Annotated in this window: 58 protein-coding genes, 2 rRNA genes and 2 other annotated features; all 60 genes read left to right on the top strand. The window is 39.5% G+C overall.

Features of this window, described 5'->3' with window-relative positions; translation table 11 throughout:
- Positions 1-131: ribosomal RNA gene (locus BM350_RS24565) — 23S ribosomal RNA — on the top strand; the annotation flags it as partial.
- Between the two features lie 50 nt (positions 132-181).
- Positions 182-297, top strand: a 5S ribosomal RNA gene (gene rrf / locus BM350_RS24560).
- Between the two features lie 289 nt (positions 298-586).
- Entirely contained in the window at positions 587-1,048 is a 462-nt protein-coding gene (locus BM350_RS24555; protein WP_090918623.1) for a CtsR family transcriptional regulator, read from the top strand.
- A gap of 96 nt (positions 1,049-1,144) precedes the next feature.
- Complete coding sequence (locus BM350_RS24550; protein WP_090918621.1) at positions 1,145-1,693, top strand: protein-arginine kinase activator protein McsA; 549 nt, start codon at positions 1,145-1,147, stop codon at positions 1,691-1,693.
- 4 nt (positions 1,694-1,697) lie between these two features.
- Positions 1,698-2,771 (top strand): protein-arginine kinase McsB, encoded by a 1,074-nt coding sequence (locus BM350_RS24545; RefSeq protein WP_090918619.1) that lies wholly within the window; start codon positions 1,698-1,700, stop codon positions 2,769-2,771.
- 13 nt (positions 2,772-2,784) lie between these two features.
- Complete coding sequence (clpC, locus tag BM350_RS24540) at positions 2,785-5,220, top strand: ATP-dependent protease ATP-binding subunit ClpC (RefSeq protein WP_090918618.1); 2,436 nt, start codon at positions 2,785-2,787, stop codon at positions 5,218-5,220.
- Positions 5,221-5,314: 94 nt separating this feature from the next.
- A complete protein-coding gene (gene radA, locus BM350_RS24535) occupies positions 5,315-6,691 on the top strand; it encodes a DNA repair protein RadA (RefSeq protein ID WP_090918616.1) in 1,377 nt (458 codons plus the stop codon).
- Between the two features lie 3 nt (positions 6,692-6,694).
- Positions 6,695-7,768, top strand: coding sequence for a DNA integrity scanning diadenylate cyclase DisA (gene disA / locus BM350_RS24530; protein ID WP_090918614.1), 1,074 nt, complete (start codon positions 6,695-6,697; stop codon positions 7,766-7,768).
- Positions 7,769-7,929: 161 nt separating this feature from the next.
- Positions 7,930-9,030, top strand: coding sequence for a PIN/TRAM domain-containing protein (locus BM350_RS24525; protein ID WP_090918612.1), 1,101 nt, complete (start codon positions 7,930-7,932; stop codon positions 9,028-9,030).
- Positions 9,031-9,046: 16 nt separating this feature from the next.
- Positions 9,047-9,730 carry a 2-C-methyl-D-erythritol 4-phosphate cytidylyltransferase gene (gene ispD / locus BM350_RS24520; RefSeq protein ID WP_090918609.1) on the top strand — a complete coding sequence of 228 codons (684 nt, stop codon included), beginning with the start codon at positions 9,047-9,049 and terminating at the stop codon, positions 9,728-9,730.
- A gap of 263 nt (positions 9,731-9,993) precedes the next feature.
- A complete protein-coding gene (gene ispF / locus BM350_RS24515) occupies positions 9,994-10,470 on the top strand; it encodes a 2-C-methyl-D-erythritol 2,4-cyclodiphosphate synthase (RefSeq protein ID WP_090918607.1) in 477 nt (158 codons plus the stop codon).
- A gap of 89 nt (positions 10,471-10,559) precedes the next feature.
- Positions 10,560-12,017, top strand: coding sequence for a glutamate--tRNA ligase (gltX, locus tag BM350_RS24510; protein WP_090918605.1), 1,458 nt, complete (start codon positions 10,560-10,562; stop codon positions 12,015-12,017).
- 48 nt (positions 12,018-12,065) lie between these two features.
- Positions 12,066-12,314 (top strand) — a binding site (T-box leader).
- A 77-nt stretch (positions 12,315-12,391) separates the two neighbouring features.
- Positions 12,392-13,057 carry a serine O-acetyltransferase gene (gene cysE / locus BM350_RS24505; protein ID WP_090918603.1) on the top strand — a complete coding sequence of 222 codons (666 nt, stop codon included), beginning with the start codon at positions 12,392-12,394 and terminating at the stop codon, positions 13,055-13,057.
- Positions 13,038-14,435, top strand: a complete 1,398-nt coding sequence (gene cysS / locus BM350_RS24500) for a cysteine--tRNA ligase (RefSeq protein ID WP_090918602.1) — start codon at positions 13,038-13,040, stop codon at positions 14,433-14,435. Before cysE ends, cysS begins: the two co-directional genes overlap by 20 nt.
- Before the next feature lie 2 nt (positions 14,436-14,437).
- Positions 14,438-14,839, top strand: a complete 402-nt coding sequence (locus tag BM350_RS24495; RefSeq protein ID WP_090918600.1) for a Mini-ribonuclease 3 — start codon at positions 14,438-14,440, stop codon at positions 14,837-14,839.
- A 2-nt stretch (positions 14,840-14,841) separates the two neighbouring features.
- Positions 14,842-15,585 (top strand): 23S rRNA (guanosine(2251)-2'-O)-methyltransferase RlmB, encoded by a 744-nt coding sequence (gene rlmB, locus BM350_RS24490; protein WP_090918598.1) that lies wholly within the window; start codon positions 14,842-14,844, stop codon positions 15,583-15,585.
- A 2-nt stretch (positions 15,586-15,587) separates the two neighbouring features.
- The gene (locus BM350_RS24485) at positions 15,588-16,100 is read left to right on the top strand and encodes an NYN domain-containing protein (RefSeq protein ID WP_090918596.1); all 513 of its coding nucleotides are present in this window, start codon (positions 15,588-15,590) and stop codon (positions 16,098-16,100) included.
- Between the two features lie 61 nt (positions 16,101-16,161).
- The gene (locus tag BM350_RS24480) at positions 16,162-16,848 is read left to right on the top strand and encodes an RNA polymerase factor sigma-70 (RefSeq protein ID WP_244548074.1); all 687 of its coding nucleotides are present in this window, start codon (positions 16,162-16,164) and stop codon (positions 16,846-16,848) included.
- Between the two features lie 334 nt (positions 16,849-17,182).
- On the top strand, positions 17,183-17,329 hold the full coding sequence (rpmG, locus tag BM350_RS24475) for a 50S ribosomal protein L33 (protein ID WP_090918592.1): 147 nt from the start codon (positions 17,183-17,185) through the stop codon (positions 17,327-17,329).
- A 32-nt stretch (positions 17,330-17,361) separates the two neighbouring features.
- On the top strand, positions 17,362-17,541 hold the full coding sequence (gene secE / locus BM350_RS24470) for a preprotein translocase subunit SecE (RefSeq protein WP_020062280.1): 180 nt from the start codon (positions 17,362-17,364) through the stop codon (positions 17,539-17,541).
- A gap of 126 nt (positions 17,542-17,667) precedes the next feature.
- Entirely contained in the window at positions 17,668-18,201 is a 534-nt protein-coding gene (nusG, locus tag BM350_RS24465) for a transcription termination/antitermination protein NusG (protein ID WP_090918590.1), read from the top strand.
- Positions 18,202-18,371: 170 nt separating this feature from the next.
- Positions 18,372-18,797, top strand: coding sequence for a 50S ribosomal protein L11 (rplK, locus tag BM350_RS24460; protein WP_001085872.1), 426 nt, complete (start codon positions 18,372-18,374; stop codon positions 18,795-18,797).
- 180 nt (positions 18,798-18,977) lie between these two features.
- Positions 18,978-19,670, top strand: coding sequence for a 50S ribosomal protein L1 (gene rplA, locus BM350_RS24455; RefSeq protein ID WP_035433734.1), 693 nt, complete (start codon positions 18,978-18,980; stop codon positions 19,668-19,670).
- Between the two features lie 49 nt (positions 19,671-19,719).
- Positions 19,720-19,862, top strand: a sequence feature (ribosomal protein L10 leader region).
- 39 nt (positions 19,863-19,901) lie between these two features.
- On the top strand, positions 19,902-20,402 hold the full coding sequence (gene rplJ, locus BM350_RS24450; protein WP_090918588.1) for a 50S ribosomal protein L10: 501 nt from the start codon (positions 19,902-19,904) through the stop codon (positions 20,400-20,402).
- A 70-nt stretch (positions 20,403-20,472) separates the two neighbouring features.
- Positions 20,473-20,835, top strand: coding sequence for a 50S ribosomal protein L7/L12 (gene rplL / locus BM350_RS24445; protein WP_090918586.1), 363 nt, complete (start codon positions 20,473-20,475; stop codon positions 20,833-20,835).
- Between the two features lie 76 nt (positions 20,836-20,911).
- The gene (locus BM350_RS24440; protein WP_090918585.1) at positions 20,912-21,511 is read left to right on the top strand and encodes a class I SAM-dependent methyltransferase; all 600 of its coding nucleotides are present in this window, start codon (positions 20,912-20,914) and stop codon (positions 21,509-21,511) included.
- 289 nt (positions 21,512-21,800) lie between these two features.
- Positions 21,801-25,331, top strand: coding sequence for a DNA-directed RNA polymerase subunit beta (gene rpoB, locus BM350_RS24435; protein WP_090918583.1), 3,531 nt, complete (start codon positions 21,801-21,803; stop codon positions 25,329-25,331).
- A 37-nt stretch (positions 25,332-25,368) separates the two neighbouring features.
- Positions 25,369-28,980 (top strand): DNA-directed RNA polymerase subunit beta', encoded by a 3,612-nt coding sequence (gene rpoC, locus BM350_RS24430; protein WP_090918581.1) that lies wholly within the window; start codon positions 25,369-25,371, stop codon positions 28,978-28,980.
- A gap of 344 nt (positions 28,981-29,324) precedes the next feature.
- Entirely contained in the window at positions 29,325-29,747 is a 423-nt protein-coding gene (gene rpsL / locus BM350_RS24425; RefSeq protein WP_090918580.1) for a 30S ribosomal protein S12, read from the top strand.
- A 29-nt stretch (positions 29,748-29,776) separates the two neighbouring features.
- Positions 29,777-30,247 carry a 30S ribosomal protein S7 gene (rpsG, locus tag BM350_RS24420; protein ID WP_090918578.1) on the top strand — a complete coding sequence of 157 codons (471 nt, stop codon included), beginning with the start codon at positions 29,777-29,779 and terminating at the stop codon, positions 30,245-30,247.
- 208 nt (positions 30,248-30,455) lie between these two features.
- Positions 30,456-32,534 (top strand): elongation factor G, encoded by a 2,079-nt coding sequence (gene fusA, locus BM350_RS24415; RefSeq protein ID WP_090918576.1) that lies wholly within the window; start codon positions 30,456-30,458, stop codon positions 32,532-32,534.
- A gap of 118 nt (positions 32,535-32,652) precedes the next feature.
- Positions 32,653-33,840, top strand: coding sequence for an elongation factor Tu (gene tuf / locus BM350_RS24410; protein ID WP_090918574.1), 1,188 nt, complete (start codon positions 32,653-32,655; stop codon positions 33,838-33,840).
- A gap of 389 nt (positions 33,841-34,229) precedes the next feature.
- Positions 34,230-34,538 carry a 30S ribosomal protein S10 gene (gene rpsJ, locus BM350_RS24405; RefSeq protein ID WP_001040596.1) on the top strand — a complete coding sequence of 103 codons (309 nt, stop codon included), beginning with the start codon at positions 34,230-34,232 and terminating at the stop codon, positions 34,536-34,538.
- Between the two features lie 33 nt (positions 34,539-34,571).
- Positions 34,572-35,204 carry a 50S ribosomal protein L3 gene (gene rplC / locus BM350_RS24400; RefSeq protein WP_090918572.1) on the top strand — a complete coding sequence of 211 codons (633 nt, stop codon included), beginning with the start codon at positions 34,572-34,574 and terminating at the stop codon, positions 35,202-35,204.
- A gap of 26 nt (positions 35,205-35,230) precedes the next feature.
- A complete protein-coding gene (gene rplD, locus BM350_RS24395; protein ID WP_090918570.1) occupies positions 35,231-35,854 on the top strand; it encodes a 50S ribosomal protein L4 in 624 nt (207 codons plus the stop codon).
- Positions 35,854-36,144 carry a 50S ribosomal protein L23 gene (gene rplW, locus BM350_RS24390; RefSeq protein ID WP_020062294.1) on the top strand — a complete coding sequence of 97 codons (291 nt, stop codon included), beginning with the start codon at positions 35,854-35,856 and terminating at the stop codon, positions 36,142-36,144. The genes rplD and rplW overlap by 1 nt, the downstream gene beginning before the upstream one ends.
- Positions 36,145-36,172: 28 nt before the next feature.
- Positions 36,173-37,003 (top strand): 50S ribosomal protein L2, encoded by an 831-nt coding sequence (gene rplB / locus BM350_RS24385; protein WP_090918568.1) that lies wholly within the window; start codon positions 36,173-36,175, stop codon positions 37,001-37,003.
- Between the two features lie 60 nt (positions 37,004-37,063).
- Positions 37,064-37,342 carry a 30S ribosomal protein S19 gene (rpsS, locus tag BM350_RS24380; protein WP_090918566.1) on the top strand — a complete coding sequence of 93 codons (279 nt, stop codon included), beginning with the start codon at positions 37,064-37,066 and terminating at the stop codon, positions 37,340-37,342.
- Positions 37,343-37,359: 17 nt separating this feature from the next.
- The gene (rplV, locus tag BM350_RS24375; RefSeq protein ID WP_011983250.1) at positions 37,360-37,701 is read left to right on the top strand and encodes a 50S ribosomal protein L22; all 342 of its coding nucleotides are present in this window, start codon (positions 37,360-37,362) and stop codon (positions 37,699-37,701) included.
- A gap of 3 nt (positions 37,702-37,704) precedes the next feature.
- Entirely contained in the window at positions 37,705-38,364 is a 660-nt protein-coding gene (rpsC, locus tag BM350_RS24370; protein WP_020062297.1) for a 30S ribosomal protein S3, read from the top strand.
- A gap of 1 nt (position 38,365) precedes the next feature.
- Entirely contained in the window at positions 38,366-38,800 is a 435-nt protein-coding gene (gene rplP / locus BM350_RS24365; RefSeq protein WP_020062298.1) for a 50S ribosomal protein L16, read from the top strand.
- A complete protein-coding gene (rpmC, locus tag BM350_RS24360; RefSeq protein ID WP_000855718.1) occupies positions 38,790-38,990 on the top strand; it encodes a 50S ribosomal protein L29 in 201 nt (66 codons plus the stop codon). The genes rplP and rpmC overlap by 11 nt, the downstream gene beginning before the upstream one ends.
- Positions 38,991-39,010: 20 nt before the next feature.
- Entirely contained in the window at positions 39,011-39,274 is a 264-nt protein-coding gene (gene rpsQ, locus BM350_RS24355; protein WP_090918564.1) for a 30S ribosomal protein S17, read from the top strand.
- Positions 39,275-39,317: 43 nt separating this feature from the next.
- Positions 39,318-39,686 (top strand): 50S ribosomal protein L14, encoded by a 369-nt coding sequence (rplN, locus tag BM350_RS24350; RefSeq protein WP_011983254.1) that lies wholly within the window; start codon positions 39,318-39,320, stop codon positions 39,684-39,686.
- Positions 39,687-39,724: 38 nt separating this feature from the next.
- Positions 39,725-40,036 (top strand): 50S ribosomal protein L24, encoded by a 312-nt coding sequence (gene rplX, locus BM350_RS24345; protein WP_090918562.1) that lies wholly within the window; start codon positions 39,725-39,727, stop codon positions 40,034-40,036.
- A gap of 26 nt (positions 40,037-40,062) precedes the next feature.
- Positions 40,063-40,602, top strand: coding sequence for a 50S ribosomal protein L5 (gene rplE / locus BM350_RS24340; RefSeq protein WP_090918560.1), 540 nt, complete (start codon positions 40,063-40,065; stop codon positions 40,600-40,602).
- A 33-nt stretch (positions 40,603-40,635) separates the two neighbouring features.
- Positions 40,636-40,821: a 30S ribosomal protein S14 gene (rpsN, locus tag BM350_RS24335; RefSeq protein ID WP_020062302.1), complete on the top strand. Its 186-nt coding sequence runs from the start codon at positions 40,636-40,638 to the stop codon at positions 40,819-40,821.
- Between the two features lie 29 nt (positions 40,822-40,850).
- Positions 40,851-41,249: a 30S ribosomal protein S8 gene (rpsH, locus tag BM350_RS24330; RefSeq protein WP_090918559.1), complete on the top strand. Its 399-nt coding sequence runs from the start codon at positions 40,851-40,853 to the stop codon at positions 41,247-41,249.
- Positions 41,250-41,280: 31 nt separating this feature from the next.
- Positions 41,281-41,820, top strand: coding sequence for a 50S ribosomal protein L6 (gene rplF, locus BM350_RS24325; protein WP_020062304.1), 540 nt, complete (start codon positions 41,281-41,283; stop codon positions 41,818-41,820).
- Positions 41,821-41,851: 31 nt separating this feature from the next.
- Positions 41,852-42,214: a 50S ribosomal protein L18 gene (gene rplR / locus BM350_RS24320; protein WP_090918557.1), complete on the top strand. Its 363-nt coding sequence runs from the start codon at positions 41,852-41,854 to the stop codon at positions 42,212-42,214.
- Between the two features lie 21 nt (positions 42,215-42,235).
- Positions 42,236-42,736 (top strand): 30S ribosomal protein S5, encoded by a 501-nt coding sequence (gene rpsE, locus BM350_RS24315; RefSeq protein WP_090918555.1) that lies wholly within the window; start codon positions 42,236-42,238, stop codon positions 42,734-42,736.
- Positions 42,737-42,753: 17 nt separating this feature from the next.
- On the top strand, positions 42,754-42,936 hold the full coding sequence (gene rpmD / locus BM350_RS24310) for a 50S ribosomal protein L30 (RefSeq protein ID WP_020062307.1): 183 nt from the start codon (positions 42,754-42,756) through the stop codon (positions 42,934-42,936).
- 33 nt (positions 42,937-42,969) lie between these two features.
- A complete protein-coding gene (rplO, locus tag BM350_RS24305; protein ID WP_020062308.1) occupies positions 42,970-43,410 on the top strand; it encodes a 50S ribosomal protein L15 in 441 nt (146 codons plus the stop codon).
- Positions 43,410-44,708 carry a preprotein translocase subunit SecY gene (gene secY, locus BM350_RS24300; RefSeq protein WP_090918553.1) on the top strand — a complete coding sequence of 433 codons (1,299 nt, stop codon included), beginning with the start codon at positions 43,410-43,412 and terminating at the stop codon, positions 44,706-44,708. The genes rplO and secY overlap by 1 nt, the downstream gene beginning before the upstream one ends.
- 53 nt (positions 44,709-44,761) lie before the next feature.
- The gene (locus BM350_RS24295) at positions 44,762-45,412 is read left to right on the top strand and encodes an adenylate kinase (RefSeq protein ID WP_020062310.1); all 651 of its coding nucleotides are present in this window, start codon (positions 44,762-44,764) and stop codon (positions 45,410-45,412) included.
- Positions 45,412-46,158: a type I methionyl aminopeptidase gene (gene map / locus BM350_RS24290; RefSeq protein WP_090918551.1), complete on the top strand. Its 747-nt coding sequence runs from the start codon at positions 45,412-45,414 to the stop codon at positions 46,156-46,158. The genes BM350_RS24295 and map overlap by 1 nt, the downstream gene beginning before the upstream one ends.
- A 67-nt stretch (positions 46,159-46,225) precedes the next feature.
- A complete protein-coding gene (gene infA / locus BM350_RS24285) occupies positions 46,226-46,444 on the top strand; it encodes a translation initiation factor IF-1 (RefSeq protein ID WP_020062312.1) in 219 nt (72 codons plus the stop codon).
- Positions 46,445-46,479: 35 nt separating this feature from the next.
- Positions 46,480-46,593 (top strand): 50S ribosomal protein L36, encoded by a 114-nt coding sequence (rpmJ, locus tag BM350_RS24280; RefSeq protein ID WP_000868344.1) that lies wholly within the window; start codon positions 46,480-46,482, stop codon positions 46,591-46,593.
- A 21-nt stretch (positions 46,594-46,614) separates the two neighbouring features.
- Entirely contained in the window at positions 46,615-46,980 is a 366-nt protein-coding gene (gene rpsM / locus BM350_RS24275) for a 30S ribosomal protein S13 (protein ID WP_090918549.1), read from the top strand.
- A 24-nt stretch (positions 46,981-47,004) separates the two neighbouring features.
- Positions 47,005-47,394: a 30S ribosomal protein S11 gene (gene rpsK, locus BM350_RS24270; RefSeq protein WP_000101801.1), complete on the top strand. Its 390-nt coding sequence runs from the start codon at positions 47,005-47,007 to the stop codon at positions 47,392-47,394.
- Positions 47,395-47,566: the final 172 nt, after the last annotated feature.

Raw genomic sequence — 47,566 nt, 5'->3', positions numbered from 1 at the left:
CCCTCAAGATGAGATTTCCCATAGCGTTAAGCTAGTAAGATCCCTGAAAGATGATCAGGTTGATAGGTTCGAGGTGGAAGCGTGGTGACACGTGGAGCTGACGAATACTAATAGATCGAGGACTTAACCATATAATATGAAGCAAATGTTATCTAGTTTTGAAGGAATATACCTTCATAAGTCTGGTAATGATGGCAGAGAGGTCACACCCGTTCCCATACCGAACACGGAAGTTAAGCTCTCTAGCGCCGATGGTAGTTGGGACTTTGTCCCTGTGAGAGTAGGACGTTGCCAGGCAAACGAAAGACGAGTCAATGGACTCGTCTTTTTTTGTGTTTTTTATCCCGCTATTTGCGGGCAGTAAGACCCCCACCTTAAGATTGAGAGGGAGTATTGTCCAGTTCCAGTGGAAGTTTCGTTTTATAATTAGGAAACTTTACATTCTTTATTCATAAAATAAAGAACAGCTGATTAAACGTGAGAAAATATGGATAGGATAGGGAAGGAAGCAAAAGAGTTGCAAAATTTTTTAATACGTATATAATTAAAGTCAAAGATAGTCAAAGTCAATAAAGGTGGAGGATAAATGAGAAATATATCTGATATTATTGAACAATATCTAAAGCAAGTTATTGACTTAAGTAATAATAATGCAATTGAAATTAAAAGAAGCGAAATTGCTGATAAGTTTGATTGCGTGCCATCTCAAATTAACTACGTTATTAATACTCGTTTTACGCTAGAAAGAGGATTTGTAGTGGAAAGTAAACGTGGTGGCGGAGGTTACATTCGCATTATAAAAGTCAAATTGCATGATGATATAGACATTATTGATCAAATGTTACAAATGATTCAGTATAGTATTGCACAGTCGAGCGCTGAGAGTATAATAAGGCGTTTAGCTGAAGAAGGCATTGTTACAAGCAGGGAAGCAAAGCTCATGTTTAGTGTGATAGATCGATCTGTACTACTAACAGACTTACCACTTCGAGATGAATTGCGAGCACGTATGCTTCGAGCAATGCTTAGAACACTGAAGTATAAGTAAAACTTCTTTTAGGAATGATCTATCTCCTAAAGGTTAGTTGAACGAATAAGGTTATAAATTCATAATTCGTTCCTATTGTAAAGGTGGGGAAATACGTTGATTTGTCAAAACTGTAATTCACGATCAGCAACGCTACATTTTACAAAAGTAATGAATGGAGAAAAGACGGAGATTCATCTTTGTGAGCAGTGTGCACAAGAAAATGAATATACGTCTTTCTTTCAATCAAACAAGTCCAGTTTTTCATTTCATAATTTATTAGCAGGTTTACTGCATGTTGAACAACCTACGCTTGAGAAAAAAACAAATGGCTTTTCGAATACGGATCCTTTGCAATGTTCGAAATGTAATATGACGTATTCGCAATTTGCAAAGGCCGGTAGATTTGGTTGCTCTTCTTGTTATGAAACATTTAAAGAACAATTACAACCGATGCTAAAGCGGCTTCATGGCGGGCATACAAGTCACAATGGGAAAATTCCTAACCGTATAGGAGGAAATATTCATCTGAAAAAAGAATTAGATGAGTTAAAACTAAAATTGCAGGAATGCATACAACAAGAAGAGTTTGAACAGGCTGCAGAATTACGCGATAAAATTCGCAGCTTAGAAAATCAGCTTCGTGAGCATAGAGAGGGGGAATAGTTCTATGTCACTCGATCGTATTATGAGCGAAGCAATTAGCCCGTGGATGAGGGAAGATGGTCCTGATTCCGATATTGTTTTAAGCAGTCGCGTTCGATTGGCTCGGAATTTACGAGATTACCAATTCCCGACTATGTTAACAAATGAAGAAGCAGAGCAAATGATTAAAGTATTTCAAGAAAGGTTTGCTAATCAAACGGTCGAACCTTTTGGGATATTTGAACTTTTACAAATGAATAGCATTCAGCCGCTGCAGCGCAGAGTATTAGTAGAAAAGCACCTTGTAAGTCCAGATTTAGTGGGAACAGAATATGGTGCTTGTTTATTATCTGAGAATGAACAAGTAAGCATTATGCTTAATGAAGAAGATCATATTCGAATTCAATGTTTATTTCCGGGATTACAATTATCAGAAGCGCTGCATAGTGCAAATCGAATTGATGATTGGATAGAAAGTCAGGTTGAATACGCATTTGATGAACAAGTTGGTTATTTAACGAGTTGTCCTACAAATATAGGAACGGGTTTACGAGCTTCAGTGATGATACATTTGCCTGCTCTTGTGTTGACAGGACAAATGAATCGTATCGTTCAAGCAATTAATCAACTTGGTTTAGTGGTAAGAGGGATATATGGTGAAGGTAGTGAAGCGCTAGGAAATATATTTCAACTTTCGAATCAAATGACGTTAGGAAAACCTGAAGAAGATATTGTAGAAGATTTAAAAAGTGTTGTTCAGCAACTTATTCAACAAGAGCGAACAGCGAGGGAATCTATCATGAAAAATTCAGGCGTAGAGCTTGAGGATAAGGTATATCGTTCTTATGGTGTATTGGCAAATAGCCGCTTAATTGAATCTGCTGAGGCTGCAACATGTTTATCGGATGTGCGACTTGGTATTGATCTTGGCTATATCGAAAATATATCCAGAAATATTTTAACAGAGTTAATGGTACTTACACAGCCGGGAATTTTGCAGCAATATGCTGGTGGTCCATTGCAACCTGATGAAAGAGATTACCGCAGAGCAGCACTTATTCGTGAAAGATTGCAAATTGAACAAAATCGAGCGAAGTAGGAGTGTGATTTATATGATGTTTGGAAGATTTACAGAGCGAGCACAAAAAGTATTAGCGTTATCCCAAGAAGAAGCAATTCGCATTGGTCATAATAATATCGGTACAGAGCATATTTTACTCGGTCTTGTACGAGAAGGAGAAGGAATTGCTGCGAAAGCATTGGTCGCACTTGGATTAAGCCCGGAGAAAGTTCAAAAGGAAGTAGAGGCGTTAATTGGGCGTGGTACAGAGATGTCTCAAACAGTTCACTATACGCCACGTGCAAAAAAAGTGATAGAGTTGTCCATGGATGAAGCACGTAAACTAGGTCATTCTTACGTGGGAACGGAGCATATTTTACTCGGTCTTATTCGAGAAGGAGAAGGGGTTGCAGCCCGTGTTTTAAATAATTTAGGTGTAAGTTTAAATAAAGCACGCCAACAAGTACTGCAGCTTCTTGGTAGTAATGAGACTGCGTCTGGTCATCAAGGTGGTGGTTCTGCTAATGCAAGTACACCGACACTTGATAGTTTAGCTCGCGATTTAACAGTTGTAGCTCGTGAAGGTCGTTTAGATCCAGTGATTGGCCGCAGTAAAGAGATTCAACGTGTAATTGAAGTGTTAAGTAGAAGAACAAAAAATAATCCTGTATTAATCGGAGAACCTGGTGTTGGTAAAACGGCGATTGCTGAAGGATTAGCACAACAAATTGTAAACAATGAAGTTCCGGAAACTTTACGTGATAAGCGTGTTATGACATTAGATATGGGAACTGTAGTTGCTGGTACGAAATATCGCGGTGAGTTTGAAGACCGCTTAAAGAAAGTTATGGATGAAATTCGTCAAGCGGGTAATATTATTTTATTCATTGATGAGCTTCATACATTAATAGGTGCGGGTGGTGCAGAAGGAGCAATTGATGCATCAAATATTTTAAAACCATCATTAGCACGCGGGGAACTGCAATGTATTGGAGCAACAACGCTAGATGAGTATCGTAAATATATTGAAAAAGATGCTGCATTAGAGCGACGTTTTCAACCAATCCACGTTGATGAACCAAGTCTAGAGGAATCAATCCAAATTTTAAAAGGATTACGTGACCGTTATGAAGCGCATCATCGCGTTTCTATCTCAGATGACGCGATTGATGCAGCTGTAAAATTATCTGATCGTTACATTACAGATCGTTTCCTACCTGATAAAGCAATTGATTTAATTGATGAAGCAGCTTCGAAGGTTCGTTTACGTTCTTATACAACACCACCAAATTTAAAAGAACTTGAATTGAATTTAGAGGAAGTAAGAAAAGAAAAAGATGCAGCGGTGCAAAGTCAGGAATTTGAGAAAGCGGCTTCTTTACGCGATATGGAACAACGCCTACGTGAGAAATTAGAGGATACGAAGCGTCAATGGAAAGAGCAGCAAGGTAAAGAGAACTCAGAAGTAACAGTAGAAGATATTGCAAATGTTGTTTCAACGTGGACTCGAATTCCAGTTTCTAAGCTAGCTCAAACAGAAACAGACAAACTATTGAACTTAGAAAATATTCTACATGATCGTTTAATCGGACAGGATGAAGCTGTAGTTGCGGTTGCGAAAGCAGTTCGCCGTGCAAGAGCAGGCTTAAAAGATCCAAAACGTCCAATCGGTTCTTTTATTTTCTTAGGACCAACTGGTGTTGGTAAAACAGAACTTGCCCGTGCGTTAGCGGAATCTATGTTTGGTGATGAGGATGCAATGATTCGTATTGACATGTCGGAGTACATGGAGAAACACTCTACTTCTCGTTTAGTTGGTTCTCCTCCAGGATATGTTGGATATGAAGAAGGTGGCCAATTAACAGAAAAGGTTCGTCGAAAGCCATATTCTGTTGTCTTACTTGACGAGGTAGAAAAAGCGCATCCAGATGTATTCAATATTTTACTGCAAGTACTAGAAGATGGTCGTTTAACCGATTCAAAAGGCCGTACAGTCGATTTTCGTAATACAATTGTGATTATGACTTCTAACGTCGGTGCAGATGCATTAAAGCGAAATAAACATCTTGGATTTAATGTACAAGATGAAAGTCGTGATTATGCAGATATGAAGGGTAAAGTAATGGATGAGTTGAAAAAAGCATTCCGCCCTGAGTTTTTAAACCGTATTGATGAAATTATTGTTTTCCATACATTAGAGAAGAAACATATTAAAGAAATTGTTACTCTTATGGTAGAACAGTTAGTTAAACGTTTAAGAGAACAAGAGATTGATTTAGAGTTAACAGGTGCGGCAATTGAAGCGATTGCTGATAAAGGATTTGATCCTGAGTATGGGGCACGTCCACTGCGTCGTGCGATTCAAAAACATGTTGAAGATCGATTATCGGAAGAGCTTCTTAAAGGAGTTGTTGAGAAAGGTCAAAAAGTTGTTTTTGATACAGAAGGGGAATCATTTGTCATTCGCAGTGCAGAAAAGGTAAAATAAGTATAGACAAACAAAAGGGGGCTAAACAATAGCCCTCTTTCTTGTACAAGAAAGAAATACTTTTGTTACACATGAAAGTGAAGTGTAAAAAACGATGGCTAAAAAGAAAACAAAATTTATATGTCAAGAATGTGGTTATCAGTCACCGAAGTACATGGGAAGGTGCCCAGGATGTGGACAGTGGAATACCCTAGTCGAGGAGATGGAACCAGTTGTATCATCACGTCGACTTAATTATGCAAATGCAATTCAAACTGAAGTAACGAAGCCTCGTCGTTTGAAAGAAGTGGAAACGAAAACAGAAGCGCGTATTGAAACAAATTTTCAAGAATTTAACCGGGTTCTTGGAGGAGGAATTGTAGATGGCTCTCTCGTACTTATAGGGGGAGATCCTGGTATTGGAAAATCGACATTGTTATTGCAAATATCATCACAACTAGCAGATCTTTCCTATGATGTCTTATATATATCGGGGGAAGAATCCGCAAAACAAATTAAACTTCGGGCAGATCGTCTTCATGTAAATGGAGATAATTTATTTGTTGTATCAGAAACAGATCTACAACGAATTGCAGTATATATAGATGAGATGAATCCGTCATTTGTTGTAATTGATTCTATTCAAACGATTCATTTACCAGAAGTAACTTCAGCACCGGGAAGTGTCGCACAAGTACGTGAATGTACAGCAGAATTGATGAAGCTTGCGAAAACAAAAGGAATTCCTATTTTTATTGTAGGGCATGTAACGAAAGAAGGGGCTATTGCTGGTCCTCGTATGTTAGAGCATATGGTGGATGCTGTTCTTTATTTTGAAGGGGATCGTCATCATACATATCGAATTTTACGAGCAGTAAAAAATCGTTTTGGTTCAACTAATGAGATGGGGATTTTTGAAATGAAGGAACTTGGTCTTTCAGAGGTGTTAAATCCTTCGGAAATTTTTCTAGAAGAAAGGCCTGTGGGTGTTGCGGGTTCAACGGTTGTTGCCTCTATGGAAGGAACAAGACCTGTTTTAGTAGAAATACAAGCATTAATTTCTCCTACAAGTTTCGGGAATCCAAGAAGAATGGCAACGGGAATTGATCATAATCGCGTCTCTCTTATTATGGCAGTGCTGGAAAAAAGAGCAGGGTTATTGCTCCAAAACCAAGATGCTTATTTAAAAGTTGCTGGAGGAATCAAGTTAGATGAACCTGCAGTGGATTTAGCGGTTGCAATAAGCATCGCATCAAGTTTCCGCGATAAAACGACTTCCCCAGGCGATGCCGTTATTGGTGAAGTTGGTTTAACTGGAGAAGTTCGCCGTGTCTCTCGTATTGAACAGCGTGTACAAGAAGCGGCAAAATTAGGGTTTCAACGTGTAATTATCCCAAGGAAAAATTTGGGCGGATGGGTGATTCCGGAAGGGATTGAAGTAGTTGGCGTATCAAATATAGGAGAAGCTCTTCGATTTGCACTAGGAGGATAAGATATGGAAGAAAACAAGCAACGTTCTAAAAGTATTATTAATATTTTGCAGCTTGTTGCACCGGGGACACCGCTAAGAGAAGGAATTGATAATGTGCTTCGTGCACAAACGGGTGGGCTTATTGTACTCGGATACAACGAACAAATTAAAAGTATTGTTGATGGAGGATTTCATATTAATTGTGCCTTTTCTCCTGCCAGTTTATACGAACTAGCAAAAATGGATGGAGCTCTGATTTTAAATGAAACGGGGAGTAAAATCTTAATTGCGAATGGACAGTTAGTTCCTGATCCAACTATTGACTCCATTGAAACAGGTATGCGCCACCGAACAGCAGAGCGAGTGGCGAAGCAAACGGGTAGCCTTGTTGTTGCTATTTCACAAAGACGGAATGTAATTACCTTATATCAAGGGAATTTACGTTACACATTAAAAGATATTGGGGTTATTTTAACAAAAGCAAATCAAGCAATTCAAACATTAGAAAAGTATAAGGCCGTATGGAATGAAGGAATAACAAACCTTGGTATTTTGGAATTTGAAGAAGTCGTTACGATGTCTGAAGTTGTACATGTATTGCATAGCGTTGAGATGATGCTGCGTATTAAAAATGAAATCTTTAGTTACATTCATGAGTTAGGAACAGAAGGAAGACTTATTCGTTTACAGTTAACGGAGTTGCTTGCTGACGTAGAAGCAGAAGCTGCACTATTAATTAAAGACTATTATCATGAAAAAACACAGGATCACTATCAAATTTTAAAAAAGTTACAAGAGCTTGCGAATGCCCAGCTTCTAGAAGATAGCGATTTAGTAAAACTACTTGGATATTCTGGACAAATGAAACTAGAAGAAAGCATTACACCGCGTGGATATCGGATTGCAAGTAAAATTTCTAGAGTTCCACCTCTTATTATCGAAAATCTAATTAATCGTTTTAAGAATTTGCAAGGAATTTGCCGTGCAACAATTGCAGAATTGGATGATGTGGAAGGAATTGGAGAAGTGCGGGCGAAAAAGATACGAGAGGGTTTAAAACGAATTCAAGAACACTTATATATGAGCAGACACAATTAAGAATATTACATTGGTTTCATAATATAACGACACTCAAAGATTTTTTATATATGATATGATATATTGGTAAATAAAACAAATCATGAAAAAAACACGTCCACTTTTGCACTCGACGTTTTGAGTGGCGAAGTAATGGTTAATAATGAGTAGGAGGTGGTTGAATGTTAAAACGAATCGTACAGCTTTTCTTTTTAGTTATTGGAGGAGCATTAGGGATTTTTCTTATTCCAAAAGTGATTGATATGTTAGGTATAGGTGCAGTTCCTTGGCTTGAAGGTTCTTATATTCGTGCAATTATTGGTGCAATCATTTTATTTTTAACAACGTTTTGGCTTGTAGATTATATTGTTCAGCTTATTAAACATATTGAGGAAGCGCTTGTAAAAGCGCCTGTTACAGATGTTTTATTTGGAACGTTAGGATTAATCTCAGGGCTAATTGTTGCGTATTTGATCTTGATTCCGGTTCGCGAAATTACCATTCAAGTCATTAGTACAGTATTGCAAATCTTTTTCACGCTATTACTTGGTTACTTAGGATTCCAAGTAGGGTTTAAAAAGAGAAATGAGCTGTTGGGGTTGTTTACATTACCGCAACGTGGAGGAAAGAAGAAAAATATTAGCAATGAAAATGAGGAAGTAGAAACGCTAACCTCTGATTGGAAAATATTGGATACTAGTGTTATTATTGATGGGCGCATTGCGGATATTTGCCAAACAAAATTTTTGGAAGGCACAATTGTCATTCCGCAATTTGTGTTAGAAGAATTACAGCATATTGCTGATTCTTCGGATGCGTTAAAACGTAATCGCGGACGAAGAGGTTTGGATATTTTAAATCGTATTCAAAAAGAGTTACCTATTCCAGTAGAAATTTATGAAGGTGATTTTGAAGACATTCAAGAAGTCGATAGTAAGCTTGTAAAACTAGCAAAATTAACTGGTGGAACTGTTGTTACCAATGATTTTAACCTGAATAAAGTTTCTGAATTGCAAGGTGTGACAGTTTTAAACATTAACGATTTAGCAAATGCCATTAAGCCAGTTGTACTTCCAGGTGAAGAATTAAGGGTATATGTCGTGAAAGACGGGAAAGAGCAAAATCAAGGTGTTGCTTATTTAGATGATGGTACAATGATCGTTGTTGAAGATGGTAGAGAGTATGTTGGTTCCCAACTTGATGTGCTTGTTACAAGTGTACTGCAAACATCTGCAGGCCGTATGATCTTTGCCAAACGTAAATTGTTAGAGAAAGCGTTATAAGTAGAGGATTAAGACGATGTATACATTAATTATTCCAGCAGCAGGACAAGGTAAGCGTATGGGCGCGGGAAAAAATAAGTTATTCTTGCAACTTGATAATGTTCCCATTATTATTCATACATTACGGGCTTTTGAAAAAGATGAACAATGTAGACAAATTATTTTAGCGATTAATGAGAGAGAGCGTTCTTATTTTGAAGAACTTCTTCAAACTTATCATATTCAAAAAGATATTCGATTTGTTCAAGGTGGAAATGAGCGCCAGGATAGTGTATATAATGCTCTTATGTATGCAAGAGAGATAGAGTATGTACTTGTCCACGACGGGGCACGTCCGTTTGTAACGAAAAAGATGATTGAAGATGTATTGCAAATGGCGAAAGAAAAAGGTGCTTCTATTTGTGCAGTACCTGTGAAAGATACAATTAAAAAAGTGATGTATGATGCTGTTGTTGAAACAGTAGAACGTTCCCAACTGCGAGCGGTTCAAACACCGCAAGGGTTTCATGTTCCTATTTTGTTAGAGGCGCATGAGAGTGCAAAACAAACGAATTTTCTTGGGACTGATGATGCCAGCTTGGTAGAACGCCTTTCTAAAGATGTAGGAGTTGTAGAAGGAAGCTATTACAATATTAAGGTGACAACACCTGAAGATTTAGTGATTGCTGAAAGCTTCTTGCGAGTTTTGCAAATACAGTAGCGATGTTATAATAGAAAAGCTCGGTAGCTACCGAGCTTTTCTATGTATAGAGTGGGAAATTCGGCGCGCGGACATATAAAGGCCCGCGCGAGTAATATAATGTGAAGCTGCCCATAAATAGCGGGATAAAGTGAAACTTCCATCAGTGGGGGTTTTTTATCTTCCACCTATCTTCTTTGTTTTCTAAGAATCTTGAGGTGGGAGTCTTACTGCCCATTAGAGCGGGATAAAATTTATTAGTGTAGTTTGAGGAGGAATTGAAAATGTTTCGAATTGGACAAGGTTTTGATGTGCATGCATTTGCAGAAGGAAGACCATTAATTATTGGTGGGATTACAATTCCGTATGAGAAAGGTTTACTTGGACACTCTGATGCTGATGTCCTTTTACATACAATTGCGGATGCTTGTTTAGGAGCAATTGCCGCGGGAGATATCGGTAAGCACTTTCCAGATACAGATCCTGCATTTAAGGATGCGGATTCAGCTGTGCTTTTGCAAAAAGTATGGGAGTTTGTTACAGAGCAAGGGTATGTACTTGGCAACTTAGATTGTACAATTATTGCTCAAAAGCCAAAAATGGCACCGCACATTGAAAGTATGCGTGTGAGAATTAGTGAGCTGCTGCAAACAGACATCGAGAATGTGAATGTAAAAGCAACGACGACAGAAAAATTAGGTTTTACAGGACGAGAAGAAGGAATTGCTTCACAAGCTATTGTATTATTACAGAAAAAATAGTTGTTTTTAATTCGTAAGATGGATAATCATATTTTTTTGGTGTACAATTAAGGAATCTGTTGACATTAAGAATGGAAGGTGTACCAATTATGGAAAAGCAAGTGAGAGTGCGCTATGCGCCAAGTCCAACAGGACACTTACATATCGGAAATGCACGTACGGCATTATTTAACTATTTATTCGCTCGTAGTCAAAACGGAAAATTTATTATCCGTATTGAAGATACAGACGTAAAGCGTAATATTGCTGGCGGCGAAGAAAGCCAATTAACGTACTTAAAATGGCTTGGCATGGACTGGGATGAGAGCGTCGATGTTGGTGGTGAATACGGTCCGTACCGTCAAATGGAGCGTTTAGATATTTATAAAAATTTATATGAAGATTTACTTGAGCGTGGTTTAGCTTATAAATGCTATATGACAGAAGAAGAATTGGAAGCAGAACGTGAAGGGCAAATCGCTCGTGGTGAAACACCTCGTTATGCAGGTAATCACCGTGAACTAACAGAAGAACAAGTAAAACAATTCGAGGAAGAAGGACGCATTCCTAGTATTCGTTTCCGTGTGCCTGAAAACCGTGAATATGTTTTTAATGATATTGTAAAAGGTGAAGTATCCTTTAACTCAAATGATTTCGGTGATTTTGTTATTGTGAAGAAAGATGGTATTCCAACTTATAACTTTGCAGTAGCGGCAGACGATCATTTTATGGAAATCTCGCACGTTCTTCGTGGTGATGATCATATTTCGAATACACCAAAACAAATGATGATTTATGAAGCATTTGGTTGGGATGTACCGCAATTTGGTCATATGACGTTAATCGTAAATGAAAGCCGTAAAAAATTAAGTAAACGCGACGAATCAATTATTCAATTTATTGAACAATATGAAGCGTTAGGATATCTTCCAGAAGCAATTTTTAACTTTATCGCATTATTAGGTTGGTCACCAGTAGGGGAAGAGGAAGTCTTCTCTAAAGATGAGTTTATTGAAATGTTCGATGCAGCTCGTTTATCGAAATCACCAGCGTTATTCGATTCGCAAAAGTTAAAATGGATGAACAACCAATATATGAAAAAACAAGACTTAGATCGCGTTGTCGAATTAAGCCTACCGCATTTAGTGAAAGCTGGCCGCGTAAGTGAAAATCCAACTGAACAAGAATTAGCTTGGATTCGTGATGTGATTGCTCTATATCATGATCAAATGAGTTTCGGTGCTGAGATTGTTGAGCTATCCGATATGTTCTTTAAAGATCATGTAGATTATGAAGAAGAAGGACAAGAGGTACTGAAAGGGGAACAAGTACCAGAAGTTCTTCGCGTATTTGCAGCAGAGTTAGAAGCGTTAGAAGAAGTAGAACCTGCAACAGTTAAAGCGACGATTAAAGCTGTTCAAAAGCAAACTGGTCAAAAAGGAAAAGGCTTGTTCATGCCAATTCGTGTTGCAACGACTGGCCAAACGCATGGACCAGAGCTTCCAAATGCAATTGCACTTCTTGGAAAAGAAAAAGTTTTAAATCGTGTTCGTAAAGTAATTGGTTAACATTTTACGAATTTAGAAATATAATAAAAATACTCCAAAATGAAATAAACAAAAGCGACGAGAAGGAGAAGTAGAAAATCATGCTTTTCACAGAGAAAACCACCATTTGGCTGGAAGTGGTTTAAAAGCGGATTTTTGAAGTGCCCCTTTGAGTCTTCTGCTGAACAGCGAATGTACTTCGAGAAACGTCATGATGATGTAAAGTAAGCAGAAGCGGTATAAACCGTTATCATGTTTGAGTTTGAGGTCTTTTTAGGCCTAAACAGAGTGGAACCGCGCTAGTAAGGCGTCTCTGTCTATAGACAGAGACGCCTTTTTCTATACATGAAAGGTATGGGGGAAGTTTCACTTTAAACAAAAAAGGGGGAACACCAATGTTTAAGAGGCTTCGGGAGGATATTGAAGTCGTCTTTGAACAAGATCCAGCGGCGAGAAGTTATATCGAAGTGATTTTAACTTACTCTGGATTGCACGCAATTTGGGCACATCGTATTGCGCACGCCTTTTATAAGCGAAAATTTTTCTTTTTTGCACGTGTTATCTCGCAAATGAGCCGTTTTTTTACAGGTATTGAAATTCACCCAGGGGCAACGATCGGTCGTAAGTTTTTTATCGATCATGGTATGGGAGTTGTAATTGGAGAAACGTGTGAAATTGGAGATAATGTGACGATTTATCAAGGCGTTACGTTAGGTGGTACAGGAAAAGAGAAAGGGAAGCGCCACCCAACGATTAAAGATAATGTGTTAATTGCGACAGGTGCGAAAGTGCTTGGGTCGATTACAGTTGGAGAAAATTCTAAAATTGGTGCTGGTTCAGTTGTGCTGAAAGAAGTGCCTGCGCATTCTACAGTTGTAGGCATTCCTGGTCGTGTCGTGATTCAAAATGGCGTAAAAGTAGGCCAGGAATTAAATCATTGTGATCTTCCAGATCCGATTTTTGATAAGTTGAAAGCGATGGAAGCTGAAATTGAGAAATTAAAAGAGCAACTTGAAGTAAAAGTAGAAAGGACGGATAAAAATGACTATTCACATTTATAATACGTTAACGCGTCAAAAAGAAGTATTTATTCCATTAGAAGAAAATAAAGTGAAAATGTATGTATGCGGACCAACTGTATACAACTACATCCATATTGGGAATGGAAGACCGCCGATTGTGTTTGATACAGTGCGCCGTTATTTGGAGCACCGTGGTTATGATGTTCAATATGTATCTAATTTCACGGATGTGGATGATAAATTGATTAAAGTTGCTAATGAATTAGGAGTAGATGTTCCGACAGTTGCAGATCGTTTTGTTAAAGCATATTTTGAAGACGTAACTGCACTAGGTTGCAAACATGCAACGGCTCACCCTCGTGTAATGGAAAATATGGATATTATTATCGAATTTATTCAAGAGCTTGTAGCTAAGGGATATGCATATGAGTCTGAAGGGGATGTGTATTACAAAACGAAAGAATTTGAAGGATACGGTAAATTATCACATCAACCAATTGCAGACCTGCGTCATGGTGCACGTATTGAAGTTGGAGAAAAGAAACAAGATCCACTTGACTTTGCGTTATGGAAAGCAGCAAAAGAAGGAGAAATCTTCTGGGATAGCCCTTGGGGGGAAGGTCGCCCAGGTTGGCATATTGAGTGCTCAGCAATGGCACGTAAGTATTTAGGTGATACAATCGATATTCATGCTGGTGGGCAAGATTTAACATTCCCGCATCATGAAAATGAAATTGCTCAATCAGAAGCATTGACTGGAAAAACATTTGCACGTTACTGGATGCACAATGGATATATTAATATTGATAATGAAAAGATGTCTAAATCCTTAGGTAATTTTGTTCTTGTTCACGACATTATTAAGCAGTACGATCCGCAATTAATTCGTTTCTTTATGTTATCTGTGCATTATCGTCACCCAATTAATTTTAGTGAGGAATTATTGCAGCATACAAGCAACGGATTAGATCGTATTAAAACGGCTTATGGTAACTTAAAGCATCGTATGGAAAGTAGTACAGATTTAACGGATCACAATGAGAAGTGGTTAGCTGAGATGGAGAAATTCCAGACTGCATTTGAAGAGGCAATGGATGATGATTTTAATACAGCAAACGCCGTAACGGAGTTATACAACTTAGCAAATCATGCAAATCAATATTTATTAGAACAACATACATCAAAAGCGGTAATTGAAGCGTATGTGAAGCAATTTGAAACGTTATTTGGAATCTTAGGATTAGAATTAACGAAAGAAGAATTACTTGATGAGGAAATTGAAGCATTAATCCAAAAACGTATTGAGGCTCGTAAAAATCGTGATTTTGCATTATCTGATCAGATTCGCGATGAGTTAAAAGAGCGTAACATTATTTTGGAAGATACACCACAAGGTACGAGATGGAAAAGAGGCTAAACATGATTGATGCAAAGCAATTAAATAGCTTAGCGTTAGCGTATATGGGTGATGCGGTATATGAACAGTATATCCGCTATCACTTGCTTCAAAAAGGGACAGTTCGTCCAAATCAACTACATCGTTTGGGGACAAGCTTTGTTTCTGCAAAAGCACAAGCAAAAGTGGTTCATCATTTATTGGAGACAGCATTTCTTAATGAAGAAGAGGAAGCTGTATTAAGAAGAGGACGTAATGCAAAATCAGGTTCTGTTCCGAAAAATACAGATGTACAAACGTATCGATATAGTACTGCTTTTGAAGCGTTGATTGGATATCATTATTTATTAAATCATCAAACGCGAATAGAAGAGATTGTATGTGAAGCGATTCGTGTATTAGAGAATAAGGAAGGAGGCGCGTAAGCGTGAATAGTGAATATATTATTGGTCGTAACCCTGTAATTGAAGCGCTGAGATCAGGTCGTGATATTAATAAGATTTGGATTGCAGAAGGTGCTGCGAAAGGACAAGTGCAAATTGTACTTGCATTAGCGAAAGAAAATAAAATTTTAGTACAGAATGCGCCAAAGAAAAAATTAGATCAACTTGTAGAGGGGAATCATCAAGGTGTAATTGCACAAGTGGCAGCATATGAATATGCAGACTTAGAGGATTTATTTGCAGTAGCAGCGAAGCGGAATGAAGATCCTTTCTTTTTAATTCTTGATGAGATTGAAGATCCACACAACTTAGGTTCTATTATGCGTACGGCAGATGCGGTAGGAGCTCACGGTATTATTATTCCAAAGCGCAGAGCGGTTGGTTTAACAGCGGCAGTTGCAAAGGCTTCGACGGGAGCGATTGAGTATGTTCCGGTAGCTCGTGTGACAAATTTATCGAGAACGATTGATGAGTTAAAAGAGCGTGGACTTTGGATTGCAGGTACAGATGCAAAAGGAAAAGATGACTATCGTAATTTAGATGGAAATATGCCAATTGGCTTAGTGATTGGTAGTGAGGGGAAAGGTATGAGTCGCCTTATTGGCGAGAAATGCGATTTCCTCATCCATTTGCCGATGGCTGGTAAAGTTACATCCTTGAATGCTTCAGTTGCTGCTAGCTTGTTAATGTATGAAGTGTATCGGAAACGTCATCCAATCGGTAAGTAAGAATGAATGATATTTTAATCGTTGATGGCTACAATATTATTGGGGCTTGGGCAGATTTGAGAAAGCTAAGGGATGTAGACTTGCAGGCTTCACGCGACTTACTTATTGATAAAATGGCAGATTATCAAGGATATACAGGCACGAAAGTTATGATTGTGTTTGATGCGTATTCTGTTTATGGAATTGAAAAGAAGATGAAACAAGCGCGTGTTGACGTGATTTTTACAAGAAAGAACCAAACGGCCGATGAGAAAATTGAGCAACTCGCAATTGAACTACGTAATATTAATACGCGTATTTATGTTGCGACGTCTGATTACACAGAGCAGTGGGCTATTTTTGGACAAGGTGCTCTGCGTAAATCAGCGCGTGAGTTAGAGATAGAAGTTCAGGCGATGGAACGAACCGTACGTCATGAAACGAAGAAAACAAAAGAAACGCAACCGGCTATGCGAACGATATTTAGTGAAGAAGTTACAGAAAAATTAGAAAAATTAAGACGAGGAGGGCGTTGAAATGTTGACGCTCTCCAATTTCTTACTGTATAATATTGCTAAATAACTAGCGGTCGGAGGGATCAGATTGGAAGCAGACTTCGCAAGCGACAACAGTGTTATATTTAGTGGTTTAGAGGATGAAGAGATAGTTGAATTAGTAAGGAAAGGTAATGTAGATGCGCTAGAGTATTTGATTCATAAGTACAAAAACTTTGTTCGTGCAAAATCAAGATCTTATTTTTTGGTTGGTGCTGATCGTGAAGATATTATTCAAGAAGGTATGATTGGATTATTTAAGGCGATTCGTGATTATAAAGAGGACAAGCTATCTTCTTTTAAAGCTTTTGCGGAATTATGTATTACACGCCAAATTATCACCGCTATTAAAACTGCGACAAGGCAGAAACATATTCCTTTAAATTCGTACGTGTCTTTAGACAAGCCAATTTATGATGAAGAATCTGATCGAACTCTGTTAGATGTTATATCTGAGGCGAAGATGACGGATCCTGAAGAGATGATTATTAGCCAAGAAGAGTATGTTGATATAGAATCTAAAATATCTGAATTATTAAGCGATTTAGAAAGAAAAGTACTGTCTTTGTACTTAGATGGAAGATCGTATCAAGAGATTTCAGAGCAATTGAATCGTCATGTGAAATCCATTGATAATGCTCTGCAACGAGTGAAAAGAAAACTAGAACGTTATATGGAAATGAGAGAAACGGCAACTGTTAATGCGTCCTCCATTAAGCGAAATATATAAATGCCAATTGAAAAATCGAATCCTTTTTAGAGGGGAGAAGGTATTTGGCTATACATAGAAGCGGTCAGATCCTTTTGCCAAAAATACACGAATTAAAATAAAGGGCGAAAGCGAACAGGTCATTTTTATTTTATAAAGCAGCGGCTTATATGTTAAGAAACAAAAATGGGTTTATATAGATGCTTCTTAAAAGTATATTAAAATAGTAGATTAATAGAAAAGAGAGGTTTTTCCTCTCCTTTTCTTTTTGGAGTAGGTGGGAAGTGTCATTGACATTGTATTTTATTGTATGATACATTTTTAATGAAATAATGTTACAAGGCTGGTGTAACAGATGAGAAAAAAAGTTGTACTCGCATGTGAAAAGTGTAATAATCGAAACTATTCCACAATGAAAGATATAAGCTCAGTAGAGCGTCTTGAGATAAAGAAATTTTGTAAAACATGCAATGCGCATATGATTCATAAGGAAACAAAATAAATAATCGTAATTATGCACTGGAGGTTCCGGAAATGCGTTTGACGAACTTTTTTGGCGATGTAAGCCGTGAAATGAAAAAAGTAAGTTGGCCGAAAAAAGATGAATTATTCCGTTCGACACTTACTGTAATTGCAACCGTTGTGTTCTGTGCAGTTTTCTTTGCAGTGGTGGATATGGGGATTTCTTCTTTAATTCGTTTAATTCTTGAATAAGAAGCACTTATACATGATATAATGTTAATGTTATTTATACGAACTGTGTAAAAGCCCGGTGAACGGGTTTTTTCATTTGCGCGAAAAAATGTACGTCAGGGAGGGAAGGACGGTCGTCCTAAATCAATGGAAAAACGTTGGTATGTTGTCCATACTTATTCTGGATATGAAAATAAAGTAAAAACGAACCTAGAGAAACGTGTAGAATCAATGGGTATGCAAGATAAGATTTTCCGTGTTATTGTTCCAGAGGAAACAGAAGTAGAAATGAAAAACGGAAAAGAGAAAGTAACTAAGAGAAAAGTATTTCCAGGTTACGTATTAGTAGAACTTATCATGACAGATGATTCTTGGTATGTTGTCCGCAATACGCCGGGGGTAACAGGGTTTGTTGGTTCTTCTGGATCTGGTTCAAAACCATCTCCGTTATTAGAAGAAGAAGTAGTTGTGATTTTAAAACACATGGGGATGGAAAATGAAGTAGTTGACTTTGATTTTGAACTTCATGAGACTGTACGTGTGAATGAAGGCCCATTTGCAAACTATACAGGTGCTATTAATGAAATTGACTTAGAAAAACAAAGAGTTACAGTACTTGTTGATATGTTTGGTCGCGAAACTTCAGTTGAGCTAGACTTCCACCAAATTGAAAAATTATAAAATCAAACTTGAAATGAATTGTAAAAAGTGATAATATCTTTAAAGTCAGTACGTCTTCGGAAACGGAGACGTTTTTTGAAAAAATTTTATCGCTAAAGATAAAATATGAAGTGGGAGGGCAAAAAATAATTGCCCATTGACCACATCACGGACTTAAGGAGGTGTGTCTCGTGGCTAAAAAGGTAATTAAAATGGTAAAACTTCAAATTCCTGCAGGTAAAGCTAACCCAGCTCCACCAGTTGGTCCAGCATTAGGACAAGCGGGTGTTAACATCATGGGCTTCTGTAAAGAGTTCAACGCTCGTACAGCAGATCAAGCTGGTCTAATCATTCCTGTTGAAATTACAGTATTTGAAGACCGTTCATTCACTTTCATTACTAAAACTCCTCCTGCTGCTGTTCTTCTTAAGAAAGTAGCTGGTATCGAGTCTGGTTCTGGTGAACCAAACCGTAATAAAGTGGCAACTGTTAAGCGTGATAAAGTTCGCGAAATCGCTGAAACTAAAATGCCTGACCTAAACGCTGCTAGCGTAGAAGCTGCAATGCGTATGGTTGAAGGTACTGCACGCAGTATGGGCATTGTTATCGAAGACTAATTCGATTTGTTATTTTGTAAAAGAGGTTGCGGGTCTGGAGTTCCAATTCGCAACCTTTATTATCGTAAATGAATGTCGTTTTTTAAATAAAAGGGTGGGCGCACATCCTCGGATTGTATCGAAAATAAGGCGTAAACGTGGGAGGTTATTCCGCTAAAACCACATTGAGGAGGAAATAAAATGGCTAAAAGAGGTAAAAAGTACGTAGAAGCTGCAAAGCTTGTTGATCGTGCGACTGCTTACTCTGCAACAGAGGCAGTAGAATTAGTAAAGAAAACAAACACAGCTAAATTTGATGCAAGTGTAGAAGCTGCATTCCGTTTAGGTGTTGACCCTAAGAAAGCTGACCAACAAATTCGTGGTGCAGTTGTTCTTCCACACGGTACTGGTAAAGTACAACGTGTATTAGTATTTGCTAAAGGCGAAAAATTAAAAGAAGCTGAAGCAGCTGGAGCTGACTTCGTAGGTGATGCAGATTACATCAACAAAATCCAACAAGGTTGGTTCGATTTTGATGTAGTAGTAGCAACTCCTGACATGATGGGTGAAGTTGGTAAACTTGGTCGTGTATTAGGACCTAAAGGTTTAATGCCAAACCCTAAAACTGGAACAGTTACTTTCGACGTAACAAAAGCAGTTAACGAAATCAAAGCTGGTAAAGTAGAATACCGCGTTGATAAAGCTGGTAACATCCATGTACCAATTGGTAAAGTATCTTTCGAAGATGCGAAATTAGTTGAAAACTTAGAAACAGTTGCTGATGCGCTTTTAAAAGCTAAGCCAGCTGCTGCAAAAGGTACTTACATGAAGAACGTAACAGTTGCTTCTACAATGGGACCTGGCGTACGCGTTGACGTTTCTACTATTGCGTAAAAATTGGAAGTTGACTTCGTAACGAAGTTCTAATATAATTATCTATGTTGTGAATTTTAATAGTGTACCGTAGACAGTAGGTGCCAATTTGGCTTAATATCCTACCGAGGTGTAAATATACGGAACGGAATTTTTCTGTGACTATATGCCTCCATGTCTATAACTGGGCACGGAGGCTTTTTAGTGCACTTTCGGTACATCTTCTATATAATCTACAGGAGGTGTAATAACATGACTAAAGCAATCGAAGCAAAGCAACATGTTGTAACTGAAATCGCTGGTAAACTTAGCGAAAGTAAATCAACAATCGTTGTTGACTATCGTGGTTTAACAGTATCTGAAGTAACAGAATTACGTAAAACATTACGTGAAGCTGGCGTTGAGTTCAAAGTTTACAAAAACTCTTTAACTCGTCGTGCTGCAGAAGTTGCTGAACTAACTGAGTTAAATGAATACCTAACAGGACCAAACGCTATCGCGTTCAGTAACGAAGATGTAGTTGCTCCTGCAAAAGTATTAAACGACTTCGCGAAAACACACGAAGCTTTAGAAATTAAAGCTGGTGTAATCGAAGGTAAACTTGTAACTGTTGATGAGGTTAAAGCTATCGCTACTCTTCCATCACGTGAAGGCTTACTTTCTATGCTTCTTAGCGTTCTTCAAGCTCCAATCCGCAACCTTGCACTTGCTGCAAAAGCTGTTGCTGATCAAAAAGAAGAGCAAGGCGCTTAATTTTTTAAAAGATAATTACGTGTTATCGATCAAACAATATGAACTTATTTAATAAGGGAGGATATTTACAATGACTAAAGAACAAATCATTGAAGCAGTTAAAAATATGACTGTATTAGAACTTAACGACTTAGTAAAAGCTATCGAGGAAGAATTCGGCGTAACTGCTGCTGCTCCTGTAGCTGTTATGGGTGGCGCTGCTGGTGAAGCTGCTGCTGAGAAAACTGAATTTGATGTAGTACTTGCTGATGCAGGCGCTCAAAAAATCAAAGTTATCAAAGTTGTTCGTGAAATCACTGGTCTTGGATTAAAAGAAGCTAAAGAAGTAGCTGACAACACTCCAAAAGCAGTTAAAGAAGGCGTTTCTAAAGAAGAAGCTGAAGAAATCAAAGCTAAACTTGAAGAAGTTGGCGCTGCTGTAGAAGTTAAGTAATTAACTTTTGAAGCTTAAAAAAAAGCTCGCTCTCATGCGAGCTTTTTTTTTAACTGTAAAGAAAAGAGGTGGCCATATGGCAGACCATTATTTTTCTAATGATCCTTCTAGCAAAAGTGATCGTAAACGTTGGGAATATACGCTTAGAGGATCTCAATTTGTTTTCTTATCTGACCACGGAGTATTTTCAAAAAATGAAGTGGATTTTGGTTCTCGTCTTTTAATTGAAACGTTTCAAATGTCAGATGTTCAAGGTGATGTGTTGGATGTCGGGTGTGGGTATGGTCCAATTGGTTTATCTTTAGCGAAAGAGTTTCAAGGGCGCGTAGTTCATATGGTGGATGTAAACGAAAGGGCGCTTGGGCTTGCGAAAGAAAACGCTGCTAATAACCGAATTGGAAATGTCCAAATCTATCAAAGTAGTGTATATGAAAATGTGAGTGGAGAATATGCTGCTATTTTATCTAATCCGCCAATTCGTGCTGGAAAACAAGTTGTGCATGAAATTTTAGAAGAAGCGGTGAATCATCTTGTGCCGGGCGGTGAGCTTTGGATTGTAATTCAGAAAAAGCAAGGTGCGCCATCTGCAATGAAAAAATTAGAAGAAGTGTTCGATGTTGTGGAAGTCGTAGAAAAGAAAAAAGGCTATTATATCATAAAATCAAAAAAACGTTGACGGTTATTTTTGGTTGTGTTAACATTATAAAATGCCAATATATGATTTTCTGCGTTGAGAACAATGTATATTTTTGCTTCTATTGGAAAAGATAGTAAAATCAGCAGATTATGAAACAGAATGATGGTTTTCTTATAGAAGCCATTTTTCTTTTTTGAGCAGTTAGAAACACTCAACGTATCTATCTTTTTAGAGGGAAAAGGCTACGTAATTTGCGTTAGTCGTATTTAGTTGTGATTTTGCACATTTTTGTGCATTTATAATACTCTTGATTTGAGGGGTGAAGCAGTTGACAGGTCAACTAGTTCAATACGGACGACACCGCCAACGAAGAAGTTATGCCCGTATTAGTGAGGTATTAGAATTACCAAATCTTATCGAAATTCAAACCTCTTCTTATCAGTGGTTTCTTGATGAGGGTTTGCGAGAAATGTTCCAAGACATTTCTCCGATTGAAGACTTTACGGGAAATCTATCGCTTGAGTTTATCGACTACAGTCTAGGTGAAACGAAATATTCTGTAGAAGAGTGTAAAGAGCGTGATGTGACGTATGCAGCACCACTTCGTGTAAAAGTGCGTCTAATCAATAAAGAAACTGGTGAAGTAAAAGAGCAAGATGTGTTCATGGGGGATTTCCCGCTCATGACAGAGACAGGAACATTTGTAATTAACGGTGCAGAACGCGTTATTGTTTCTCAGTTAGTTCGTTCACCAAGTGTATACTACAGCGGAAAAGTAGACAAAAACGGAAAACGCGGATTTACTGCTACTGTAATTCCAAACCGCGGAGCTTGGTTGGAATATGAAACAGATGCTAAGGATGTTGTTTATGTGCGTATCGATCGTACGCGTAAATTACCTGTAACTGTTTTGTTACGCGCATTAGGGTTTGGCTCTGATCAAGAAATCACCGAATTGATAGGTGATAACGAATACTTAAGCAATACGCTAGAAAAAGATAACACGGATAGCACAGAAAAAGCGCTGCTCGAAATTTATGAGCGTCTACGTCCAGGTGAGCCACCAACAGTAGAAAATGCAAAGAGCTTGCTTGTTTCTCGCTTCTTTGATCCAAAGCGTTATGATCTAGCAAATGTAGGTCGCTACAAAATTAATAAGAAATTACACATTAAAAACAGATTGTTCAACCAACGTTTAGCTGAAACTTTAGTGGATCCTGAAACAGGTGAAATTTTAGCAACAGAAGGAACAATCCTAGATCGTCGTACATTAGATCGTATTTTACCTTATTTAGAAAAGAACATTGGTTTTAAAACAGTGAAACCGATGGGCGGAGTGGTAGAAGGTAATGTTGAATTACAATCTATTAAGATTTATGCTCCAGATGCAGATGGAGAGCGTTCTATCAATATTATTGGTAATGCGAATATCGATCGCGATGTAAAACATATTACACCAGGCGATATTATTGCATCTATTAGCTATTTCTTTAATCTTCTATATAAAGTAGGAGACACAGATGATATTGACCATTTAGGAAACCGTCGCCTACGTTCTGTAGGGGAATTGTTACAAAATCAATTCCGTATCGGTCTTTCTCGTATGGAACGTGTTGTTCGTGAGAGAATGTCAATTCAAGATACAAATGCAATTACACCGCAAGCGTTAATTAACATTCGTCCGGTTATTGCATCTATTAAAGAGTTCTTTGGTAGCTCTCAGTTATCTCAGTTTATGGATCAAACAAACCCATTAGCAGAGTTAACACATAAACGAAGACTATCTGCATTAGGACCTGGTGGTTTAACGCGTGAGCGCGCAGGCTTTGAAGTGCGTGACGTTCACTACTCTCACTATGGTCGTATGTGTCCAATTGAAACGCCAGAGGGACCGAACATCGGTTTGATTAACTCTTTATCTTCATTTGCGAAAGTAAATGAGTTTGGTTTCATTGAAACACCATATCGCCGCGTGGATCCAGAAACTGGCCGTGTAACAACACGTGTAGATTATTTAACAGCTGATGAACAAGATAATTATGTTGTTGCCCAAGCAAACGCACGTTTATCTGAAAATGGAGATTTCCTTGACGAAGACGTTGTAGCCCGTTTCCGCGATGAGAACGTTGTAGTAAAACGTGAACGTATCGACTATATGGATATCTCTCCAAAACAGGTTGTGTCTGCTGCGACAGCTTGTATTCCGTTCTTAGAAAACGATGACTCGAACCGTGCGCTAATGGGTGCGAACATGCAACGTCAAGCGGTTCCACTTATGAACCCAGAATCTCCAATTGTAGGTACTGGTATGGAGTACGTATCGGCGAAAGATTCAGGTGCTGCAGTAATTTGTAAACACCCTGGTATTGTTGAACGTGTAGAAGCTCGCGAAGTTTGGGTACGTCGTTATATCGAAGTAGACGGTCAGCAAATAAAAGGTGACTTAGATCGCTACAAAATGTTGAAATTCATCCGTTCTAACCAAGGAACTTGTTACAACCAACGTCCAATCGTAAGTGTTGGCGATGAAGTTGTAAAAGGGGAGATTCTTGCAGACGGTCCTTCTATGGAAAAAGGTGAACTTGCACTTGGTCGTAACGTGCTTGTTGGCTTTATGACATGGGATGGTTATAACTACGAGGATGCGATCATTATGAGTGAGCGCCTTGTAAAAGATGATGTGTACACTTCAATTCATATTGAAGAATATGAGTCTGAAGCTCGTGATACGAAGCTAGGACCAGAAGAAATTACACGAGACATTCCAAACGTAGGGGAAGATGCGCTTCGCAACCTTGATGAGCGTGGTATCATCCGCATCGGTGCAGAAGTAAAAGACGGAGACTTGCTTGTTGGTAAAGTAACGCCAAAAGGTGTAACAGAGTTAACAGCAGAAGAACGTCTATTACATGCAATCTTTGGTGAGAAAGCTCGTGAAGTACGTGATACATCACTACGTGTACCACACGGTGGTGGCGGTATTATCTTAGACGTAAAAGTATTTAACCGTGAAGATGGTGATGAATTGCCACCAGGTGTAAATCAACTTGTACGTGCATATATCGTTCAAAAACGTAAAATTTCTGAAGGTGACAAGATGGCCGGCCGTCACGGTAACAAAGGTGTTATCTCCCGTATTTTACCGGAAGAAGATATGCCTTACTTACCAGATGGTACACCAATCGATATCATGTTAAACCCATTAGGGGTACCATCTCGTATGAATATCGGTCAGGTGTTAGAGCTTCATCTAGGTATGGCAGCAAGATATCTTGGTATCCACGTTGCAACACCAGTATTCGATGGTGCTCGTGAGGAAGATGTATGGGGAACAATTGAAGAAGCTGGTATGGCGCGTGATGCGAAGACAATTTTATACGATGGACGTACTGGTGAACCGTTCGACAACCGTGTATCTGTTGGTGTCATGTACATGATTAAACTTGCACACATGGTTGACGATAAACTTCATGCTCGTTCTACTGGACCATACTCACTTGTAACACAGCAACCTCTTGGAGGTAAAGCGCAGTTCGGTGGACAGCGTTTCGGTGAGATGGAGGTTTGGGCACTTGAAGCTTACGGTGCTGCATATACTCTTCAAGAAATCTTAACAGTTAAGTCGGATGATGTTGTTGGGCGTGTGAAAACGTACGAATCGATTGTAAAAGGCGAAAACGTTCCAGAACCAGGTGTTCCTGAATCATTCAAAGTATTGATTAAGGAATTACAAAGTTTAGGTATGGATGTTAAGATGATGTCTAGCGACGATACTGAAATTGAAATGCGTGATACTGATGACGATGATCATCAATCTGCAGATAAATTAAATGTCGAAGTTGAGGCAACGAAGGAATAATTGGGATAACCTGTAGATTAAAAGGGAGGTAGGCCCCTTGATAGATGTAAACAACTTTGAATATATGAAGATTGGACTTGCATCACCAGACAAAATTCGCTCTTGGTCATATGGGGAAGTAAAAAAACCCGAAACGATTAACTATCGTACATTGAAACCAGAGAAAGACGGTTTGTTCTGTGAGCGTATTTTCGGTCCAACAAAAGACTGGGAATGTCATTGTGGTAAATATAAACGTGTCCGTTATAAAGGTGTAGTTTGTGATCGATGCGGCGTTGAAGTAACGCGTGCGAAAGTTCGTCGTGAACGTATGGGTCATATTGAATTAGCTGCTCCTGTATCTCATATTTGGTATTTCAAAGGTATCCCAAGCCGCATGGGACTTGTCTTAGACATGTCCCCTCGCGCGCTTGAAGAAGTAATTTATTTCGCTTCTTATGTAGTAACAGAAAGTGGAGATACACCACTTGATAAGAAGCAACTTCTTTCGGAGAAAGAATACCGTGCGTATCGCGATAGATACGGAAACTCTTTCCAAGCTTCCATGGGCGCAGAAGCAATTAAGAAGTTATTACAAGATATCGATCTAGATAAAGAAGTAGACTTCTTAAAAGAAGAGTTAAAAACAGCGCAAGGACAACGTCGTACGCGCGCTATTAAACGTCTAGAAGTATTAGAAGCATTCCGTAACTCTGGAAACGAACCATCTTGGATGATTCTAGATGTTCTTCCAGTTATCCCACCAGAACTTCGCCCGATGGTACAGTTAGATGGTGGACGTTTTGCAACTTCTGACTTAAACGACCTATATCGTCGTGTAATTAACCGTAACAATCGTTTAAAACGTTTATTAGACTTAGGTGCACCAAGCATTATTGTCCAAAACGAAAAGCGTATGTTACAAGAAGCAGTAGATGCTTTAATTGATAACGGTCGTCGTGGTCGTCCAGTTACTGGGCCTGGTAACCGTCCGTTAAAATCTCTTTCCCATATGTTAAAAGGTAAGCAAGGACGCTTCCGTCAAAACTTATTAGGTAAACGTGTTGACTACTCTGGTCGTTCCGTTATCGTTGTAGGACCGAACTTGAAAATGTACCAATGCGGTCTGCCAAAAGAAATGGCGCTGGAACTGTTCAAACCTTTCGTTATGAAAGAGTTAGTGGGAAAAGGTTTAGCGCACAACATTAAGAGTGCTAAACGTAAAATTGAACGAGTACAACCTGAAGTTTGGGATGTTTTAGAGTCTGTAATTAAAGAACACCCTGTACTTTTAAACCGTGCTCCAACGCTTCACCGTCTTGGTATTCAAGCGTTTGAACCTACATTGGTAGAAGGTCGTGCAATTCGTCTGCATCCACTTGTATGTACTGCATACAACGCGGACTTTGACGGTGACCAAATGGCGGTTCACGTTCCGTTATCATCAGAAGCACAGGCAGAAGCTCGTCTTCTTATGTTAGCTGCACAAAACATTTTGAACCCGAAAGATGGAAAACCAGTTGTTACACCGTCTCAGGATATGGTATTAGGTAACTACTACTTAACGCTTGAGCGCGCGGGTGCAATTGGTGAAGGTATGATTTTCAAAGATACGAACGAAGCATTACTTGCATACCAAAACGGATATGTACACTTGCATACTCGTGTTGCTGTTGCAGCAAGCTCTGTAAACAACGAAACGTTTACAGAAGAGCAAAACAGCAAGCTGTTGTTAACAACAGTTGGTAAGTTAATATTCAATGAAATCTTACCGAAATCATTCCCTTACATTAACGAACCAACAAAAACAAACTTGGAGAAAGAAACTCCAGTGGAATATTTTGTTGAAAAGGGCGCTAACGTAAAAGAAATTATTGCTAGTCGCGAAGAAGTGGCACCATTTAGCAAGAAAATCCTTGGTAACATCATTGCGGAAGTATTTAAACGTTTTAAAATTACAGAAACGTCTCGCATGCTTGACCGTATGAAAAACTTAGGGTTTAAATACTCTACAAAAGCTGGTATTACAGTTGGGGTAGCAGATATCCTTGTATTAGGTGAAAAAGAAGAAATTCTACACGAAGCGCAAGCAAAAGTAGATACAGTAATTAAACAATTCCGTCGTGGTTTAATCACGGAGGAAGAACGTTATGATCGCGTTATCTCTATTTGGAGTAATGCAAAAGACGTTATTCAAGGAAAACTGATGAAAACGCTAGATAAGCGCAACCCGATCTTCATGATGAGTGACTCTGGTGCCCGTGGTAACGCATCGAACTTTACGCAGCTTGCTGGTATGCGTGGTTTGATGGCTAACCCATCTGGACGTATCATCGAACTTCCAATCAAATCAAGTTTCCGTGAAGGTTTAACGGTACTTGAGTACTTCATCTCTACGCATGGTGCGCGTAAAGGTCTTGCCGATACAGCACTTAAGACTGCCGATTCTGGTTACTTAACACGTCGTCTTGTTGACGTTGCACAAGATGTTATCGTTCGTGAAGATGACTGTGGAACAGATCGCGGTTTATTAATTGGCGCAATTAAAGAAGGAAACGAAATTATCGAATCCTTATACGATCGTCTTGTAGGACGTTTCGCAAGAAAAACTCTGAAGCATCCAGAAACAGGCGAAGTGTTAGTTCGTGAAAATGAATTAATTACAGAAGATATTGCTCATATCATTGAAAAAGCAGGCGTTGAACAATTGTACATCCGCTCTGCGTTTACATGTAACACACGCCACGGCGTATGTAAGAAGTGTTATGGTCGTAACTTAGCTACTGGTACAGATGTAGAGGTAGGCGAAGCGGTTGGTATTATCGCAGCTCAATCTATCGGTGAGCCAGGTACACAGTTAACGATGCGTACATTCCATACAGGTGGGGTTGCTGGAGACGATATCACACAAGGTTTACCGCGTATTCAAGAGATTTTCGAAGCGCGTAATCCGAAAGGTCAAGCGGTTATCAGTGAAATCGACGGTGTTGTTGCAGCGATTAACGATGTGAAAGATCGCCAAGAAGTTGTTGTACAAGGCGATGTAGAAGCACGTACGTATGCAATTCCTTATGGTGCTCGTTTAAAAGTAGCTCCAGGACACCGCATTGAACATGGTAAAGAACTTACTGAAGGTTCTATCGATCCGAAAGAATTACTGAAAGTAACAGATATTACAGCAGTTCAAGAATACTTGCTTCGTGAAGTTCAAAAAGTATACCGTATGCAAGGGGTAGAAATTGGTGATAAACACGTTGAAGTAATGGTTCGCCAAATGTTGCGAAAAGTGCGTGTAATTGATGCTGGTGAAACAGACGTATTACCAGGAACATTACTTGATATCCACCAATTTACGGATGCGAATGCGAAAGTGTTGCTTCAAGGTAAACAACCAGCAACAGCACGTCCAATCCTTCTTGGTATTACGAAAGCTTCACTTGAAACTGATTCATTCTTATCTGCGGCATCATTCCAGGAAACAACTCGTGTGTTAACTGATGCAGCAATTAAAGGTAAGCGTGACGAACTTCTTGGCCTGAAAGAAAATGTTATTATCGGTAAACTTGTTCCAGCTGGTACAGGTATGAATCGTTACCGTAGAGTTGATCTTGTGAAAACAGCACAAGAGGAAACAAATGTAGAAAATACCGAGGTTTACGTAGAAAACTAAAATTTTCCGTCGTAAATTTTGTATAAAAAAGATAATCCTAGTTGACATGATGCAATGCAAAATGTTAATATAAGCAAGGTTGCTCCTTAATAACGTTGAATGTAATTCAACACGGTATAGTTAAAAGGTTGCGGTAGCTGGTAGCGATGCAACATAACATACTTTTTAAAACTGGATCTCAACATTATGAGATGCAAGTAGGAGCTTCAGTGATAGGAATAACAAGTTAAAACTGTTTTTGTGAGGAGAGAGCATTTGCTCTCCCTTGCAAAAACTTTGTTTTCAACTAATAATGAACCACCTGGATATGTGGTCATACAAACGTGCGAAGGGAGGATAAATTAATGCCTACTATTAACCAATTAGTGAGAAATGGACGTACTGATAAAGTATGGAAATCTAAATCACCTGCGTTAAACAAAGGTTTCAACTCTTTAAAGAAAAAAGCAACTGATATCTCTGCACCTCAAAAACGTGGTGTATGTACTCGTGTTGGTACAATGACTCCGAAGAAACCGAACTCAGCGTTACGTAAATACGCTCGTGTACGTTTAACAAATGGTATCGAGGTTACTGCTTACATCCCAGGTATCGGTCATAACCTACAAGAACACAGCGTAGTATTAATTCGCGGTGGTCGTGTAAAAGACTTACCAGGGGTACGTTACCACATCGTTCGTGGTGCGCTTGACACAGCTGGTGTTGACAAACGTATGCAAGGACGTTCTAAATATGGTACTAAGAGACCAAAACCTGCTAAGAAATAATAAAACTGAACTGAAAGGAGGAACTCAATATGCCTCGTAAAGGACCTGTTGCGAAACGTGACGTGTTACCAGATCCAATGTACAATTCTAAACTTGTAACACGCCTAATCAACAAAATGATGGTTGACGGTAAAAAAGGTAAATCTCAAACAATTCTTTATAATGCGTTCGATATCGTTCGCGAACGTACTGGTAACGAACCAATGGAAGTATTCGAGCAAGCTCTTAAGAACATCATGCCTGTTCTTGAAGTACGCGCTCGTCGTGTTGGTGGTGCTAACTACCAAGTTCCAGTTGAGGTTCGTCCAGAACGCCGTACAACTTTAGGTCTTCGCTGGTTAGTAAACTACGCTCGTCTTCGTGGTGAAAAAACTATGGAAGAGCGTCTAGCTTACGAAATCTTAGATGCAGCTAACAACACTGGTGCATCTGTTAAGAAACGTGAAGACACTCACAAAATGGCAGAAGCTAACAAAGCATTTGCTCATTACCGTTGGTAGGATTCAACGAAAAATAATTATAAGCATAAACCGCTTTATTTGTCGCTTATGGAAGTGTGGAGAGGGAGAATTCCTCTCCCTTTCAATGGGCGCTCGTTTTACATAATGAGGGTACTAGACATACTGACATATGTAACAAAATAAAGTGGCTTTTTTGCTACTTAAAATAAAAAAATCCAATCCATATTAGGAAGGAGAAAGACACCAAATGACAAGAGAGTTCTCCTTAGAAAACACTCGTAATATTGGTATCATGGCTCACATCGATGCTGGTAAAACAACAGCAACTGAGCGTATCCTGTACTACACAGGCCGCATTCACAAAATCGGTGAAACTCACGAAGGTGCATCTCAGATGGACTGGATGGAGCAAGAGCAAGAGCGTGGTATCACAATTACTTCTGCGGCAACTACAGCTCAATGGAAAGGTCATCGTGTAAACATCATTGACACTCCAGGACACGTAGATTTCACTGTAGAAGTAGAACGTTCTTTACGCGTACTTGATGGTGCGGTAGCAGTACTTGACGCGCAATCTGGTGTAGAACCACAAACAGAAACTGTTTGGCGCCAAGCTACTACTTACGGTGTACCACGTATCGTGTTCGTTAACAAAATGGACAAGATCGGTGCAGACTTCTTATACTCTGTAGGAACAATTCATGACCGTTTACAAGCAAACGCACATCCAATTCAGTTACCAATCGGTGCTGAGGATCAGTTTACAGGAATTATCGACCTAGTAGAAGAGTGTGCATACATGTATGCAAACGACTTAGGAACAGATATTCAACGTATTGAAATTCCTGCAGAACATAAAGAATTAGCTGATGAATACCGCGGAAAACTTATCGAAGCGGTAGCAGAGCTTGATGAAGAAATGATGATGAAGTACCTAGAAGGTGAAGAAATCACTGTAGAAGAGCTTAAAGCTGGTATCCGTAAGGCTACAACTTCTGTAGAATTCTTCCCAGTAATCTGTGGTTCTGCATTCAAAAATAAAGGTGTTCAAATTCTGTTAGATGCAGTTATCGACTACCTACCATCTCCATTAGACGTACCTGCTATTAAAGGTACTCTTCCGGACACAGATGAAGAAGTAGAACGTCATTCTAGCGATGAAGAGCCTTTCGCAGCATTAGCATTCAAAATCATGACTGACCCTTATGTTGGTAAGTTAACATTCTTCCGTGTGTACTCTGGTGTGTTAAACTCTGGATCATACGTGAAAAACTCAACTAAAGGTAAGCGTGAGCGTGTAGGTCGTATCCTACAAATGCACGCAAACAGCCGTGAAGAGATTTCAACAGTTTACGCTGGTGACATCGCTGCTGCTGTAGGTTTAAAAGATACTACAACTGGTGATACTCTTTGTGACGAGAAGAGCCTTGTTATCCTTGAGTCTATGGAATTCCCAGAACCAGTTATCTCTGTAGCTATCGAACCAAAATCTAAAGCTGACCAAGATAAAATGGGTACAGCATTATCTAAGCTTTCTGAAGAAGATCCAACATTCCGTGCTCACACTGACCAAGAAACTGGCCAAACAATCATCGCTGGTATGGGTGAACTTCACCTTGATATCATTGTTGATCGTATGCGCCGTGAATTCAAAGTGGAAGCAAACGTTGGTGCTCCTCAGGTAGCATACCGTGAGACTTTCCGCGCTGCTGCGAAAGTTGAAGGTAAGTTCGCTCGTCAATCTGGTGGTCGTGGACAATTCGGTCACGTTTGGATTGAGTTTGAACCTAATGAAGAAGGTAAAGGATTCGAATTCCAAAACAAGATCGTCGGTGGTGTAGTTCCACGTGAATACATCCCAGCTGTTGGAGCAGGTCTTGAAGATGCACTTAAAAATGGTGTACTAGCTGGTTATCCACTAGTTGACATTAAAGCTGCATTAGTTGACGGATCTTACCATGATGTTGACTCCTCTGAGATGGCGTTCAAAATCGCTGCATCTATGGCTCTTAAAGCTGCGGTTTCTAAATGTAACCCAGTAATTCTTGAACCAATGATGAAAGTTGAAGTTGTAATTCCTGAAGAGTACATGGGAGATATCATGGGTGACGTAACTTCTCGCCGTGGACGTGTAGAAGGTATGGAAGCTCGTGGTAACGCACAAGTTGTTCGTGCAATGGTACCACTTTCTGAAATGTTTGGTTATGCAACGGCTCTACGTTCTAACACGCAAGGACGCGGAACATTCTCAATGACATTTGATCATTATGAAGAAGTACCGAAGTCTATTTCAGAAGAAATTATTAAAAAAAATAAAGGTGAATAATTGATTTTTATCGATTGTTCAAGTATAACTACTTATGTAAGCTTAGAAAGCGGGGCTTAGGCCCCTTACTTTCTAGTCTAAATATAAAATAATCTATATAACCAAGGAGGAATTTAGAATGGGAAAAGCTAAATTCGAACGTTCTAAACCACACGTTAACATTGGTACAATCGGCCACGTTGACCATGGTAAAACTACATTAACTGCTGCTATCACTACGGTTCTTGCAAAAGCTGGTGGTGCTGAAGCGAAAGGTTACGACCAAATCGATGCTGCTCCAGAAGAAAGAGAGCGCGGTATCACAATCTCAACTGCACACGTTGAGTATGAAACTGAAACTCGTCACTATGCACACGTTGACTGCCCAGGACACGCTGACTATGTTAAAAACATGATCACTGGTGCTGCTCAAATGGACGGCGGTATCTTAGTAGTATCTGCTGCTGATGGCCCAATGCCTCAAACTCGTGAGCACATCCTTCTTTCTCGTCAAGTAGGTGTTCCTTACATCGTTGTATTCTTAAACAAATGCGACATGGTTGATGACGAAGAATTATTAGAATTAGTAGAAATGGAAGTTCGCGATCTATTATCTGAATACGACTTCCCAGGCGATGATATCCCTGTAATTAAAGGTTCTGCTCTTAAAGCTCTTCAAGGAGATGCTGAGTGGGAAGCAAAAATCATCGAATTAATGAACGAAGTTGACGCTTACATCCCAACTCCAGAACGTGACACTGAAAAAGCATTCTTAATGCCTGTTGAGGACGTGTTCTCTATCACAGGTCGTGGTACAGTTGCTACAGGTCGCGTAGAGCGTGGTATCGTTAAAGTTGGTGACGTAGTAGAAATCATCGGCTTCACTGAAGAAAACAAATCTACAACTGTAACTGGTGTAGAAATGTTCCGTAAGCTTCTTGACCAAGCACAAGCTGGAGACAACATCGGTGCACTACTTCGTGGTGTAGCTCGTGAAGAGATCCAACGTGGACAAGTTCTTGCTAAAACTGGCTCTGTAAAAGCTCACGCTAAATTCAAAGCTGAAGTTTTCGTATTATCTAAAGAAGAAGGTGGACGTCACACTCCATTCTTCGCTAACTACCGTCCGCAATTCTATTTCCGTACAACTGACGTAACTGGTATCATCCAATTACCAGAAGGTACTGAAATGGTAATGCCTGGTGACAACATCGAAATGACTATCGAACTTATTGCTCCAATCGCAATCGAAGAAGGAACTAAGTTCTCTATTCGTGAAGGTGGACGTACTGTAGGTTACGGTGTAGTTGCAACTATCGTTGAGTAATCTCAATTGATATAAAAAACCCAAGGGATTTTCCCTTGGGTTTTTTATTTATAATAGATAAAACATATTTTTTAAGTTTTGACGAGTTTCTTCTATAATATATAAATCGTAAAACCTTGCGACCAAAAACTGTTAAAGTAATTACGACAGATGAAAACTTGAAATTCATTAAAGTACCATGTATAATAGCAAAAGTACAGTAAATGATGATGTGCACAAATAAAGTGTTGCATCTAGGCTAGAAACGTTGTATAATAAACAATGTTGGTCTTTGACTGCGATGAAGTGGAAGGTTGCTGACACACCCGGCCGCTTTGCCATGGCGAGTGTGTGGAAATTTCCATGGAGAATGTCTATTTTTAAAATAGGCGAACGAAGGAGGGAAAATAATGGCAAAAGAAAAAATTCGTATTCGTTTAAAAGCTTATGATCACCGTATTCTTGATCAGTCAGCTGAGAAAATTGTGGAAACAGCTAAGCGTTCTGGGGCGACAGTTTCTGGTCCGATCCCATTACCAACTGAAAAAACTGTTTACACGATTCTTCGTGCGGTTCATAAATACAAAGATTCTCGTGAGCAATTCGAAATGCGCACGCACAAACGTCTAATCGACATCGTGAGCCCTACTCCACAAACAGTAGACTCTTTAATGCGTTTAGACCTACCATCTGGTGTAGATATCGAAATCAAACTATAATTTATATAAGTTAAAATGTAGGAGGTGTAACTCATGACCAAAGGAATCTTAGGAAAAAAGATCGGTATGACTCAAGTATTTGCTGAAAATGGCGAGCTAATTCCTGTAACTGTTATCGAAGCGACTCCAAACGTGATCCTTCAAAAGAAAACTGTTGAAACTGATGGCTACAACGCAATTCAGTTAGGTTTTGATAACAAACGCGAAAAATTAGCTAACAAACCTGAACAAGGTCACGTTGCTAAAGCAACTACTGCTCCTAAGCGCTTCATTCGCGAACTTCGCGATGCAGACGTTGAAGGACAAGAAGTTGGTCAAGAGGTAAAAGTAGAAGTTTTCACTGCAGGTGAAGCTGTAGACGTAACAGGTATTTCTAAAGGTAAAGGTTTCCAAGGTGTTATTAAACGCCACGGACAATCTCGCGGACCTATGTCTCACGGTTCTCGTTACCACCGTCGTCCTGGTTCAATGGGCCCTGTTGCTCCGAACCGTGTATTCAAAGGCAAAAAACTTGCTGGACGTATGGGCGGAGACCAAGTTACTATTCAAAACTTAGAAATCGTTCAAGTTGATGTTGAACGTAATTTACTATTAGTAAAAGGCAACGTTCCTGGCGCTAAGAAATCTCTTGTAGTTGTTCGTAGTGCTGTTAAGGCTAGCAAATAATTTTCTATAAGAAAGGAGGAACCCCAATGCCAAAAGTAAAGTTATTTAACCAAACTGGTTCTGAAGTTGGTGAAATCCAATTAGCTGAAACTATTTTCGGTATCGAACCAAACGAAGCTGTACTTTTTGAAGCTGTAACGATGCAACGCGCATCTTTACGTCAAGGTACACACAAAGTAAAAACTCGCTCTGAAGTGCGCGGTGGAGGTCGCAAACCATGGCGTCAAAAAGGAACTGGACGTGCTCGTCAAGGTTCTATCCGTTCTCCTCAATGGCGTGGTGGTGGTACGGTATTCGGACCTACACCAAGAAGCTATGCTTACAAACTACCTAAAAAAGTTCGTCGCTTAGCTATCAAATCTGCATTAGCTACTAAAGTAGTTGAGAACAACATCGTAGTTCTTGAGGATTTAGTATTAAATGCACCAAAAACAAAAGACATGGTAGCAGTTCTTAAAGGATTAGCTGTTGAGAAGAAAGCTCTTATCGTAACTGCTGATGCAAACGAAGCTGTTGAGTTATCTGCTCGCAACATTCCTGGAGTAACAGTAATCACTGCTGATGGCGTGAACGTATTAGACGTTCTTCATCATGATAAGCTAATCATGACAAAAGCGGCAGTGGAAAAAGTAGAGGAGGTGCTTGCATAATGAAAGATCCTCGTGATATCATTAAGCGCCCAGTTATCACTGAACGTTCTATGGAAATGATGGCTGAAAAAAAATACACGTTCGATGTGGACGTTAAAGCTAATAAAACGGAAGTTAAAGATGCTGTAGAAGCGATCTTTGGTGTTGAAGTTGATAAAGTAAATATCATGAACTACAAACCAAAAGCAAAACGTGTTGGTCGTCACGCTGGTTTTACTAACCGTCGTCGTAAAGCAATCGTTAAGCTTACTGCTGACAGCAAAGAAATCGAGATCTTCCAAGGAGTTTAATCCTTACTAAAGAAGGAGGGAAAATCAGATGGCAATCAAAAAGTATAATCCGACTACTAACGGTCGTCGTAACATGACTACGAACGATTTCGCTGAAATCACGACTGATAGACCGGAAAAATCATTACTTGCGCCTTTAAGTAAAAAGGCTGGACGTAATAACCAAGGTAAAATCACTGTACGTCACCAAGGTGGCGGACACAAACGTCAATACCGTATCATCGACTTCAAACGTAACAAAGATGGAATTCCAGGACGCGTTGCTACGATCGAATACGATCCAAACCGCTCTGCGAATATCGCATTAATTAACTACGTTGACGGTGAAAAACGTTACATCCTTGCTCCTAAAAACTTAGAAGTAGGTATGGAAATCATGTCTGGCCCAGAAGCGGACATTAAAATCGGTAATGCATTACCATTAATCAACATTCCAGTAGGTACAGTTGTTCATAACATCGAGCTTAAACCAGGTCGTGGTGGACAATTAGTTCGTTCTGCTGGTACATCTGCTCAAGTACTTGGTAAAGAAGGTAAATACGTACTTGTACGTTTAACTTCTGGTGAAGTACGCTTAGTGTTATCTGCTTGTCGCGCTACAGTAGGTCAAGTAGGTAATGAGCACCATGAACTTATTAAAATTGGTAAAGCAGGTCGCTCTCGCTGGTTAGGTAAGCGCCCAACTGTTCGTGGTTCCGTAATGAACCCAGTTGATCACCCACACGGTGGTGGTGAAGGTCGCTCACCAATCGGACGTAAGTCTCCAATGTCTCCATGGGGTAAACCAACTCTTGGATTCAAGACTCGTAAGAAAAATAAAGCGTCTGACAAATTCATCGTTCGTCGTCGTAAAAAATAATGGGGTTGTAGTACGGTTCATTTCTAGAACCGTACGGCAATCACGAAGGGAGGCACCAAAATGGCTCGTAGCTTGAAAAAAGGACCATTTGTCGATGATCATTTAATGAACAAAATGACAAAGTTAAATGAAACTGAGCAAAAGCAAGTTGTAAAAACTTGGTCTCGTCGTTCAACGATCTTCCCACAGTTTATTGGTCATACAATCGCTGTATATGATGGTCGTAAACACGTTCCTGTATACGTAACTGAAGATATGGTAGGCCACAAGTTAGGTGAGTTCGCACCAACTCGTACGTACAAAGGTCATGATGCTGACGATAAGAAAACTAGAAGATAATGAGAGGAGGCACTTCAATGCAAGCTAAAGCAGTAGCGAGAACAGTTCGTATTGCTCCTCGTAAAGTTCGTTTAGTAGTAGACTTAATCCGAGGTAAGCAAGTGGGTGAAGCGATTGCTATCCTTAACCACACACCAAAAACTGCTTCTCCAGTTGTAGAAAAAGTTTTGAAATCTGCAATTGCAAATGCAGAACATAACTACGAAATGGATGTAAACAACTTAGTTGTTGAGAAAGTTTTCGTTGACGAAGGTCCAACGTTAAAACGTTTCCGTCCACGTGCAATGGGTCGTGCAAGCCAAATTAACAAGCGCACAAGCCACATTACAGTTGTGGTATCAGAAAAGAAGGAGGGATAATCGATGGGTCAAAAGGTTAGTCCAGTTGGTCTTCGCGTCGGTATTATCCGCGATTGGGAATCTCGTTGGTACGCTGAAAAAGACTACGCTACATTCTTACATGAAGACATCAAAATTCGTGAATACATTAACGTTCGCTTAAAAGATTCTGCTGTTTCTAAAGTAGAAATCGAGCGTGCGGCAAATCGTGTAAATGTTACAATTCACACGGCAAAACCTGGTATGGTAATTGGTAAAGGTGGTACAGAAGTTGAAGCACTTCGTAAAGCTCTTAATCAATTAACAGGTAAACGTGTACACATCAACATTTTAGAAGTTAAGAGAGCTGATCTTGACGCTAAATTAGTAGGCGAAAATATCGCTCGTCAATTAGAAAACCGTGTATCTTTCCGTCGTGCACAAAAGCAAGCAATTCAACGTGCTATGCGTGCAGGAGCTAAAGGTATTAAAACACAGGTTTCTGGTCGTCTTGGCGGAGCTGATATTGCTCGTGCAGAATCTTACAGTGAAGGAACTGTTCCACTTCATACACTTCGCGCTGATATTGACTATGCAACAGCTGAAGCTGATACAACGTACGGTAAATTAGGTGTAAAAGTATGGATCTACCGTGGAGAAGTCCTTCCTACAAAAAAGAAAGCTTCTGAGGAAGGAGGAAAATAATATGTTAATGCCTAAACGCGTAAAATATCGTAGAGAGCATCGTGGTAAAATGCGTGGTCGTGCAAAAGGTGGCGCTGAAGTACATTTTGGTGAGTTTGGTTTACAATCTCAAGAAGCATCTTGGATTACAAACCGTCAAATCGAAGCAGCTCGTCGTGCAATGACTCGTTATATGAAACGTGGCGGTAAAGTTTGGATTAAAATTTTCCCTTCTAAACCTTACACTGCTAAGCCTCTAGAAGTACGTATGGGTTCCGGTAAAGGGGCTCCTGAAGGTTGGGTAGCAGTTGTAAAACCTGGAAAGGTTATGTTTGAAATTGCGGGCGTATCTGAAGAGGTAGCACGTGAAGCATTACGTCTTGCAGCTCACAAATTACCAGTGAAATGTAAATTCGTAAAACGTGAAGAAAATGGTGGTGAATCTAATGAAAACTAATGATATTCGTGAATTAACCACTGCTGAAATCGAAACAAAAGTTAAAGCATTAAAGGAAGAGTTGTTTAACCTTCGCTTCCAACTTGCTACAGGCCAATTAGAGAATCCAACACGCATCCGTGAAGTGCGTAAAGCGATTGCTCGTATGAAAACTGTAGTTCGTGAAAGAGAGATCGGAATTAATCGATAAATTGAGGGGAGGTTTGCAAAGTGAGCGAACGTAACCAACGCAAAGTTTACACTGGTCGTGTTGTTTCTGACAAAATGGACAAAACGATTACAGTTTTAGTTGAAACTTACAAAACTCATTCCTTATATGGAAAACGCGTTAAGTATTCTAAGAAATACAAAACGCATGATGAGCAAAACCAAGCAAAAGTTGGCGATATCGTAAAAATCATGGAAACTCGCCCGCTTTCTGCTACTAAGCGTTTCCGTTTAGTTGAAATCGTTGAAGAAGCGGTTATTATCTAAATAGACGAATCGGAATTTTAAGTCCGAAGGGAGGTTTCATAACATGATCCAACAAGAATCTCGTTTGAAAGTAGCTGACAACTCTGGCGCACGTGAACTTTTAACAATCAAAGTATTAGGCGGCTCTGGTCGTAAATACGCAAACATCGGTGATATTATCGTTGCTACGGTAAAACAAGCAACACCAGGTGGCGTTGTTAAAAAAGGTGACGTTGTTAAAGCAGTAGTAGTACGTACGAAGAGCGGTGCTCGTCGTCCAGACGGTTCTTACATTCGTTTTGATGAAAACGCAGCGGTTATCATTAAAGACGATAAGAGCCCACGTGGTACTCGTATCTTCGGACCAGTAGCTCGTGAATTACGTGATAGCAACTTCATGAAGATCGTTTCTTTAGCTCCAGAAGTTCTATAATTTAAGGTATTGCCTTGCTAAGGAGGTGCAGAAGTAAGATGCATGTAAAAAAAGGTGATAAAGTACAGGTAATCAGTGGTAAAGACAAAGGAAAACAAGGTGTTATCCTTGCAGCTTTCCCAAAAGAAAACCGTGTTATCGTTGAGGGTGTTAACATCGTTAAGAAGCACTCTAAGCCATCTCAATTAAATCCACAAGGTGGAATTATCACGAAAGAAGCACCTATCCACGTATCTAATGTTATGCCATTAGATCCTAAAACAGGTGTACCTACTCGCGTAGGTTACAAAGTGGAAGATGGTAAAAAAGTTCGTGTTGCAAAAAAATCTGGTGAATTATTAGATAAATAAGTTCTATATGAAAGGAGGTCCCTTCATTGAATCGCCTTAAAGATAAATTCCAAAAAGAAATTACTCCTGCTCTTATGAGCAAGTTTAACTATAAATCTGTTATGGAAGTACCGAAAATCGAAAAGATCGTAATCAACACTGGTGTTGGTGACGCGGTATCCAATTCTAAAGCATTAGACAGTGCTGTAGAAGAATTAACACAAATCGCAGGTCAAAAGCCTGTTGTAACTCGCGCTAAAAAATCTATCGCAGGTTTCCGTCTTCGTGAGGGTATGCCTATCGGTGCAAAGGTTACTTTACGCGGCGAGCAAATGTATGAGTTCTTCGACAAATTAGTATCAGTTTCTTTACCACGTGTACGTGATTTCCGTGGTGTTTCTAAGAAATCTTTCGATGGTCGTGGTAACTACACATTAGGTGTTAAAGAGCAATTAATTTTCCCTGAGATTGATTATGATAAAGTAAGCAAAGTTCGTGGTATGGACATCGTAATCGTTACTACAGCGAAAACTGATGAAGAAGCTCGTGAACTTTTAACACAATTCGGTATGCCATTCCAAAAATAATGGAAGCCAACGCTAAGTAGAGGAGGCGAAAACGTGGCTAAAAAATCTATGATTGCGAAACAAAAGCGTACTCCTAAGTTTAAAGTACAAGACTATACACGTTGCGAGCGCTGCGGTCGTCCGCATTCTGTATACCGCAAATTTAAACTTTGCCGTATTTGTTTCCGTGAACTTGCATATAAAGGTCAAATTCCTGGTGTTAAAAAAGCTAGTTGGTAAAACCCACAAATGGGAAGGAGGTAAAACACATGGTGATGACAGATCCAATTGCAGATATGCTTACTCGCATCCGTAATGCGAACATGGTACGTCATGATAAATTAGAAGTTCCTGCTTCTAAAATCAAAAAAGAAATTGCTGAAATCTTAAAACGTGAAGGTTTCATCCGTGATGTGGAATACATCGAGGATAACAAACAAGGTATCCTTCGTATTTTCCTAAAATACGGTGTAAACAATGAGCGTGTAATCACTGGATTAAAGCGTATTAGTAAGCCTGGCTTACGCGTTTATGCAAAAGCTGATGAAGTACCACGTGTACTTAACGGATTAGGTATTGCACTTGTTTCTACATCTAAGGGCGTAATGACGGACAAAGATGCTCGTCAATTACAAACTGGTGGAGAAGTAGTAGCATACGTTTGGTAATATATATTTAAACGAACGGAGGTGTGACCACATGTCTCGTATTGGTAAAAAGATTCTTGAAATCCCTGCAGGTGTTACAGTTACAGTAGCAGAAAATAATACGGTAACTGTAAAAGGACCTAAAGGTGAATTAACTCGTACTTTCAATGCTGATATGGTTATCAAAATTGAAGAAAATATCTTAACAGTAGAACGTCCTACTGAACAGAAGGAACACCGTGCATTACACGGAACAACTCGTGCTCTTCTTGGAAACATGGTTGAAGGTGTAACAACAGGTTTCGCTCGCGGACTTGAATTAATCGGTGTTGGTTACCGTGCACAAAAACAAGGTGACAAACTTGTATTAAACGTAGGTTATTCTCACCCAGTTGAGATGACTCCAGAAGCTGGTCTTGAAGTTGAAGTTCCTGCTCCTACAAAGATTGTAATTAAAGGTATCGACAAGCAACGTGTTGGCGAATTTGCTGCTAACGTTCGCGCTGTACGTGCTCCAGAGCCATATAAAGGCAAAGGTATTCGTTACGAAGGCGAAGTTGTACGTCGTAAAGAAGGTAAAACTGCTAAGTAAACCCGTTAGGTGAAAGAAAGGAGTGACAAGAATGATCACTAAACCTGATAAAAATGTGGTTCGTAAGAAAAGACATGCACGTGTACGTGCAAAGCTTGCTGGTACTGCAATGCGTCCACGTTTAAACGTGTTCCGTTCTAACCAACACATTTACGCTCAAGTAATTGATGATGTAAACGGTGTAACATTAGCAAGCGCGTCAACTCTTGATAAAGAACTTACTCTTAACGGTACAAGCAACATCGAGGCTGCTACTAAAGTTGGCGAAATCGTTGCTAAGCGTGCTGTAGAGAAAGGCGTTAAAGAAGTAGTATTTGATCGCGGCGGTTACTTATACCATGGTCGTGTTAAAGCTTTAGCTGAAGCTGCTCGTGAGGCTGGCTTACAATTTTAATGGTCAAAGGAGGGAAAATTGATGCGTCGCATTGACCCAAGTAAATTTGAACTTGAAGAACGTGTAGTTACGATAAACCGTGTTGCGAAAGTTGTTAAGGGTGGTCGTCGTTTCCGCTTCGCTGCACTGGTTGTAGTTGGTGATAAAAACGGTCATGTTGGATTCGGTACTGGTAAAGCACAAGAGGTGCCAGATGCAATCCGCAAGGCTATCGAAGATGCTAAGAAAAACTTAATCGAAGTACCATTAGTTGGTACTACAATTCCACACCAAATTATCGGTAACTTCGGAGCGGGTGAAGTATTCTTAAAACCTGCTGCAGAAGGTACTGGAGTTATTGCTGGTGGTCCAGTTCGTGCGGTTCTTGAATTAGCTGGTGTACAAGATATTCTTTCTAAATCTCTTGGTTCTAACACACCAATTAACATGATCCGTGCTACTGTGAACGGATTAAAAGATCTTAAGCGTGCTGAAGATGTAGCAAAATTACGCGGTAAATCTGTAGAAGAGCTACTAGGTTAAGAAGGAGGGAAAACATAATGGCGAAAAAGTTAGAAATTACCCTCACTCGTAGTGTAATTGGTCGTCCACAAGATCAACGTGCGACTGTAGAAGCTTTAGGTCTTAAAAAGTTGAATTCAACTGTAGTTAAGGAAGAAACTCCTGCTATTCGCGGTATGATCAACAAAGTTTCTCACCTTGTAACTGTAAAAGAAGCTTAATCATAACTCATCAATATAAGGAGGTGCCTGGGAATGAAACTTCATGAATTACAACCTGCAGAAGGTTCTCGTAAAGTTCGTAATCGTGTAGGTCGTGGTATCGGTTCTGGTAATGGTAAAACTGCTGGAAAAGGTCATAAAGGACAAAACGCACGTTCTGGTGGCGGTGTTCGTCTTGGTTTTGAAGGCGGTCAAACTCCATTATTCCGTCGTTTACCAAAACGCGGCTTCACAAACATCAACCGTAAAGAATTTGCTATCGTTAACTTAACAACGTTAAATCGTTTTGAAGACGGTACAGAAGTAACACCTGAATTATTGCTTGAGACTGGCGTTATCAGCAAATTAAACGACGGTGTTAAAATTCTTGCAAACGGTGCTGTAGAGAAAAAGCTTACTGTTAAAGCTCATAAATTCTCTTCAAGTGCAAAAGAAGCTATTGAAGCAGCTGGCGGAACAGTTGAGGTGATCTAATGTTTCGCACAATCTCCAACTTTATGCGCGTTGCTGAGATAAGAAATAAAATATTATTCACTTTAGCGATGTTAATCGTGTTTCGAATTGGCACGTTCATCCCAGTGCCTCATACAAATGCAGATGTACTGAGAGCGCAAGACCAGTTGAATGTATTGGGCATTCTGAATACATTTGGCGGCGGAGCCTTAAAAAACTTTTCCATCTTTGCGATGGGAATCATGCCGTACATTACAGCATCCATCATCGTGCAATTATTGCAGATGGATGTTGTTCCTAAATTTACGGAGTGGTCAAAACAAGGTGAAATGGGTCGTCGTAAACTAGCTCAGTTTACCCGCTACTTTACAATTGTTCTTGCTTTTATTCAAGCAATCGGTATGTCAATCGGTTTTAACGGTATGGCAGGTGGACAATTAATTTTGGATCCTAGCTGGTCAACTTATTTATATATTGCAACGGTACTAACTGCCGGAACTGCATTTTTAATGTGGTTAGGTGAGTTAATTACAGCAAAGGGAGTAGGAAATGGTATTTCTATTATTATCTTTGCAGGTATTACCGCAGCGATCCCAAATACTATAAATCAAGTGTACGCACAGCAGTTCCAAGATGCCGGAGATCAATTGTTCATTCGTATCGTAAAAGTCGGTTTGATTTTGTTAGCTGTGTTAGCAGTTATTGTTGGTGTTATTTACATTCAGCAAGCTGTTAGAAAAATCCCGATTCAATATGCGAAGCGCGTAACTGGAAACGGTGGTTATACTGGAGCACAAAACACTCATTTACCACTTAAGGTAAATAGTGCTGGTGTTATTCCAGTAATTTTTGCTGTTTCATTCTTGATTACGCCTCCGACTATTGCACAGTTTTTCCCGAAACATGAAATATCGCAGTGGATTATTAAAAACTTTAACTATTCTCATCCAGTGGGTATGATCGTATATGTTGCACTAATTATTGCCTTTGCATATTTCTATGCATTTGTTCAAGTAAATCCTGAACAGATGGCTGAAAACTTAAATAAACAAGGTGGATATGTTCCTGGTATTCGTCCGGGTAAGAATACAGAACAGTATCTAACAAAGATCTTGTATCGTTTGACCTTTGTAGGTGCAATTTTCTTAGCAGCGATTGCAATCCTGCCTGTTTTATTTATTAAATTTGCAAACCTGCCACAATCTGCACAGATAGGTGGAACAAGTTTACTAATTGTTGTCGGTGTTGCTTTAGAAACAATGAAGCAGCTCGAAAGTCAATTAGTAAAACGCCATTACAAAGGGTTTATCAAACAGTGAGTAAGCGGGAAGATTCATCTTCCCTGTATGCTCATTCATGAGGGGGAATACAGATGAACTTAATTTTAATGGGGCTTCCAGGTGCCGGTAAAGGCACACAGGCCGAAAAGATTGTTGCCAAGTATAACATCCCTCACATTTCAACAGGAGACATGTTTCGTGCTGCTATGAAAGATGAAACTGAACTTGGTTTACAAGCTAAGTCCTTTATTGATAAAGGAGCACTTGTACCAGATGAAGTTACAATTGGAATCGTGCGTGAGCGTTTAAGTCAAGAAGACTGTGTAAAAGGCTTCTTATTAGATGGTTTTCCACGAACAGTTGCACAAGCTTCAGCTCTTGAAGAAATCATGAAAGATCTTGGCAAAAAGATCAATTATGTTTTAAACATTAATGTGGATTCAGGATTGCTGTTAAAACGTTTAACAGGCCGTCGCATTTGTAAAGAGTGCGGTGCGACTTACCACTTAGAATTCAATCCGTCAGCAAAAGAGGGCGTGTGCGATAAATGTGGTGGCGAGTTATATCAGCGTTCTGATGACAACGAAGAAACTGTAGCAAATCGTTTAGAAGTGAATATTAAGCAAACAAAGCCGTTGCTTGATTTCTACGAAGAGCTTGGTTACTTAAAAAGCATTAATGGTGAGCAAGATATCGATAAAGTATTTGCTGATGTCGATCTTCTCATCGGAGGCTTAGCGTAATGATTATTTGCAAAACTCCTCGCGAAATCGAGATTATGCGAGAAGCTGGCAAGATTGTTGCTTTAACTCATCAAGAGTTAAAAAGGCATATTGCCCCAGGAATTACAACGAAAGAGCTCGATCAAATAGCGGAAAAAACGATTCTAAAATATGGCGCTGTGCCATCTTTTAAAGGATATAACGGATTTCCGGGAAGCATTTGTGCTTCGGTAAACGAAGAGCTTGTACACGGGATTCCAGGAAAGCGCAAGCTCCAAGAAGGCGATATTATTAGTATCGATATTGGCGCGAAATATAATGGATATCATGGAGATTCTGCATGGACGTATCCAGTAGGAAACATTTCCGAATCTGTTCAAAAGCTACTTGATGTCACAGAAAAATCGTTGTATCTTGGTCTAGAACACGCAAAACCGGGCGAGCGATTATCTAATATTTCACATGCGATTCAAACGTATGTTGAAGATAGTGGATTCTCGATCGTTAGGGAGTATGTCGGTCACGGAATCGGGCAAGACTTACATGAAGACCCACAAATCCCGCACTATGGTCCACCAAATCAAGGGCCTAGATTAAAACCGGGAATGGTCATTTGTGTTGAGCCGATGGTGAACCAAGGAAGACGATATGTAAAAACACTATCTGATGACTGGACAGTGGTAACGGTAGATGGTAAATGGTGTGCACATTTTGAGCACACGATTGCTCTTACAGAAGCAGGATACGAAATCCTTACCACTTTATAGGTAGCTGGCTCTCCGGAATTTCAGAACAGTGTAGAATGTTACTGATTTGAAGAAGGGAGAACATTGAATGGCTAAAGATGATGTAATTGAAGTCGAAGGTACCGTTATTGAAACGTTGCCAAATGCTATGTTCAAAGTAGAATTAGAGAATGGGCATGTTGTATTGGCTCACGTTTCTGGTAAAATCCGTATGAACTTCATTCGTATTTTACCAGGAGATAAAGTTACGGTAGAATTATCTCCGTACGATTTAAATCGTGGTCGTATCACGTACCGCTTTAAATAATATAGCACTCCGTAATCTTTAAGGAGGTTCGAGACATGAAAGTAAGACCGTCAGTTAAGCCGATCTGCGAAAAATGTAAAGTTATTCGTAGACGTGGAAAAGTAATGGTTATTTGTGAAAACCCTAAACATAAACAAAAACAAGGTTAATCAGAAGGAGGTGCATTCGGAATGGCACGTATCGCAGGTGTAGATATTCCTCGTGACAAACGCGTTGTTATTTCTTTAACTTACGTATTCGGCATTGGTCGCACAACTGCTGAAAAAATTCTTGCTGAAGCTGGTGTTTCTTCAGAAACACGAGTTCGCGATTTAACTGAAGACGAATTAGGACGTATCCGTGATATCGTCGATCGTATCAAAGTTGAAGGAGACCTTCGTCGTGAAGTATCCCTTAACATTAAACGTCTAATGGAGATCGGTTCTTACCGTGGTCTTCGTCACCGTCGTGGTTTACCAGTTCGTGGTCAAAACTCTAAAAACAATGCTCGTACACGTAAAGGTCCACGTCGTACAGTAGCAAATAAAAAGAAATAATAAGTAAAGGAGGTTGAACTAACAATGGCACGTAAAACAAACACTCGTAAAAAACGTGTGAAAAAGAATATTGAAGCTGGTGTAGCTCATATTCGTTCTACTTTCAACAACACAATCGTAACACTTACAGATACTCACGGTAACGCGCTTTCTTGGTCTAGTGCTGGTGCACTTGGTTTCCGTGGATCTCGTAAATCTACTCCATTCGCTGCACAAATGGCTGCTGAAACTGCTGCTAAAGTTGCAATGGAGCACGGTTTAAAAACTTTAGAGGTTACTGTAAAAGGTCCTGGTGCTGGTCGTGAAGCTGCAATTCGTGCTCTTCAAGCTGCAGGTCTAGAAGTAACAGCAATCAGAGATGTTACTCCAGTTCCTCATAATGGATGTCGTCCGCCAAAACGTCGTCGTGTTTAATTTTTCTGTATAGAATTTTCCCTTTTGTCTATAATGGATATGATGCATTATCGAGAAATTTCGTACAGAAACATCGCTTGTTGTGCACAATCGGGAACTGCCTAAGGGGGACTTTCGGTTAGACAGAGGTTTTTCCTTTGTTTAGCCGAGGTTTCGACGTTTTGAAGGAGGG

Source organism: Bacillus sp. 103mf, from assembly GCF_900116295.1.
Lineage (GTDB): Bacteria > Bacillota > Bacilli > Bacillales > Bacillaceae_G > Bacillus_A > Bacillus_A bruguierae.
This window is presented reverse-complemented; position numbering and strand designations above follow the sequence as displayed.

What these genes read in the sequence shown, in the direction of transcription:
- BM350_RS24555 (WP_090918623.1), top strand. Translation starts at nt 587, where the DNA reads ATGAGAAATATATCTGATATTATTGAACAATATCTAAAGCAAGTTATT.
- BM350_RS24545 (WP_090918619.1), top strand. Translation starts at nt 1,698, where the DNA reads ATGTCACTCGATCGTATTATGAGCGAAGCAATTAGCCCGTGGATGAGG.
- clpC (WP_090918618.1), top strand. Translation starts at nt 2,785, where the DNA reads ATGATGTTTGGAAGATTTACAGAGCGAGCACAAAAAGTATTAGCGTTA.
- radA (WP_090918616.1), top strand. Translation starts at nt 5,315, where the DNA reads ATGGCTAAAAAGAAAACAAAATTTATATGTCAAGAATGTGGTTATCAG.
- disA (WP_090918614.1), top strand. Translation starts at nt 6,695, where the DNA reads ATGGAAGAAAACAAGCAACGTTCTAAAAGTATTATTAATATTTTGCAG.
- BM350_RS24525 (WP_090918612.1), top strand. Translation starts at nt 7,930, where the DNA reads ATGTTAAAACGAATCGTACAGCTTTTCTTTTTAGTTATTGGAGGAGCA.
- ispD (WP_090918609.1), top strand. Translation starts at nt 9,047, where the DNA reads ATGTATACATTAATTATTCCAGCAGCAGGACAAGGTAAGCGTATGGGC.
- ispF (WP_090918607.1), top strand. Translation starts at nt 9,994, where the DNA reads ATGTTTCGAATTGGACAAGGTTTTGATGTGCATGCATTTGCAGAAGGA.
- gltX (WP_090918605.1), top strand. Translation starts at nt 10,560, where the DNA reads ATGGAAAAGCAAGTGAGAGTGCGCTATGCGCCAAGTCCAACAGGACAC.
- cysE (WP_090918603.1), top strand. Translation starts at nt 12,392, where the DNA reads ATGTTTAAGAGGCTTCGGGAGGATATTGAAGTCGTCTTTGAACAAGAT.
- cysS (WP_090918602.1), top strand. Translation starts at nt 13,038, where the DNA reads ATGACTATTCACATTTATAATACGTTAACGCGTCAAAAAGAAGTATTT.
- BM350_RS24495 (WP_090918600.1), top strand. Translation starts at nt 14,438, where the DNA reads ATGATTGATGCAAAGCAATTAAATAGCTTAGCGTTAGCGTATATGGGT.
- BM350_RS24485 (WP_090918596.1), top strand. Translation starts at nt 15,588, where the DNA reads ATGAATGATATTTTAATCGTTGATGGCTACAATATTATTGGGGCTTGG.
- rpmG (WP_090918592.1), top strand. Translation starts at nt 17,183, where the DNA reads ATGAGAAAAAAAGTTGTACTCGCATGTGAAAAGTGTAATAATCGAAAC.
- secE (WP_020062280.1), top strand. Translation starts at nt 17,362, where the DNA reads ATGCGTTTGACGAACTTTTTTGGCGATGTAAGCCGTGAAATGAAAAAA.
- nusG (WP_090918590.1), top strand. Translation starts at nt 17,668, where the DNA reads ATGGAAAAACGTTGGTATGTTGTCCATACTTATTCTGGATATGAAAAT.
- rplA (WP_035433734.1), top strand. Translation starts at nt 18,978, where the DNA reads ATGGCTAAAAGAGGTAAAAAGTACGTAGAAGCTGCAAAGCTTGTTGAT.
- rplJ (WP_090918588.1), top strand. Translation starts at nt 19,902, where the DNA reads ATGACTAAAGCAATCGAAGCAAAGCAACATGTTGTAACTGAAATCGCT.
- rplL (WP_090918586.1), top strand. Translation starts at nt 20,473, where the DNA reads ATGACTAAAGAACAAATCATTGAAGCAGTTAAAAATATGACTGTATTA.
- BM350_RS24440 (WP_090918585.1), top strand. Translation starts at nt 20,912, where the DNA reads ATGGCAGACCATTATTTTTCTAATGATCCTTCTAGCAAAAGTGATCGT.
- rpsL (WP_090918580.1), top strand. Translation starts at nt 29,325, where the DNA reads ATGCCTACTATTAACCAATTAGTGAGAAATGGACGTACTGATAAAGTA.
- rpsG (WP_090918578.1), top strand. Translation starts at nt 29,777, where the DNA reads ATGCCTCGTAAAGGACCTGTTGCGAAACGTGACGTGTTACCAGATCCA.
- fusA (WP_090918576.1), top strand. Translation starts at nt 30,456, where the DNA reads ATGACAAGAGAGTTCTCCTTAGAAAACACTCGTAATATTGGTATCATG.
- tuf (WP_090918574.1), top strand. Translation starts at nt 32,653, where the DNA reads ATGGGAAAAGCTAAATTCGAACGTTCTAAACCACACGTTAACATTGGT.
- rpsJ (WP_001040596.1), top strand. Translation starts at nt 34,230, where the DNA reads ATGGCAAAAGAAAAAATTCGTATTCGTTTAAAAGCTTATGATCACCGT.
- rplC (WP_090918572.1), top strand. Translation starts at nt 34,572, where the DNA reads ATGACCAAAGGAATCTTAGGAAAAAAGATCGGTATGACTCAAGTATTT.
- rplD (WP_090918570.1), top strand. Translation starts at nt 35,231, where the DNA reads ATGCCAAAAGTAAAGTTATTTAACCAAACTGGTTCTGAAGTTGGTGAA.
- rplW (WP_020062294.1), top strand. Translation starts at nt 35,854, where the DNA reads ATGAAAGATCCTCGTGATATCATTAAGCGCCCAGTTATCACTGAACGT.
- rplB (WP_090918568.1), top strand. Translation starts at nt 36,173, where the DNA reads ATGGCAATCAAAAAGTATAATCCGACTACTAACGGTCGTCGTAACATG.
- rpsS (WP_090918566.1), top strand. Translation starts at nt 37,064, where the DNA reads ATGGCTCGTAGCTTGAAAAAAGGACCATTTGTCGATGATCATTTAATG.
- rplV (WP_011983250.1), top strand. Translation starts at nt 37,360, where the DNA reads ATGCAAGCTAAAGCAGTAGCGAGAACAGTTCGTATTGCTCCTCGTAAA.
- rpsC (WP_020062297.1), top strand. Translation starts at nt 37,705, where the DNA reads ATGGGTCAAAAGGTTAGTCCAGTTGGTCTTCGCGTCGGTATTATCCGC.
- rplP (WP_020062298.1), top strand. Translation starts at nt 38,366, where the DNA reads ATGTTAATGCCTAAACGCGTAAAATATCGTAGAGAGCATCGTGGTAAA.
- rpmC (WP_000855718.1), top strand. Translation starts at nt 38,790, where the DNA reads ATGAAAACTAATGATATTCGTGAATTAACCACTGCTGAAATCGAAACA.
- rplN (WP_011983254.1), top strand. Translation starts at nt 39,318, where the DNA reads ATGATCCAACAAGAATCTCGTTTGAAAGTAGCTGACAACTCTGGCGCA.
- rplX (WP_090918562.1), top strand. Translation starts at nt 39,725, where the DNA reads ATGCATGTAAAAAAAGGTGATAAAGTACAGGTAATCAGTGGTAAAGAC.
- rpsH (WP_090918559.1), top strand. Translation starts at nt 40,851, where the DNA reads ATGGTGATGACAGATCCAATTGCAGATATGCTTACTCGCATCCGTAAT.
- rplF (WP_020062304.1), top strand. Translation starts at nt 41,281, where the DNA reads ATGTCTCGTATTGGTAAAAAGATTCTTGAAATCCCTGCAGGTGTTACA.
- rplR (WP_090918557.1), top strand. Translation starts at nt 41,852, where the DNA reads ATGATCACTAAACCTGATAAAAATGTGGTTCGTAAGAAAAGACATGCA.
- rpsE (WP_090918555.1), top strand. Translation starts at nt 42,236, where the DNA reads ATGCGTCGCATTGACCCAAGTAAATTTGAACTTGAAGAACGTGTAGTT.
- rpmD (WP_020062307.1), top strand. Translation starts at nt 42,754, where the DNA reads ATGGCGAAAAAGTTAGAAATTACCCTCACTCGTAGTGTAATTGGTCGT.
- rplO (WP_020062308.1), top strand. Translation starts at nt 42,970, where the DNA reads ATGAAACTTCATGAATTACAACCTGCAGAAGGTTCTCGTAAAGTTCGT.
- secY (WP_090918553.1), top strand. Translation starts at nt 43,410, where the DNA reads ATGTTTCGCACAATCTCCAACTTTATGCGCGTTGCTGAGATAAGAAAT.
- BM350_RS24295 (WP_020062310.1), top strand. Translation starts at nt 44,762, where the DNA reads ATGAACTTAATTTTAATGGGGCTTCCAGGTGCCGGTAAAGGCACACAG.
- map (WP_090918551.1), top strand. Translation starts at nt 45,412, where the DNA reads ATGATTATTTGCAAAACTCCTCGCGAAATCGAGATTATGCGAGAAGCT.
- infA (WP_020062312.1), top strand. Translation starts at nt 46,226, where the DNA reads ATGGCTAAAGATGATGTAATTGAAGTCGAAGGTACCGTTATTGAAACG.
- rpmJ (WP_000868344.1), top strand. Translation starts at nt 46,480, where the DNA reads ATGAAAGTAAGACCGTCAGTTAAGCCGATCTGCGAAAAATGTAAAGTT.
- rpsM (WP_090918549.1), top strand. Translation starts at nt 46,615, where the DNA reads ATGGCACGTATCGCAGGTGTAGATATTCCTCGTGACAAACGCGTTGTT.
- rpsK (WP_000101801.1), top strand. Translation starts at nt 47,005, where the DNA reads ATGGCACGTAAAACAAACACTCGTAAAAAACGTGTGAAAAAGAATATT.